Here is a 53,936-nt window from a genome sequence, read left to right on the forward strand (position 1 = left end):
ATCTACTCACAGGAAAAAACATCCCCACCCCATACGATACAATGAATAAAAGTGGAGGTGTTAAGACATTCATGCAACCAGCACGGTCTGAGCACAGGAAATCGCCTTCTGTTGTGACGTCATATCTGTATTCATTCGCCGGGCAAGTTCTCCAGCAAGATAAAAATGAGAATACCGAATTTAATTTCTCCTTTAGTGAAATCAGGGGCTTCTTCCCTTTTAATAGCAGGCCGGAAGATGTGCCGGAGTCGCCCCTTCATTCCGGTGATTCTTTTCAGGAGGGTTTTCCATTAATCAGGCGCGAGCATTATCAAAACCTCTTGAGGCATTCTGCTGCGTGGTTCTTTGACAGCGAAAAAGCTGAAAATGAAGTAAATAATTATTTTAGCGATGAAAACTCATTGTTTGAGTTGTTTTCCTCTTTCGAGCTGTCAGACAGTCATCTTCCGAAAGGTTGGCAACTTAATGATGAAGACCAGCAGACTATTAACACCATTCGCCATTTTTTCCCTGAGTTATCCTCGTTTGATGACGCTGTGCTATACGATAATTATCAAGACTTTATGACCGACGTTAGATACATGAGATCTTTTGATAGCAGCGACATCTACAGGGACGAAGAATTTCTGTTTTATATTCTTGGTGTACATAGCATGGCTGGAGTACCGGAAGAGCTACAGATTTCCGATAAGGTAAACATCGGTTTTATCGCTGCCTATTTTTACAGTATCGGACTGACAGTACGAGAGGCTATCGGAAAGGCTAAAAATTACGCACGTATCACCAGAAATATCCACAGGGTGATGTGGGACTGTAAAAAGGCATTTTCCTATATTTCTTTACACAATAATTCTGGCGGAAAAATTACAACCGGCGCTCGTCACTTTTCCATTGAGGATTCTTTCAAAGTGCTTCGAAAACATAACGTGGGAAGTATTACCGCTACTCAGTCACTTTCCAGCTTCGCATTAAGCAACGACAAGCTGAGCGAGACAAAGACAACAAAACATTAATTGCGTTAACCGGGGGGTATATGCGCAAAACCTATCAAGAGACGCCGTTTTCTCTTCGTCGATACATTGACGGCTATGAAGGTCATTTTGTCTGCAAAATGGCTTCACAGCCAGAATTTGCCGATCCATGCTCGTCAGATATGACCGAAGCAGAAATAGCAGCCTGCGTAGATTTGTGGCTAAAAACATATGGCTGGGAGACCTACCCGGAAGTTGCTCTTAAACATCGTTCAAAACGCCCTGATTTGATAGCAAATAAATCACATTGGGTGCATGTTATCGAGTGCAAAAAAGCCTTCGGCTTACCAGTGATGGAACAAGCTTTTGACTGGCTCAGCAGCAGACATAACCCAAAAGCCGGGTTGCCACACATGATCAGCATTGCGGTAAAGTGCAGTAATGGGGGGAGGCGTAGTGAGTTTGGCATGGAACTCATTAAAAAAGCAGGCATCGGTCTTATCGAAGTTGAAAAAAGAGCAGGATTTGTACTAGGCCCGCCTGATCAGCAGGAAATGCGCGAGCCATCCTATTCACTGCGAGTAATGTGCGAAGCCCGACTCATACCCGGCTCTCGTCGCCTTGGCCGCGTTCTGCGAGAACAACTGAACACTGACACCCGCATGGCCGTCGCTGGAACTCCGGGAGCCACAGGTCGGTATATGACCGACTGGAAGCGCACCATGTTGCGGGTCGAAGACTTCATGCGTAAAGGTGATTCACATACCACCAGCGAAGTCGTTTCTTATCTCAATGAAAATGGGGGGCATAACTGGTGCAATAAAAGCAGTGCCATGACTGGCATTAATATGAGTCTGCAACGTCTTCGATACGGTAAAGAGGAATACGCGCACGGGAACGCCCACCGATGGAAATGGGTTGAGGGCAAAACTAAATCCATTATTCAGGGGTTGTACGCCGGAACCGCCGAAATTTCCGTGCCCCAAGAATTTTGGAGTGCGGCGGTCCGTACGTAAGACCGTCGTCAACCGGATAGCAAAGAATTAGCCGTTTGGAGCGAAAAATCACTGTTCGCAACGTATCACATAGCTGGTACGGATAAGTTCTCACTCACGGCACCATAAACGTACACGTCAGCACATGCAAAACATGCTTCAAAAATCGACTAATTCGCTGCGCCGGAAATTTCGGCGGTTCCGGCACAGAACCCCATTCAGAACTAAAAGCCTTCGGCCCTCTGTATCAGTGTGAGATCATCCAGAAAGTTAAAAAGGTGATTTTCACAAGGGTACAGTGTCTTTTTCTCATACAGGTGGGGTGGGCGGTCGTGTTCTATCCATTTATAGGGGCTTTATGTTTCATTTTGACGTTTATCCTTCTGGGAATAAGCGGCATGATAGTTCTTATGCATAAAGCCGACAACGTGAAGTACACCATTCGACGTGGTGGGGTTCTTGCGGTAATAGTGACTCTAGGAGGAATTGCTCTCTTGGGGACTGTTTACTGCATTTACGGGTCATTAAATCATATTTAACAAAACAGGAGGTTTTATGGATGGAAATGTTGTTTGGTGGAGTTGGATCATCGTTGGTGCGGTGTTCCTGTTAATTGAGTTGTTCACTTCAACGTTTTTCGGCTTATGGATGGCTATTGCCGCAGTGTTCCCGGCAGTGGTCTCTTTTCTAATACCTGATATGCATCTCGGATGGCAAATCGGCATCTGGATCATATCCATGCTCGTCTGTGCTTACCTCTGGGTACATATCAGCAAACGCGATAATCCTAATAAGTCCATACAAGATACGATTATTGGGCAAATTGGCATCCTATCCCGAGGCTGCGACAGCGAAAAGCAAGGACTTTTGATCCTTCAAAAACCGGTTGAAGGTCGGACTGAGTGGAAATGCATCTCTGATGATGAGATCGCACCAGACAGCAGGGTTTCTGTAACAGAAAAAGTGAACCACGATGTTTTGCGAGTGGTTATCTCTAAATCGTCTCATTCCTGAAAGTAGGGTTATAAACTATGCCAATTGGATTAATTGCTATCGTTATCATTCTGGCCGTTGTGCTGTTAACGTTGTTTAAATGCGTGCGTATTGTACCGCAGGGACAGCAATGGTTGGTGGAACGCCTTGGGCGCTATCACAGCCAGCTTGATGCTGGCCTGAATATCGTTATCCCGTTCGTGGACAGCGTTGCATATCGTCTGTCCACGAAAGACCAAATCATGAAAATTCCGTCACAAGAAGTTATCTCCAAAGATAACGCGGTGCTATCGGTCAATGCTATCTGTTACGTGAAAGTTGTTGATGCACAAAAAGCGGCATACGGTGTAGAGAACTATCAGATAGCGACTGTAAATCTGGCTATGACCTCCCTTCGTGCAGCAATCGGTAAGCTTGATCTGGACGAGAGCCTGTCACAGCGTGACGAGATTAAAGCAACCCTGTTGAAATCTATGGCCGATCAAATGACAGACTGGGGTTTGACGCTGCGCTCTATTGAGATTCAGGATATCAATCCGTCTGATTCTATGCAGGCGTCGATGGAAGAACAGGCCGCAGCAGAACGTAAGCGTAAGGCTATTGAAACGTTGGCGACCGGTAATAAGCAGGCCGCTATCCTCGAAGCTCAGGGCGTGAAAGAATCTACTATCCTACGTGCTCAGGCTGATCAGGAAGCCGCTATTCTGCACGCCAAGGCTCGCGTATCCGAAGCTGAAGGCATCAAAGACGCAAACACGTTGCTTGCCGAGTCTATGGCTGGCGAAGGTGGGGAGAAGGCAATGCAGTTCCAGTTAACCACTCGCTACATTGAAGCTCTGAGCGCTCTGGGTGAAAGTGAAAACGCGAAAGTTATCGCTATGCCTGCTGATCTGACTAAAGCCATGAGTGGTCTAATCGGTTCCGGTGTTGCTCTGGGTGCCGGTAGCGAGCTTGCCAAATAAACATGTGAGGCGACTCTGGTGGGGGCAACCAGCCCCCATTCAGTGAGTAATGCTGAAAAACATTCATATACGTTTTTCATGATTACTTATTTTGAGTCGATTGCCTGTGTGATTTTTCTGGGGCGTATTGTGGAAATAAAGGATGAATAGGTGCTGGAAAGAAGTTGAACATATCGACATATGCTACGGTGAAAACGGGGGCAGAATCTGGATATTGAAGCTCTCCTGCGGCCATACTGTGTTTAGGCGAATCAGACCGATACGATTGCATAATCTGACAGCATTCCGGCAGCGTGAAGCGCCTGAGCGTTGCCACTGTCAGTTATGTGCAGACGCAGTAGACCGGGACTGAACGTAACATGTAATTTTCATGTCAATTTCCTCGTCATGAAAATGAACGAACCCATAAAGGAATGCGGATGAAGAAGATGATCGTCGTGCCAGCGTTCCTGCTGCTGGCGTCGTGCTCTCTTGGGCTGAGCCTTGATGAACGTTATCAGCAGGCATATGGCGACGTGGTGCGTGAACCGACAGCGGAGAACGTCGAGCGGTACATGAAGCTGAGTCAGGAAGTGTCTGACAGGGATATGCGTCGGGCAAACCAGGCGGCTGAGCAGGCCACGATTGAAAGTGATAAAGGTTTCACTGAGTATTTCAAAAAATATGGCAGTGATGAGTTTAAAAAGAGTCGCCAGTAGTGATCTGGCATAAGGATTGAAGATGGAATATACCGAAAAAGAGAGAGAGTTTTATATCGGAGCAATGTGGGCTACGTCTACAATGTGGCGTATGCATACTGACAGCGTTGCTGTTAAGGATATGCTCAACGAATTACCTGATGCTCATGATATTGCACGATATTGCGCAGAGTATGATATACAGCCGCTGAGGCTGAATGTTATGGACTCGTTACCGCTCGGTTGTGATGCTGCATATACCTCGATCAGCTATGGGCCGATAAACTCAAGGGGTGAGAGATTATCTGCGATCACAGCGAAATCCCAGAGGGCAAAGAAGACGAATACGATTCGTATTGCGTGTATGCGGTAGAACCTGATGGAACACGACTTGTGCTGGTAGTTGACAAGTACAGCGAAGAAGAAGCCAAAGGTCAGGCTGACCTTCTGACAGAGCAATTGCTTGCGATTCTGGCTGAAACAAATGAAAAAGAGTCAGCCGAATAAAATCTGGTCATGATAGATATTCTGAAAAGCCCGGTTAGCCGGGTTTTTCTTTGTTTGCTATTTGGCCTTCCGGTTCAAAATGATAAATTAAATAAAAACCAATACAGGGCGATCCCATGACAGTTGCAATCAAGAGCACATTTAGCGTTCCCGTTCAAAACGAAGAGTTCATCATCCTTGTTGACCATGATAAGGGCGCTTCCGTTACGAATGATGCTGAAAATGTTATCCGTTGGCTGGATGAAAACCTTGCAGGAGGACTTGGTCAGCGCAAAGTGTACTATCGGGATACAATGGGCGAATACGACGAACTGGAACATGAGAACGTTAATTTCAAGGGCTACATTGCCTGTCCTCGCCACATTAAGCAGGCGCTGGCTGAGATGGTACAAAAAGCCATGTCGGAGGGAAAATGAGCGCCCGCCAGAAATGTCCGGCGTCACTGCGCGTCGGGACTATCCTCTACAGTGCTTTGTTTGATACCAGTGAAGACACGGGGAAAGCAACAGGAACGATATATGAAGAGGTTGTTCGTTCTATTCAACGCCGCAGGAATTCATCCCCAGACTCACCAAAGTTCGTCAACGTCACCAAGAAGATTGTCGGTCTCACATGGGTGGATACAACAAAGCCACCAGCGACGCGCTATGGCAAAAAACCGCCTAAAAGAGAAGGATGGGCGTCATATGTTTCGCCCATGTGCCAAACTAATTTTGTTCTCGGTGCTGATTTGCCACACGGCATTTGCACCACCAAACTTCTTGCGATTAAATCTGCGATCAGTGATTTGCAGAATGACATCGAATGGTATGACAGAGAAATCGCGGAACATAAAAAAACACTTATCCCGGATGCGGAACATCTTGCTGAACTTGTTCGGGAGAAAAACGATGTTGAAAAATCTTTGCGTCTGGCAAAAAGTTATCTAACGAAAGAAAGAAACAAGAGGGTGACAGGAAGAAAATAATCTAACATCGGGCGTTCACGGCGGGTGGATGCCAGCATATATGCAAACAACGAGCGGGGGTAAGTATGTTGCATTCAATTCAATTGGCTGACCATGAGCTGGCAAAAAGAGAAATAACCAATATCCGAGCGAGACTCCGGGGCATTAAAAATAAAATCCGTTGCAAGTCTGATGGTGTGGATCATAAAACCTTATCCATAAAGTACAGAGAAATGCAAAAGCGATTAGAATGGATTGAGATGAATTATGTCGCCATAAAATGCAGCCAAATTGAATACCTGCCGCAGTACCTCCCAAAATCACTGCCATTCTGGTTAATTATTGATGGAGAAGATGAAGCAATTATGTTAGGGGCGTATCTTAACGCTAAAGAAGCAAGCGATCAGTGTTTATCCATAAATAAAACCCTAGCTGAAAAAAGCACCGTCATTTCAAATAAAGATAAAATACGTATGGAACTGGACGGTAAGTGTTTCATCTATTCGGAGTAACCTTAACGCTATGTAAAGCGAGGGATATATTACCCAAAAATCACTTCGGCTATAAGATTAAGATGTTAAAATTAATCCTACGAAGCAAGACAAACTTTCAAAAACCAAGAGGTACGTATCATGGCTTCAAGAGGCGTCAACAAAGTTATTTTGGTCGGTAATCTTGGGCAAGATCCCGAAGTTCGCTACATGCCTAACGGTGGAGCTGTGGCGAACCTCACACTGGCAACATCCGAAAGCTGGCGTGATAAAACAACCGGCGAAACGAAAGAGAAAACTGAATGGCACCGTGTTGTGCTATTTGGAAAGCTGGCCGAAGTCGCAGGTGAATATCTGCGTAAAGGCTCTCAGGTTTACATTGAAGGCGCTCTTCAAACCCGGAAATGGACTGATCAGGCCGGTGTCGAAAAATATACGACAGAAGTGATCGTAAACGTTGGTGGCACAATGCAAATGTTGGGTGGCCGTCAGGGCGGTGGTTCGCAGTCCAGTGCTGGCGCTGCAAATAACAATAACGGGTGGGGGCAACCCCAGCAGCCTCAAGGGGGCAATAACCAACCTCCGCAACGACCTCAAAATCAGGGCCAACCGGGCGCTGGAGATCCTATGGACTTTGATGACGACATCCCGTTCGTTGGGATCGGATATACTTATGCAAAACATATGGTTATGGCTATTTCCTGATGTCGATATCGTAAAAAAGCGGCCTTATCAGAGGCCGTTTTTGTTGCTTATGAGCGATTAATTCACCAGCTAAAAAGTCAGGTTTTCAGTCATGAATGAACTACAAACCGCATTAGATACTCTTGCCAATAACGGGAGCTGGAAGGATGCACTTCTGTATGGTGGCGTGGCCTTTATCGGTTTCACTATCGTGTCAGCGTTGTTCAGAAGCGCATTCTTTATTATTCTCGGAGCAGTTGCTGCCTTCTATATTTTCTCCCTACAAACGCCGGATTCAAACGTTGATCTTCATGCAATTGCGCCTGAGAAGATTGTGTCTATGATGGTTGAGAGGAGCACCTGCGCCGCTGATAGCGTAGGTGAAATTAATAACATTGGCAAGGTCATCAGAAATGGTGATGTGCTTGATATAGCTAAGAAATGTGGTTTAATGCCATAGTTTTGGGCCTTTGGGAAAGAATGTTATCCTGCTCATATTGGTAACGTACTGGGCGAGACGCAGGCTAAGCTCGCTGAATTTCAAACATAAAAAATGGATAAGAAAGATAATGTTAATGGGGTACTGCATGAGCAAAACAGTTATTCGCTTCTTCCGGGATTTAATTAGTATGAAAAAGGAAAAACAAATTGCGTTACGTCGGGAGCATAATGATACGCTCTACTTTCTTCGTCATGGCCGTGCGCCAGTTTTTACTCATCCAGACGATCTCGCGGAGTAAGGTAGATGGCGCAGCAAGATTTAGATTTACTGATTGAATCTGAACAAATGAGGACAATCCTCATGTCTTTGAAGCAACTTAGCACTCAGTCTGACGGTGTTGTGGTTAATGGAAAAATAGTACCTTGGGATGATGCTTTTCCTCTGCTAAATGCATTCCCTGATTTCCCGATAACTCGCCAGAAAAAAGATGAGTGGATGGGTATCGCCGCTACCACATGGGAAAGTGATTATCACTCCAGAGTTAAAAAAAATGTATCGCGTTCAATTGCAGAAGATAGCACGCTGGAAAATGACAATCTTTATCTCTGGAGTCTGCTCAACGCTACCAATCAGATCCTTCGCCGAGTCCTTGAATATGTGAATAAAAAAGAGCTGATGCAAGCGGAACCAAATATATTACGTGCCGCGAAAGATGTGCTTGTTGCTTTGGATTCGGTTATCAGTGGCGCTCAGTCTACAGCGCGTATCCGTAATGAACTGTTCATGAGCGGGATCGATACTGTTGCTATGGAATTCCAGATGCTTTATGCGAGAGCGAAGAAAGATAACCGTGATAAAGACTCCGCAATGTATGTAGATATGTTGACTCTTATCAGGAACCTGAAAGAGCAGACAATGAAAGATTTAAGAAGCTAAGGAGGGGTATGCCTACACCAATGATTTTCACACCGAATATGATGAAAGGCATCATATCGGGTGACAAGACGCAAACCTGCCGAAAATCCGGCCCGTTGATAAAAGGCATACAAAAGTATGGTGACACTATCTGGGTTCGGGAAAATTTCTATGAGAAGGGACGCTGGAGTCCGAACAGTGGCCCTGATGACGTTGATTGGAAAGACGCTAACTGGAGTAGTTTAAAAGAAGTGCTCTATGCGGTCGATTGCGACAAACCCACCAGCAAGCCTCCCGAATACTGGTGGCGCAGTCGTCCATCAATCCATATGCCACAGTGGGCCTCGCGCTATACGCTAAGCGTTCGCCAGCTTTGCCAGAAGCCGGTTCAGAGCCTGACGCTCGATGAAATCAACCGGGAGGGGATCGGTATATTCTCTACCTACGAACCGGCCTATAAGGCGTGGGAAAACCTCTGGGTGTCATTGTATGGGCGGGATAGCTGGCTGAGCAATCCTGAGCTGGTGGTCATCGGTTTTAAGGTGCTGGAATCGAAGAAAACCAGCAACATCATATCAACCCGCATGGTGGGCGCGTAATGGAAAAAATGTTTTGGGCTTATCTTGCTGTACTTGTTGTCCTTCTGTCCGGTTTCCTTTATTACCGACGTAAAAGCGCCAGCATGATACGTGAGTACCGAAGGATGAAAATTTCTCTCAACGATCACCAGACGGCTGTTGCGTTTATCTATCAGGATCTGATACCCGGCACCGTGCTGAATCAGGCTCGTCTAATTCAGGAGCAAAGACACCTTCTGAAATATATGCTGGATAATCTTACGTTTGCACTTCAAAACCCGGACGTTGTCGATTTAATCTCATCTTCATATGCCAATGCAAAACTGCTTTTGGCACATCATATCGAATGTTGCCATAAGCAAGGTGTGAATGAGGAGTATATGCAGCGTTTATATCATAAAGCCGGGGGGGACTATATTGATGATGATTCCGTTATTATAGACCTATACAAAAATTTGAATAGACCATTACCTGTAAATCTTTTCTTCTTCAACAGAATGACAATGAGAAAAGAGAAACGATAGACATAAGCCGGGGATACCCGGCTTTTTATATAATAATTCTTGAGGACATTGTACTCTTACTCAAGTTCTTTTAACAACTTAGTGTATTCCTTTTCACCTTCAACAACTCCTTTTTCTGTTAGTTTGTATGCAACGCAGAGTGTTACTTTATCCCTGAATTTGTGCAGAAATCCTCTCTGATTTAACACCTTGCATGAAACTGAGAAATTGCTCGCGTGTAACTCGGGCACGCCTCGCTCACATCTGTCTTTGTTTAAGATTCTGCGCAGATCCCTGACTTCTATAGGGCCTTCCAGTTTTCTCTCTAAAAGATACAGAGATATAAGAATGCTTCTCTGTATGGTTGACATACGGTGCTTAATTTCTTTATCAGTCATATCACCACCTTAATCATATTCTATATGAATAGAATACATTCAGCGGTATACTGTGTCACGCTTTAGTGACGGTGGGGTTCAGCAGGTTTCAGCTTAATAGTCAAACATTGTAGAATAGTGAATGCAGAAGCAGATGTATCAAAGTACATACACACGACATGAAAAGGTGGGTTCATGAATAAATCAAAGTTTCTCCGCTCCGGGGTGATTGCAGGCGGGTTATTCTCTCTGTGTGTCAGTTTCGGATCTTTTGCTACAGTTTTTAATCCGACAACCAAAACCGACAATTTATCCAAAGTACAATATCCGCGCATTGCGGGAGAAACGGCTGAGACGCTTCAAGCCTATAAGCAGGGTTGCCCTGACTGTGTAAAGGTAGCTCAGGATGTATCTAAGATGCGCCAGCAGTATTGTGCAGACCGTAACGCCAGCGTTGACACGGCGATAGCTGGTGATCCGGTTTACGCGTATCTGAACGGTGTACGGATGGTATTATCCACACGTGGGGGGTATAACAGCCCTCTCTATACATCAGCCCGTCAAATCGTTGAAGCAAATGTTGACTGCACTAACTCTCAGGACTGGGTTGATCGAAGCCAGCATGTTTTGACTCAGACATTCAATAACGGCCAGCCTTTAGGCTAACAATTATTGATATGATCGCCGCGCTATACGCGCGGTTTTTTTTCGAGAAATTTGCCTCATTCTATTCGGCTCCCCTAAAAGTATGAGAGTATTTTTATACAGTGTATAAAAAGGGGAAGAGGAAAAGATGATAGACATGCGCGAACTTTTTGAAAAGGATGCAATGGAACGTTACAAGGTTCCTCTCTGGGTAGTGCAGGAGCGCCGGGACGGTGAAAGCTATAACATCGACAGCAGCTCAATTCTTTCCCATCTGCATTGGGAATGGCAGGCTTGGAAAAGATGCCATGAAAATCTCGCTCGCGCATCACTTGCAATCAGTGCAGTTGATGACAATGACAAGGCCATAATCAATGAGATGCGTGATCTGGCAGATACTATTCGTGAAGTGAAAGGGGAAAACCCAGAACAACGCAGCGAAGAAATAATCCATTTGTATGACCGTGCGGATACCGTTTTTGGCGATGAGAACATTCATGCCCTGTTAGGAATTCTGGACAACCTTATCATTCTGCATGAAACCCCCGTAGAACTGCCCAATATTATTTTGACTGCAAAAGTTGCAGGCTCTATCTCCACTTACCGTACTAAGGTCATTGAGGCTCTTGAAAAGACCGGCAAAAAATGGATTCAGAAGTAAGTGAAAAGCCAGAAGGGTTTAGGGAAACCAGAATCCTCATTGCCAATGGTGCCATCGCTGCGAAACAAGCTGCTTTACAGCGTGTTCGCAGTGAACTGAGCATTTTGCATGAGAAAGAAGCACAGCTTGAAGATGCTATATACGAAATAAAAGAGAATCGCGACAAGTTGCTTCTTGAACGTTGGGGAACTGGCGAACCAGAATGGAGCTTCATACTGGAGCGGCCTGAAAAAAACAGCCAGATACTCGCTGAGCGTGGTGAAGAAGAGATTAAAAAACTTGGTTTGTTTACGGCAGGAGTCTTTGAAAAAAACCAGCAGAAAGCGCTGGGGGTTTCAATAAGAGGAGAAACCACAAACAAACAACTCAAGAAAATCTCACTATCTCTCGAAACCATCTTTCCTCATCTGTATGCTGTAACTGACGGAGAAAGGGCAGTAATAGTCTGCCACAGCGCACCGGAGAGTTTTGATTTACAGATAAGACAGTTGATATCAAATGGACTTATCAGCGTTACAATGTTCATGTATGGGAGGAAAGACCCGAAATACTTTAACAGTTTTATGGATGCAGTAACCTTCATCAGAAATAATATGATCGGGAACCGTTTCAGGTATAAAACTTTAGACGATTTGTTATGAGGCAAGAATGATTGATACAAATACTATTGAAGCGAAATTAAACCAACTTAACCAAATCAAACGTCTGTGTGACGCTAAACAAGCTGGCATCAGGTTCGACCAAGTTGACAGTAACAACATCTGTCTGATTTGTTTCCTTTTAGTTGGTAGCCTGATCGTTTGGGTTACACCATTTCCTTATAGTATAAGCGGAGTGGTCGTTGCTGCTTTTGTTTTTGGTTTTATTATTCGACCATTTTTAAGGAAGAAGCTAAGGACTACCGACGAAAGAATTTTTGCCAGTGTATATGCGTATGTATCTCCATTGCCGGATTGTCAAGCAAATAAACATAATACTTATCTCACAAGATCACTAAAAGAAAGAGATCACGAAGATTACATTTGCATAAAGAATTGGGTGAGAATGGAAAGTGAAGCAATCGAGCATATCATCTACACGCGTTCAAAAGAAGGTGAGATGCGTGAAATGATTATAGAAAAATACAAGGGCGATGCGTAGGCATACGATTCACTTTTGACGACAAGGTAAAAAAATGAACTTCAATATTTATAATGATTCAGTTTTTAGAAAAATCGTTAGTCGCTTTTCTTTAGTAACTGCATTCGCCTTTAAAACGTTTGTTTTGGCTCCGTGTGTAACATTCTTTTTCTTCTTTTTTCTCCTGGCCTATTCTGCTGGTGGAGCTGGGAACATCATCACTGAGTATATTAAATCAGTCGATTACAACGCGAATTCAAACTCATATCGTGTCTGTATGGATGAGCCTTTAGTACCCACCGCTACTAAAAACCCAGAAGAAATGTGGCCTGTTGCAGAGGACGCAATGGAACAGAAACAAGTCGAAGTCCTCTGTCATCAATACGGGGATGTCAGCGCAGACAAGAAGGCATCCATACTTACCAGAAACATAACTGGGTACTATCTCAGCACAGTTGTTTTTTATTTAGCGGTGCTATTATTTGTCCGTTTTTTCAGAAAACCTTTTTTTTCTTAACTAAGGAAACCGTGAATTATGAAAAACATCCTTGAAGAAATCAAAAAGTTAGCAGGCGAGTTAAATGGTACTTTTCCGATGAAAGATATTTTGTCTTCCCTAAGCTCCAACAAGTTGAGAAAAATCCGCCCTGACGCATTAGCCTTGCTGGTGGAGGCTGCTCATTTCCTCTCTGAGGACATTGAAACTGGTGAATCGTACAAACCTGCCGAAGACTACACGGGACTTCTTAAACAATTTAATGCAGTAACCAACCTCAACCGTTCACTACGCCAGCAGGTGTCATTTTATCGAAGAAACATTGGGAATGAAAAAGCCAATATCGAAGAGATCGCTCAGTTACATGAGCAAGTTAATTATGAACGTGCAGCAAACGAACGCCTGACCGAAGAGATAAGAGAACTGAGTAATAAGTTGCTGGCCCGAGACGAACACCTCGCGGCTCTGGAAGTGCATGAAATGGCTCACAACAGTGCAAAAAAATCATTCCCCTCACAGCATGACGAAGCTGTACGCCGTGCAGATGAAGCAGAAATTCAGTTAGAACAGGAACGTAAAAATAACTTGGCACTAAAAAAAGAAGTCGAACGGCTTGGGCTGGTGGAGCATCTAACAAAAAGCACCGCCCGTGTTCTTGGCATCCAGAATGTTGATGATCCCTTTCTGGCACAGGACGTGCTGAGTCATACCAGCAGTCTGATTTGGAATTTTGAACAACTTACTCAGGAACTGAAAGATGGTACACTCCTTCCTGACCCCCTATATTCCGCACGTATCTTACCATTGCCGAAAAGCAGGCTGTCTAAGGAAAGCATCGATCTGGTTGTCAATGTGGCCGGGAAAATGCTGATTCATTTGAGTCAGGCTGAAAGCCAGCGGGACGCTGGTCACGAGAATGACTGGATGGCTGACAACTGGCAAAAATCATGTATATCGGGGATGAACAGGCATATACGTAAAAATGCCCCCATAGATGCGATGAACTATATAGCCTTCGCGACCTACCACGGCTGGCCCATTAACCAATAATCATAATCCTGCCTGCTGGGCCGTCTTGTGTATAGGGGGACACATTATGCCACTGAATGAAACTCAATACTTGCTCGATGTTTTGAGTGAAGAATGTAACGAGATCGCAGTAAGAGCGAGTAAAGCTATACGTTTCGGTCTTGATGAGATTCAGCCCGGACAATCGTTAACTAATGCCCAGAGGCTTGCGCTGGAGCTGGACGACCTTTACGGTACAATAGAGTTACTTAACGAAAGGCATCCCGGTACATACATTCCCAATCGAGATAATATTAACGCAAAAAAGGCTAAGATTGCTAAATTCATGAGATATTCAGAACAGTGCGGTACGGTGGTGCTCGATACTGATGGAGATGAACAATGATCACTGGAATCCTGAAAGAAGACATTGCAACGACTGTTGCTGAAAAGGCCAAAAGTGAGGGAATACCAGAAACATCTTTGGTAGAACGCTGGGTTAAACTCGGTAAACTGGCGGAAGAGCACCCAGATATGCTGTCTGGTGATCTTATAGCATATCTTAACAACGGCGAATATCCTTCTACCAGTGCTGAGGACGCACCGCTGTCTCAAGGTAAAGATGCTGAATATGAAGCCGAGAATGTGCGCATGATGATGAAAATGCTGGTGTACGCACTGAACAGGCATTCCCCTAATCATTCTTGTGTAGGAAAAGCAATGAGTCTGATGAAGCGGCTGGGTATGTACAAACTCACAGACATTTTGCGGTAAAAGAAGGATAGCACTGATGGAAATTTTATCTGAAAAAAAGCATAGTCAAGTTGAAATGATTGAGTTTATCACTGACTGGCTAAGTGATATTGCAGGGAGGAATGTTGACGACACTTTAAGAGAGAAGATTCGTAGCCGAGTATCCTTGCTTTCAAACGACTCTGAGATACGACTGTATAATATCGTCAACGATTTCAAGCTGAGCAATGACAAAGAATTGCAAAAAATCGCTAAAAGCATCGCTCCATTTTTAAAAAAAGGTAACTACGAGCGGATTTTCATGACTCAAGACCGTGATCTTAAAACTCAGGGGGAAGATAACAGTTTTCAGCCATAAAGATTGAATCTCCTGTAACTTCTTGTTTTCGGTGCTTATTCAGGCAATCAACATACTTTGAATAGGCATCGCCCTTCTGGCGAACCGATGGTTCGGGCCTGTCTGACATAATATTTATGTACCCTTGAGCAAGAGATATCACAACCGCATAGCGAAATTCCTTATCGCCCAGACCGCTATCAGTAGACATTGACGCCTTAGCTCCAGAAATTAATAATAGAGCTACACCTGTAATAAAATATTTTATGTTCATGCAAAAATCCTCATGGGAACATCCCTGTTCACTTTTTATTTGATAATTTTCCAGATCGCTACAGCGCGACCCTGGCTGTCCTTTTTATTGCCGCACTGAATGGCTCGCGATTTATCAACCGAAAGAACCGCACCCTCGCTGAAACGAGAATTGTTATATAGACAAGTAGGAGACTCTGTCATATCAGGACGTGGAACTATCGGATAAGCAGGACGTGGTTGTACAGTTTCATTCAGATTTTTGCGGCTATTAGCAAATGCTGAGTCAATACTGCCACCTCCAACCATTTTATTAAGTTTATCAGTCGTGGTTTCCTCAGTAGAGTCAGAAACAGAAGAAACGATCTTGCTTACCCCTGTTTCTGAATCAGCAGAAACATTCCGTTCTGCTGAAATCACTAAAGATGGGAATGTACATGCCACCAGCAAAACTATTAATGTATTTTTCATTTAACACACTCCATTCTTTGTTCGTAAAGAGTAACTGCCATAGTTAATCATCTTTATAACGATTTCAGTATACCGCCTCAGACTTTGACCCGAAGCCATTCAATGCAGTAGTCCCACAAAGCTTGCCTGCGGCCAACCCCTCGGCAGGCAGAAACAAGTTTCTACCAACCTCACGGTTTTCTAAAACATACTGTCAGTTTTCTATTCGGCCCCCAGTATGCTGATGATACCATCATAGCGTGATTAATTTAATTACGTGAGGGCTACATGGCTACTGTTACCGACGAAAAAGAAACGGTTTCTCCAGCTAAAAAGAAGAGACTGAGTATTAAAGATATGCCGGGTTTCGATATCTCCAGTACCGATATGTCAGCAATCATCGACCCTGCTTGCATGATAGTTAAGAAAGGCGGGAACATCTTTCAGGCTCTTGAGATGATTACCCTTACATTAGTCGGTGATGAGTTGTCTGTGCTGGCCGTTGATATTGATACTGCTCAGGTTCTTTCTCGGGGTAAAGTGGCTCTCGCCTGCGGCGACATTAGTGTCTCCATACCTGCACTACAGCTATCGAACCTGATGCGTAGTATGAAGAGCGTGGATCATATCCGATTCCGATATGACAGCGAAGAAAACAAAATGATCGTCAAAGCATGTAAAAGCACCTACAAGCTGCCGGTCTTCGTCGGGGATATCCCTGTTATCGAGGAAGAGTTCCTAAAACCAGAATTCAGCATGTCATTCCCGCAGGAAATGCTTTATCAGAATGTGCAGCGTATTCTTCACTGCGCGGCACGTAACGATGTTCGATACTACATGAACGGGATTTACCTTAACATCCTTGATAACTCGCTCTTCATGGTTGCCACAGACGGTCATCGCATGGCAACCACAAAGAACGCTATTCTTGTAAAAGATAAGCCGGAAAATGGATTAAATGCACCAGTTTCGTCAGTGGATATGAAAGGGCAAGATGTTGGTGTTATTTTGCCTGTCGGGGTTTGCCCTATAATGCAGAAAATATTGAAAGGGCAAAAAGGTGATGTCAGGATGGAATTCTGTAGCCACAACGTAATTTTTCATTTCGACACAATCCGTCTGGTTTGCAATCTCGTTCAAGGTAGGTATCCGCGTTGGGCACAGATTACCAAAGGAGTGAGGCAAGCCAGTAAAACTTTTACCGCGAACTTGCTTGAGCTTCGCGAGTCAATGTCGCGCGCGGTACACCTTCTCTCATCCGGCTCTGTATCCAAAGAATCACCCGGAAAATGTAACTTATCATTTCGCGCAAGTGAAATTGTGATCTCATCCCCGGAAACAAATTCAGTCGATTGTGAGGAGATTGTTTCCGCCACTCAGGTAGATGGCGATCAGGACGAATGTTTAATTGGTATTAATGGACATTATTTACTCGATGCCATTAACGGAATGCTCGCGTCAAATGCAGAGAGCACCGAGGTGGAAATTAAAATTAAAGATTCGACTTCCGGCATTTTTTTCAAGCATGGAGATACCCTTGATGTGATTATGCCTCTACGATTGTAATTCAGTAACAGGCGTTGAATGAGGTATTCTCAGTTACGGTTCTAAACACATATTCTTTCTTGCCGGGGCCGTTACTTCGGCCCCAACACTAACAGTGATAAACTTAAAATATATCAATTCACTGAGCTATGAGAAATGAGCAAGACCAAGCCGACGACCAGCGACATCATCGCGCAAGCCTATCAATCTTTTCTCGATAAGAAAGGTGTAAGCGCTCGTGCAGGCCAGAAACGGATGATGAATCTCTGCTATGGCCTTGTTAATGGCATTGAAGTAGACAGCAACGGAGAGCGAACCGGCAATCCTGCTGTTTGCGTGATCGAGGCTGGCACAGGTACTGGTAAAACTCTGGGTTACTCAATTCCGCTCATCCCACTCGCTAAAGCTAAAGGCAAAACGCTTATTCTCTCAACCGCTACAGTCGCGCTACAGGAGCAGATTGTTTATAAAGACCTGCCTGATATTCGCGCCAGCGCAGGGTTAGACTTCACTTTCTCGATGGCAAAAGGTCGAGGGCGTTATTTCTGCAAGCTTCGAGCTAACCGTCAATCAGACAAAGAAATGAATTTGTTCGGCCAAGAAAACGAGAATATCAAAACTCTGCGTGACGAGTTTGATAATGATCTTTGGAACGGTGATCGTGACACATATCCGGTCGAAGTGCGCGATGACATTTGGCAAAAGGTTAACGCAGTAGGTGGACAGTGTGCATCTCATCATTGTCCTTATTATAAGTCTTGCCCATTTTTCGCTGCCCGCAAAGAGTTGGAAAAAGTAGATGTAATTATTGCGAATCACGATATCGTTTTATCTGATCTTTCTCTGGGGGGCGGCGTTGTCCTCCCGGAACCAAAGCAGAGTATTTATGTGTTTGATGAAGGCCATCACCTGACGAGTAAGGCTATCAGCCACTTTTCTTCATCCTGTTCAATCGACGCGACACAAAAGTGGATTGATGAAATTTTCGATATGGTGATCCCACTTGTGGACAATTATGATGAAGAAATGGAACGTCTTGTAACCAATCTTCATGCGCAGGTTAGCAAGCTGAAAAAAGAACTTTTAGAAACAAAAGACTTTTTGCTTCGAACGCTACCTTTCAAATCCGAATATGACAATCGCGAAACCTGCATCTTTCCGTCAGGTGAAACGCCAAAGGAAGTTATTAACTATGCGAAAAGCGTAGGCAAAATCCTCAACGATATGAAAAGCACCAACAGCAAGATGGCAAAAATCATTGATGATCAGTCTAAAAGTACGCCTGAGACTGGTGAGCATAAGATGATAGTGGGAGAGCTGGAGAATCGTCTGGATAGTCTTGTCACTGCATGGAGCAACTTCGTAAATGTTAAATACCGGGATAAAAACGGTATTCCATTTGCCCGTTGGGTTGAAGTCAATCGTGAGAAAAAAAACGAGATCATTATCAACAGTAGTCCTGTACATGCAGGCGATATGCTGATGAAAGATGTCTGGAAGGTTGTACATTCTGCGATAATTACTTCGGCAACTATTCGCACATTAGGAAAGTTTGATGCATATTTGGATCAAGCTGGCCTGCCTCCTGAAACGCCTACATTGCTGGCACAATCTCCATTCAACTATGAAGAAAATGGCGTGTTATTCATTCCGAAAATGCGGTTCTCGCCGAAGGATGTAGACGGCCACACACACGAGGTTGGTGCTGTGTTACCAAAGCTGGTGGGACGTCTGAAAGGTTGCCTTGTGTTGTTTGCCTCGAAACGGCAAATGACAGACGTGTTCGCTATGATGCCTGATACATTGAAAGACAGCATTCTGATGCAGACGACATTACCTAAAAGTGAAATTGTGGCCCGCCATAAACTACGCATTGACCGGGGAGAAGCAAGCGTCATCTTTGGAATGGCAAGTTTCTCCGAAGGGGTGGACTTGCCGGGGGACTACTGTAACAACGTGATTATTACGAAACTTCCGTTCATGGTTCCTACAGATCCAGTTAGTCTGACTCTTGCTGAGTGGATGGATTCTGTAGGGCGAAATACATTTGAGGAAATCTCCGTGCCGGATGCCTGCATTAAGCTGATTCAGTCTGTAGGAAGACTAATCCGTACCGAAAGCGATACCGGCGCAGTGACAATACTCGATAACCGACTTGTGACCAAAAAATACGGAAAAGGAATCCTTGATTCCTTACCGCCTTTCCGACGTGTAATTCGCTAATTGTTGTAGACAGGAGCTAAAGCATGGACAAAAACATATATTTTGAACGCCAGTGCAATCTGAGGAACAAATATATTTTAGCATTAATTGCTATCGGTATTTTATGTTTTGTTGTTTTTGTTTTTGGGTTTTACTGTTTGTCAGTGTTTTTTTCATCAAGTAAAAACGTGCCGGGCGCTGCTGTCATTTTGTGGACAATTCTAAGTTTAGGATGTGGTTTTGGGACTTGCTACTGGATGGCGGGATTGATTCCTGAAACACCAGAAAATATTCACACGGCTATTAAGCTCATCAAAAGAGCAGATGAAGATGAACAAATCAAACCACTGGAGTATTTATCCACTATAATTGAATCAGGCGTACTGTTCCGCAGAACCCATACATTACATGCTTATAACCTGTTATGCCAAGCTAAAGAGACAAAAGAACATGCTGAAAAAGTAGAGGAGCTTCGAACCTGTAGTAATGAAATCATGGAAATGATAAAAAAATGAATGTGCTCTCGAATAGTTTTTATTCCTGACTATTTTAAAACACAATACAAATAACAATTAACTTTCTGAGGTTGTATGATGGAGTTGAATGAGTATACAAAAGAAGCTCTACGCACAGAATCGATTATAGATTCTGTATCCAACATGAGTGCGCCATCGCTCTATTCAGCATTGCTTGCAACAGGCGCTATAGGTGACATTCTCGATCTGATTAAAAAACATATTTTTTATGGTAAAGATATTGATTACGACCGTATGAATGAATCTATAGAACGCGCGATAGACAGTTTGCGAGACCTTCGTCATGATGTCGATCATGACACAATAACTGACTGTCAGAAGCATGAGATGTTCGAAAACCAGTGTGGTTTTTATACTGATATCGGCCCGCAACAACTAGCACGTATCGACACACGCATTTTGCATGTTGTACTTGGCATTTCAACGGAAAGTGCAGAAATTGTCCAGGCCATGATCCGTAATATTGAGGGCGACCCTCTTGATATGATTAACCTTTCGGAAGAAATAGGTGATATTAACTGGTATGCAAATGGGATATTCCCCGACGCTGCTGGTATTCCATATCAAAAATACCTGAGTGCAAATATTGCTAAGTTAGCAGTCCGTTACCCTGACAAGTTTTCATCTTGGCTTGCGCACGAAGAAAATAGAAATCTGGTTGAAGAACGCAAAGTGTTGGAATCTGGCACCAAGTAAGCTATGGGCATTTTACACAAAGGGAGACACGACAGTGACTACCTAAGACTATCCGAGGGGGATAAATGAGCGCTGTCTTGAAATGGGTTGGTGGCAAGAGCACGCTGATGGCCGAAATAGGAAAAGTCATGCCACCGGGTAAGCGCCTAATTGAACCATTCGCAGGTTCATGTGCTGTGACATTGAACACTTCATATGAAAGATATGTGGTCGCTGATATTAATCAGGATTTGATAAACCTTTACAGAATGATTCGTGAGCAACCTGAGAGCATCATCTCACTGAGCCGCAATTTATTCTCTTGCTGCAATTCTCACGATGAATATTATCGCCTGCGAGATGTTTTTAATCAACGCACCAGCGACCTTCTAACTCAGGGAGCCTTGTTTCTCTTCCTTAATCGACACGGATACAGAGGGCTGTGTCGTTATAACAAACGGAAGGGAGAGTTCAACGTGCCGTATGGTCATTATAAAAAACCATATTTCCCTGAGAAAGAAATTCATCATTTGAGTGAGAAGCTGCAAAACGCAACTTTGCTTTGCGCCGGTTTCAAGGAAACACTGGCTCTGGCCGAACCGGGAGATGTGGTGTATTGCGATCCACCATACATTAAGAAAAGCCGGTTCACGCAATACCACAGCAGTGGCTTTAACATGGCGGATCAGCGTGAACTGGTAGCATGTCTTGAGGGTATGTATACGAAAGGGGTCAGCGTAGTCGCTTCGTCTCACGATGAACCTTATATGCGAGATATGTATTCCGCTTTTCAGCAAAAAAAGTTGATTGCTTTACGTAGTGTCGGTGTTGCAGCAGGTGATGAGAAGAAAGCAGACGAGTTACTTATCTATCGCCCTGCAAAAAGCACCTTGTTGCAGGTGGCCGTATAGTGAAATCGACAAGCGAGGACATTGCAATCATTATCTCTGCCATTAACTCTTTGATCGCGGACTCTGGCAATATCACGCTTGAACTCAATGGCAGAAAAGAATCACTAGAGAGAGATTTGCTCTCTTTAAATGAGCTGAGTTTATTTACACGCATTCGTTATCGTAAATATCTTTCACAACGCATAGCTGATATGAAAAATGAGATGGAAAGCATCAAAAATGACATCATCGAGAATGCGCACTCATTAAGAACCGAGTTGCTTGCCCTTGTTCGTAAACTGCTGTTGGTACATAGCAATGAGAAATATGCGGTCAGCAAAAAACAAAGAAATGAGGCATGGGACACTCTATCTGAGTGGTTAGCAATGGATCATGAATCTTTCATCAGATATACGAATCAATGCGGGTGTGTTGTGTAACTTCGGCCCTCTTGCCGATTAAGGTAGAATGACTCCACTTTATAAGATACGGTACAGAGACTGGAATAATGTTGATGATATTCGACAGTAACGATTTGACAACTGCGTCATTTGTCATGTGGCGTATTGATGCCCGGTACAGCGAGAATAGTCCCATTGTTATTTCTGAACTAGAAGTTTCTGCACCAGTAAAAAATGCAATGATAAGACGCCTGAAAGCAAGAGGTTATGAGATCACCGTTAAAGAAATCACCCGAGGGAATACTGTGAATGAAACACTTTTTGCTGTTCCTCCATTAAAAAATGATGAAACAGAAAGACTTTGTCAGCAAATTGCTGCTCAATATTTTGTTAGCAAGGATTCCGCATCGAAAATGTATACGGATTTCTGCAATGAAAAAAACTTACCTTACTGGGCTGCAATAGCGATAAAGGAGCGTATTTCTTTCCTCATTCGTGAGCAAAGCTTAGTCATTCAACCTTAAAAATAGGGGTCTCCATGCAAACACCTTTTTCCGTTAAAAATCTGATCGTCTTTCGTCTGTCTCGGGATGTTGATTTCTCTAAACTGGAGGAGCAAACTGCGCATTTCAAATTTTCGCCCTGTGGTTCACAGGATATGGCAAAAAGCGGATGGGTTTCTCCTATGGGTGATGAGTATGATAATCTTACTCATCAAACGTCAGGAATTATTCTGCTTTGCGTTAAAACCGAAAAGAAAAATATCCCGTCATCTGTCATCAAAGAAAAACTTGATGAGAAAGTAACCAAGCTGGAAACAGAACAAAAACGTAAACTCAAGCGCACCGAAGTAGCGTCGCTGAAAGATGAGATCCTTCAAAGCCTTCTACCAGTTACCCTGCCTAAAACTACGCGAACCTTTATCTGGGCCGATACGCAAGCCGGTCTGATTATCGTGGATGCGGCCAGCGCTCGTCGCGCCGAAGATGTTACGGCGCTCCTGCGTAAAACCATTGGCTCTCTGCCTGTGGTGCCACTGACTATGGAAAAGCCCATTGAGCTGACGGTAACAGAGTGGGTGCGTTCAGGGAACCTTCCTGCCGGGTTGGCGTTAGGTACTGACGCCACTTTGAAAGCAGTTCTCGAAGAAGGTGGTACGGTAACTGCCCGTAATCAGGATCTGATTTGTGATGAGATCGCAAACCATATCGATGCCGGTAAAGTTGTTGTAAAGGTTGCTTTGGACTGGCAGGAACGTATCAGCTTTGTCCTCAAAGATGACTTCTCGATTGGTCGGGTGCGTTTCTCTGAAACACTTAAAGAGCAAAATGATGACATTGATCGCGAAGACTTTGCTCAACGTTTTGATGCTGATTTTGTGCTTTACACCGGCGAATTGATGTCTGTAATCAATACCTTGATCACTGGCCTAGGCGGTGAAGCCGAACGGAAAGCCGATGACGCAGAAAGCAATCATAATCATGGTGAAGGTGAGTAAAACACCATTAAATGAATTTTATGAAAAAACAGGTGGCACATGCTTGATGCTGTAATTAACTCTTTTTTTCTTAAATGGTTTAACTCAAAAGAAAAGGAAAGGGCGGGTAACGCTGACTGGATTCCCCCAGTAGAAGGGGAATTGGGCTATGAAGCTTATGAGCTGAGAAAACAAAGTGCATGGGATGGGTGGGTAGCGCGGAGCGATTATCCGCTTATGACTAAAAAGGCAGTTTCATTACCGGAAGAAATGTATATTTTTCTGACAAAGGTTCGTGAGGCACGTCAAAGCGAATTAGATAACGCTAGGCCACCAGCAATTCAACGAGATCTTACTGTCAATGCAATGCGTTGTCTGGGTGACTACCTGATACGACACGATATCGCCGGGCAGCAATGATGGAGCTACATTAGGAGCTGTGTCTTGCAGCACAGCTTAGTTGTATCATAAAGACAGGTTGTACTTCGTACTCCTGTCTTTATGGCGTAATAAGCAACATGAACGCTTTCACAGCAATACTAATGGGGTAATCATGTCATTAAAACTCATAGCATTATGCATATTAGTTATCGGGATAGTTCTTCTGGTGTCTTTTTTTGTGTATGAGGGAAAAAAACGAGAAAAGGAGAAAACTATCGGTACAGCAGGCGGAGCGCCAGCCAGTCCGGGTAAAATGAACAAGCTGCCAGCCATTACAGCGAAAACTGGTTCTGTCCATGATCTTTTCAGCGAAGATGAAGAGGAGAGTGGAGACACACAAAGCTCAGAAGCGATATCAAATCCTTATGAAGGGTATGTGGCTGACAAATTCCTGCTTAACCATAAGCAGAGCGTGATTTACGAACGCCTTGAAGACCTTCTGTCTGGTGACTTTCGTATCTCACCAAAAATCCGCATTACAGACATTATCCGGCCAGAAAAAAGTGTTATCGAAACAAACCCTGAGCGGGCAAAGGCTCTGAATGGTAATTTTAAAAATGCACGTTTTGATTTCGTGGTTACGGATATTGATACCGGTGAAATTCGCGGTGTTGTCATGGCTGAAAACACGTTAAATGCGCTCTCTTCCGGGCCATTTATCGCAGAGCTGATGAATAGAATGCACATCCCATTGTTCCGATACGATGATACCAGCGACATCAGTGATGATGTTCTATCAAACCTTCTGTATGAAAAATTTGAAGAGGTCGTAAATGACTGAGAAAACTATTGCCGTGATCCGACCATCGCAGGTTCTCAACTTACCTCATTACTTTATCTGGATGGTCATTGGTCTTCTTCTTTTCGTCACAAATGACAGCATGTATGGGATTCCCTTTTACCTAGGCCCGGTTGTTATTATTATCTGGCGTTATCTGGTTGTTCACTGCATTCGTTATGAAATCACTACTGAGCGCGTTCGATTTTACCGGGGGGTACTCAACCGGAAAATGGATGAGACAGAGCTTTACCGCGTTCGAGACTACAGCATCCGTCGCCCGCTGTATCTGCTGATCTTCCGACTGGCAATCCTTCACGTTGACACTCAGGATGTCCGTCAGCGCACGATTAACATGGTTGGCATCCGTAATGCAGAAAATGTTCTCTCTGTGCTACGAGAGCAGGTAGAGGCCAGTCGTACCCGCAAAGGTGTGCGCGACATTGATATTGGCTCTTTACAGTGAGGTCGATTTCAGTTATTGACGACTTACCTCAGAATTTTTTGGTTGCGTAAAACTGGTGGTAAAGTGAACAGTACAAGTAGCTAACTTTTTCCGGGGGGAAAATGTCAGAGCTTAAATACTGGACAGGAAATTTATCAACTGGAGACGATGTTTTCTATGTTCGCGATGGTGGGGTACTTTCCCGAGCCATCGTGACTGCTGTAACTGATACGACTTTTTTTATTTCAGGCACTGATACTCCGTTTGATAAATTAACGGCCCGTGACCCGGAAGGGGTAAGGGCGTTACCATATGACGCGGAACATCTCGAAAACTACTTTTGCCAGCAGCAGAGAATGAGGTTGGCCGCATTGAATATGGATGAACTGTCTGAGGAGCAGGTAGCCCACATGCTCGGAGGGCTAAATCTGGCTGGTGGTACTCATGCTCAGCTTGCGTTGAAACATAAGCGCCGGGAGAGGCTAAAAGCGATTGATATTCAGGCGCTTTCAGACACCGAAGTTGCTTATATGCTTGCCGGTTTAAAACTGGCCGAAAAAATCAGAGCGAGTAAATCGAAATGAAAATAACCACACGATATGTCACCCCAAATAAGCCGACTCAGGCAGGCGCAGGGAAACATAAAAAAAAGGCGTTTTCACCACGGAAGCCGCTTAAATATTTCCGCTCAATAGACTATTTTTATGCTTTCCTTTTCTTCGGATTCATTTTGCTTTCGACACTGCGATTCGAGAGCAAACAGAAAGAAGTAGAAATCAGTCAGTCTCTGGGGGTTGTCAAGTCAGTGACCGAGTATGATCGCGCTTTCGGAACTGTGTTTATAACAACGAACAAAATGCATTTTATCACCAGTATGCAAAGCGGCTTGGTGAAGGGGGATGATGTAACCTTACAAAAACTCATTTCCGGTAAATACCAGCTTTGTGTAACCGGGAAAGGAAAATGCGTTGGAATTGATAAAAATTTGGCCTTAGCTATTCGGCCCTCTGCCTGACCAGTTTAAGATCATCTTTCAAATTAAATCGACTTCATTCCTGAGAGGGGGAGACCCCTCTTTTACTGGGTTGGATGATACACTCTGTATATTTGAAGGATGTTACAATGACCGTATCAATAGCTTCGGTTTTAACCGTTCAAAAGAAAGAACTCGACGAACGTGCCATCATTCAAAAGATTGAAGATGAATGTCTATCGTCCGGCTTCGATATCACAACTGTTCGTATTATGGTTAACTTCATTGACCATATGCTGGAACAATATTCAGAGAAACTGGCTCTACCTCAGAGTGAAATCATTCAAGCTCTGGAGTCTATCAGATCCTATAGCGCACCAAATTTCTATCAGGAAGCGAACCTGCCAGATTTAGATGGTGTAATCATATATGAAACACTTGTGGACTTTCGTAATGCCATCCCATCCAAAAAATTTCGATGTCCTTCATGTGGAGGGGTCAGTAGCTCACCTTATGACTGTGATTCGATAAAAGTTTGCAAAGAACATCCAGATGGAGTTATCTGCGGCTGGAAATCATACGGTTTATTCAGAACTATTAACAAAGGTGCTCGTATTCTTATCCTTTCTGAATTCCTCTCTAAACCTATCGTGCATGAAATATTCATGCCGCTTGATATAGAAGAAGAGAATGACGAGAGTGAATGTCTATAACAATCCAGCCTGTTAATTATTCTGAGGTAGGGTAAATAATGTCCGAGTTAATGCTGATTGACGATTACAAAACCGATTGCACAACATATGAAGGATTTGGCTGTATTAATGATGTAAAGAAACTCGTTGAAGAACGCACCTTATTAAAAAAACAAATCGTCGAACTCCATAGCAAAGTCATGGGAAATCGATACGGGGATGCTTTCTCTTACTTCGTTACTGCTGCCGGACAAAATAGCCTGCATGAGACGCTACGCATTGAACGTTTCTTTGAGTTAGACCGTGCAATATGTGCTCTCGATCAGGACTTTTGGAATCGCCTCATAGACGTTATCAATGTCAAAAACTTTATGCCTGCCGAAAAACGTGACCAATGGTTTGATGACCTCGACAGATGGAGAAAAGCTGACCGATTCTCGTTACAAAATGTCAGGCCGCTCCCCTTTGAATTGGAAACAGTGTTGACAACAGCTAAAACTCTATCAGATGAAAGAAAAGATTTTTTCAGTGAAATGGTTGATGGTGTTTTTAAAAAACTGTCTCCTACGCATTTTACGAATAAATCCGAAGGTTTTTCAATGCGTATGATCGTAGCTAACGCAATGCCTTCAATTGACCGTCACTATGACAATCAGGAGTATATTAACGATCTGCGTAAAATTGTCGGTCTGATGTTTAAACGTGAAGGTGCTGAATCCGTTTCAAGCTATAATCTTTTTGACGACTTAAAGAAATATTACGGCGAATGGGTTCCAATAGACGGTGACACCATTTTTCTCAAGCCTCACAAGAACGGCACTGTCCATGTTAAGATCAGTCAGGATATCGCGGACGCACTTAATGTCGTTCTGGCATATAGATACCCAAATATTATTCCACTCAAAAAGAAACGGGGTGAAAAGCTACGGGTGAGTAAATTGATTACTGATAAACAATACTTGCTCTATTCTGAAATCCTGCCATTTTCTGTATGTAACTATTTTGGCGAACTGGCACGGTCTGAATCCGTTAGGTCGGTTGCGGAAATCAATGTTCAGGAAAACCATGAATATTTTTTACCCGGTAACTATCTGCATTCACCCACAACAAACATCACCGTAAAAAGAATTTTTCTGATGCTGGGTGGCCGCAGTAATGAAGAAAAAAAGAACTGTTATCGCTTTGATTTTGATCCTGCGCCAGTTTTTGAATCCATCTTTATCAATGGCACTTTGCCCGATCAGGACTCTCACCAGTTTTACCCAACAAAAGGTGATCTACGCCAGAGTGCGGTAGACCTTGCTGAGTTAAATGATAGCCATTCTGTGCTTGATCCAAGCGCCGGGTTTGGTGATTTTCTGGCGCTATTGCCCAGAAAAGTTGAAATTACAGCTATAGAAATACACCCTGTGGCCGTAGCTACACTCCGAGCTAAAGGCTACAACACCATTCAGGGCGATTTTCTTAAACTTAAACCAACAGATACAGGTTTATTTGACCGCGTTCTGATGAATCCACCTTATTCCGAGGGGCGCTGGTCACGGCACCTGTTTCATGCTTTGAGTTTCATTAAACCGGGTGGAAAGCTGGTGGCCGTACTGCCATCTTCTGCGTCCTCCAGTCAGAAATTTGATGCTATAGGCGAAGGTTATGAAGTTTCTTTCTCTGATGAGTATACGCGAGCATTTGAGGGGACAACGGTGAGCGTAGTAATCATCACGATTGATCGTCATGAGAAGTAACGTGGTGAACGTGATTTACCGAGCACCTTTTTAAAACAATACGAGTATTGTCCGGGGGGATGATGAATATTGAAATTTTTGCACGAAATCAGAATGGTCAGCAGCCATACGTTTTAATAAATGAAAAGCGATACCTTTTCCTAAAGGCACGCGATGATGAAATGGTTGCAGGATACGATGGCTGTGTTTTCCCGTACTCGTGTACCTATATCTTTGCTGACAGTAATCGACGGTCGATAGCAATAATCATGCTCCATTCCCGTGAAGAGCCTGATCTGATGGATGTTGACTGGAACGGGAAGAACAAGATACCCATCATATATCCTGAATTTACTCGTGAATGGAGTCTCGGTGTTCCATCTGGAATTCACTCGCAGGACTTAGCTCTTACCATGCTCAGGTCATGCAGAAAAGCCCACCAGCTTTGGTCTTCGCAGTATGTTGGTAAACAGCTTTTTTTTGACAGCATTCGCCGATCTGTAACACTTTTCAATAAAACATATTTTGTATCTAAGGATCGTAAAATTCCTAAAGGGATGGATGGGGCGGTTTATTATGACCCGATTGAAGGTTTTATATTCATCAACGCCAGCCGAGAACCAATGTTTGCGCTCACTGAATGCGCTAATGAACGTTATTTTTGTTCTGCTGCCGACATTGATGGGCGGGTAGTGTCAATGTTTGCCCTTGAGGACGCAGACTTAGTAAAACTTGGTGGCGAGTTCCTCTTTGACATTCATCGTTCTCAGATGGCCCGTCACCTGTTCTCTATACTTGCAGGGGAATTTGGTGTAATGGCATGACGATGAAGAAGATCAGATTAGGTAACAAAAAACTGTTCTTTACTACAGCAAACAACTCAACAGTTCCTGATAATTCATCTGGTTTGATATATCCTACTCCGCAGGGCTTCGCTATCACTGATAAACGAGGCGAGACCAGGCTCCTCATCCTTGCCGATAAGGGAGGGGAGCTTTGCTGGTTCGTCTCTGGGCGTAAACACTCTGGAAAGTTCAGGATGTCGCATACCAGTCGTGAAGATGAGATAGAGTTTGGCCTCGATAGAATGAAATATGATGAGGTTATTGCTTTGGCCACGAGCATCTACCGAAAATGCCAGCAATATCTCTCTGAGATAAAATAGCTTTTTATGGGTTGTTGCAATGGGTGATGAAGATAAAAGTGGTTATGAAAAAAAACCATTCTTGTTCCAGATTAAAAGTGATATTCAGGGTAAGGAAATCACCTCCCTCTTTATGATCCATGCCCGCAGGCCAGAGCTAAAGGCTTTGCTAGGTGAGTATGTGAAAACCCTTTATGGAAAAAAAACGGGATGGGATAGTGTGCTGGGCTGCCATGTTTTTGACGGTGGCCTCGTCCGATGCCGCATAGGCAGAGTAAGTATATTATCTGAAACCGTAGCCACGGCTTTGGCAAGCAGCGGGTTGGTTATTGATGTCTCTGACTTCAACCGGCCTGTGACCTATGATCAGAAAAAAATGATTGAACTTGAAACTAAATCACAACCAACAAAGCGGGGTCACAAAATGTCAGGACGTTTATTTATTAAAAACTTTGCCACTTGCATTCGTTGTAGTTCTTCCGTGGTCACGGGGAAACCTAGCTCTGTTGATCCTGCATGGAATTCCGCTCATCTATATGATGCTATGAAATCAGAGGAGCGCAGTTTCCGTAACATGCATAGCGTGTCTATGGATGAGAAACTCAATATTTCATGGGCCGTTCCGGTTACTGATGAGATTGTCCACGGGGAAGGGCGCTGCGAGTTTTGTCATTCATATTGCGAGAAAACACGGACTATCGTTTCTATGGTCGTTGTCATCTGACTTCGGCTCTTAATTTTACATGAGATAATGAGCGAAACAGCATTCACGGAGTTGCCTTTATGGGAAAGTTTCGTTCATGGTTCAAACTGCTGGTTTATCGCTTAACGGTGAGCAGTGAAGAATTGAGTATGGCCCGCAGTGACAGAAAAGCAATGAACAATATTCGGCGTATCTTCAATGAAGTTGAAGGCCGTATGCGCATCTACGAAAAGAGTGGAGGGAGTTGTTCAGAAGTTGGCGGTAGTGGTGTATCGCTAAATTTTATGGGCTTTAAAGTTTACGCTTTTCGTCCTGTGGGTGGAAAGGATATAAAGCCAGCGGATCACTCTGGGGAGAGTACCGTTGTCTCGTTTGAAAAATATCGCACGAAATAGTAGTTACCTGTAGGGGGGGATATGAGAAACGACAGCCCGGAGCGCGGGAGAACGTATGTCATGGTTGACTATGAGAATGTCCAGCCATCCGTAAACCGGTTCGCAAGGCGACCTGAAACTCATTTTGTCATCTTTGTCGGGCACCAGCAGGATCGGGTTAACTTTGACCTCGCAGCCATCCTGCAACCTCTGGGGGAGCGGGCTGAATACGTGAAAATTCACGGCACCGGTTCCAACGCGTTAGATTTTCATATCGCGTTATTTGTCGGGAAAATCACTCAACGTGATCCCAGCGCAGCCTTTATCATAATGTCTAACGATAAAGGGTATGATCCCGTTATCAGCTATCTCAACGCTAATGGAACCCAGATAGAGCGCCAGAGCGTCTCTGGCGCGTCCGAAACCAAAAAGGTAAAGGTTTCACACCTTCCGTACCGAAAACATACCAGCAAGCGTGAAAGCCACATTAAACGCATCATTCGTGCGCTTAATGCGATGTCTGACCACGCCCCCAAGGATCGTAAGGCGCTTGAAGGTTTAATTAAATCGACAAGTGAATGTGAAGGCGGCATTAGCAATAAAGAGCTTAAGCGAGTGATTTACTTACTGACCAGCAGGGGCTTGGTTAACACTCACGGTAAGCGTTTTACTTACCATACCGGAAACAAACTTAAGAAGACGGCATAAGAGGGTACTATGCATAACTATCCACGCAAACTGGCATTATCTGACTGGAATACCATGCTTTTTCATTCTCTTAAACTGATGTTCTCCGTCTCAGGTCTGATAATGATAGCTGTCATTATTGGCTTTGGTGGTGGCTCCATCAGTCTACTTATGGGGCAGGTGACTATGCAGGGGTTAGGGTACTTCATTATCCAGCCCGCAATATTTACCATCTACTTTGTATGCTTAATCACTCGCTACCGTTCAGGTAATGACTTTCTTCCAGTAAGTAAAGAACTCCGCAACGTCATCTTCAATGTTTTGATGGGGATTGTGGTGACAATTCTGTTACTCCTTATACTTTGGTTAATCCGCATCTATATCCCGTCTGCAAACGCGGCTGATGTTCCGCCATCTATAACAAACGCACCTGCCGGACTATCGCCGCAGACATTTCAACCTATGCCAGTCAGCTTCGGCTCTGTGTTCCCGGTGATGTTTAATATCTTTAGCATCGCAACATTTTCCGTGCTCGTATGCATCCCTTTTGTCGCAGTCCTTATTGGAGTGATGGTAAACTGTAATGCGCCCATGCATCGTAACCTTGGGTTACTCTTCCGTGGTCTGTTTCGCAATATTGGTACGATGCTGCTGTTCTCATTCTTCGCCGTCTGTCTCATGGCTCTCTGGTCGTATATGGCCGTTAGAAATGAATATCTCATCTTTCTGTCTGCTCTCCCGCTGGCTTTCCTGTCGGTGTTTTCCTATGTGATCGCTGAGCAGATTTACATGCCTGAAAAGTGCTTGTTTAAGCGCGGTGGTGTTAAAGGCTCAAATCCACAATCCAGATTTTGAGAACGAATTTATGAGAATGAAAAATAATGTATTTGCTGGTGCCTTGATGCTGTTATGCGCCTGCGCTACCGCAGCCGATGATCCCTTGGCTAACGACCGGGCGCACAACGTCATCAAGGCTTACACAGCCGCCATAGTAGCGACGTATGCGTGCCGGACAACGTTGGATGGTGGTAACGGTCAGTATCATCAAGCGCTCAACGCAGCGGAGGAGGCGTTTACCCGCGCTACAAATGATCGGGATAAGGCCAAAAGGATGATCGCGGTATTGGTAAAACGCATTGAAAATGAAGACCCCGGCGCTCAACTTACCCGCCAGTTCGACGAAGTGAACGCAGGCCCGGAGCTACGCCACAGATCTTGTGAACAATTGGTGAGCGGCAGCTCACAGCGAGCCAGCGAGGCTGGCGAACAATTTAAGCTCAACGCGCGAGCGCAATAAAACTCTTCGTCCCTGATTAGCCACTCTACCAGTAGTGGCTTTTTTGTTTCAGTAGCTAAACTTGGGTTATCCTGTTCATGATGTAAAATTGGTCTTCCTTCTGTAAAACTAGAAGCCTGCGCCAACAACCGGGAGTTCAGATAAATTGAACATCAATAAATTATTCGCGATGAAAGCCCCATGTAAGAATTGTCCGTTTTTGAAAGAGCACGGTATCTCTCTGGCTGAGGGGCGGTTGTCTGGTATTAAGAAAGACCTTATGGCCGATGATAATGTTCCCTTCTTTTGCCATAAAACTACGTATGCGAGTGGTGGGGTTACGATGAAGATACAGGTCGGTATCAGCACTCAGGTAAGGAGTCGTACTGCATGGGGGCAATGGCATACCTTTATGCCAAAAGACGCCTAAACGTCCCGACAAGATTAGGCATAATGATGGGGCTGTGTGATTTGAAAGACATCGAAGACTCCATACCACTTATAGAGGTAGACTGAGAATCAATGAATATTATCGATGGAATGCTTAACAGTGTCGATTTTTCCCGGTTTACACCTGCGCTCTACTTGGTCATTGGCTTGATCATTATCTTACTGTTAAAGTCTTTATCAGGTGGCCTTACAGGCCGACGCAAGGGCAGTTACGAACTTCGAAATTACATGCTTGCGCCAACGATTATGACGAAGGCTGAAATGGCTTTCTACAATGCATTAGTGTGCGCTATAGCGGATGAATACCGAATCATGGTAAAAGTCAGGCTGGCTGACATCATTCTTGTTAAGAAAAATGGTAGCCATTACATGGCCCATTTTGGAAAAATAAAGGCTAAACATGTTGATTATCTACTGTGCGATCCGGTGAATCTAAAGCCGATTCTTGTGATAGAACTGGATGACAAGAGCCACCAGCGATCAGATCGCATTACTCGTGATAATTTCGTGGATAGCGTGTTCAAATCTGTTGGTTTGCCGATACTTCGCCATCCAGTGAAACGTGCGTACAATCACAACGAACTACTTATCAGCATTTCAAATACAATTTGTAAACAAGATTAACTTTCAATAATATCTGAAAGTTAACTTGCCGGATGCCCGGCATTTAAACTAATGTGGTTAAGTACCATCGTTAACGAACCTAACGAACATAACGCGCATAACTAACTTTAAATTATGAGGTATAAATGAGCGATTCATTAAAGACTTTAAATAATATCCGTACCCTTCGCGCTCAGGCGCGAGAGCTATCACCTGAATTTATTGAAGAGATTGTCGAAAAATTAATCGTCATTGCAGGCGAACGCAGGGAAGAAGAAAAAGCAGTAGAAGAGGCCAATCGCGAGCATAAGGAGAAAGTGCAAAAACTTCGTGCGCTCCTTGCAGAACAAGGAGTTGACCCGTATGAATTGCTCGAAGAAGGCGGTTCTACTAAGCCCCGTAAGCAAAAGGCAGTGCGTCAAACTCGTCCACCAAAATACAAATACACCGATGAATCAGGTGTGGAAAAAACGTGGTCAGGGCAGGGAAGAACGCCAGTAGGGATTAAGGCAGGATTAGATGCTGGTAAAACTCTGGAAGATTTCCTCATCGAACCTCCAAAAGAATAATCAATGAGCCGCCTAGCAAAAGGCGGCTTTTTTTTCAGTATTACATTGTAATTAATTTAACCACACGCATCACAAACACTGCCTCTGAGATCATAAAATCCTGCTACCCGGCTTTGATCCATCAAAGTATTTTTATCCTCGTTTTTGTCGCTTAAAAAACTATCAATCGGTTTTCCTATCCATTAACTTTATAGGATGTGTTCAACGGGGAGAATGGTATGACTGGCTTGGGTAGTGCTGACGAGATTGGTATTGGAATCATCGTTGATACGGCCATAGACATGCTAATGACAGGCTGCGATCTGTTTGTAAATAAAAATGACTTTACACCGGAAAAGGTTAACGCCAAAGAAAGCAGTAACTTTGTCAGAAACGATACCCTGATGAATCAACGAGTAGATTTGAGCTGGACGTCGAAGAGGGGGTTTAGGTTAGGTGTCATTTTTTTTGGTGCAGGAAGGGCTGTACAATTATCTGAAATGTCTCGATCACATACGAACACTTACATTGCTCAATTTGATCTTACAGGAATTTATTCAACTATCGCTAACCGTCAGAAACAAATTGAACCAGACACGATCCAAGCAGTTTTAAGCACCAAAAATGACTTCTCCACTTGGCTTTTCTGGCCTCAGTACCCTTTAAAAGTACGTCAACAAAACCCACCGGCAATGGACGCTAACGAGATGGCCGCAGCTTATGAGCAATGGTATCAATATAGTGAACCTGCATGGTATGAGTCGCTGGTGGAGCAATCACCCCTTAACGGTATACGAGCAGTGTACAAAGGCTCCAAACGAAACAAGAGCGGCGATGAGTTGTTCTACAGATTCATCGTTACCCATGAGGGGAAAGAAGAAGCGTATCACTTGATTCACTATGATAACCGTTTTTACTTACTGGACTATACATATGATTCAGTACCTCTAAACCATCCTTTGCACAAGCCGATTCTGGATGCGTGCAAGCTTAGAATGCCGAGATCTTAACTAGAGATCTGGAGTATGTTACAATTCAAGAAAATGCGAGGAATTACAATGTTAGACGATCAAATTGTGTCTGTTTTTGACTTGTTAAACGGGTACAAGTATTTCATCATTTCTGGTGTTGTTCTTTTTTATCTGCTTTTGATATGGCAGTCAGTCAGACATTATGCGACCTATGTGGTAACAAAAAAAATACAGGAAGCGCATTACGCTGGCAAGTATGAAGATGAGTCCCCCGAAATTACCAAACTTATCATAAACAAGAGCATTGTTTCTTTATGGCTAAACGTTTTCACGTTAGTTGGGATGACTGTGTGCATTATAATGATGTTTCTCTGGGGTTAAACGTTTAGGTATTTCTTTTTATCCATAATAATTACACCCGCATACCAACAACTCATTAGGGTTTTCCATGAATATAAAAGAGAAAAAGATAATAGATCTCCATGTTTCGATACCGGAATCTGCCGGTAAAGACACGAAATTTAATTTTCTTTGTTCTGCATTATACGAGTCGGCGTTGGGAACCAAACATTTCTACGCTGCGCTGAGTTTGCTGGCCGATTGCAACGAAGAATACCGGGAAGAGTTTGCGTTGCTGCAAACCAAATCCTCGACTAACTGATAAACATGAATACGCTGGCCGGGCTTGGACATTTCTATATAGCCAGACAGCAGCAAAAAAACACGCACCAGAACAACCTTAAAAATCAACGACTTAGTGCGTATAATCATTGTTATGTTAAATTCAATATGTTCATACATACAGTGTTTTAGACGGACTCCACCCTCTCGCTTTGTGAGTCTTGCTAACTCTGGTTTCTTTCATATTTCGTATCGCAACAGCAGTTATGTTTCGCAGAAATGAAATAACAATCGTATCTTCCGGCAACGCCGGGACACCATCAAAAATGGATTAACATATGTCTATCATCCATCTTGTAACTACATGCTCAAAAAGTAAAAATGGCTCGATTGGCGATACGATATTCCCTTACGACCATCAGGACATAAACATAGCTTTCCAGCAGTGGAAACGTTGTTTGCTCAAACGTTACATTCAGGGAAATGATACGAAGGAAACCCTACATCTTTATCGTGGGCAACATTGGGATACGGCCAAAAGAATCGCTGAAACGCATGATAACATCTGCTTGTGGATTGTCTCTGCTGGGCTGGGGCTACGCCACAGCTCCGATCCATCTATACCTTATGAGGCCAGTTTTACTCAGGTTCGAAAAAAAAGCGCTGACCTCTGGAACCTGCTGACGACTAACCCTATACTTCCGGGCCGGATATCTTCACTTGAAGAACTGATGCGCTTACATACGCATGATGCGTTTGTGGTTGCCGCATCCCCGATCTACCTGAACGCTATTGAGAATGATCTCGCGAGAGGTTTATGCCACCTTTCAGACCCAGAGAAGAAGGTTACTATCACTACCACGTCATCATACGACGGCCAGTTAAAACCATTTGTGACATATGGAAATAGTGGAATGATGAAGAAGTTAAAATCCAATATGACGACTCTGAACATAAAACATGCAGAGTCGCTGATTTTTGGGAGAATACATAACTAAGATGAGTTATCTTATTTCTTTGTCGAAAAGTAATAACCAGTTACAGTCCCGATAACTGAACATGTTAATGTTGATAAGGTCGAAAATAGCTGTTCATTAAAGAAAAGGTGAATAGATGACAGGCATGTAGAAATTAACAAAGCTATTGGTAACACTACTGCCAACGTAGTGGATATTCTGTTGTTCATTCTTGCTGTCATCACGTCTGTTCTACCAACACCGTTACAACAACAACAAACCAACCCAGTAAATGACTCAAAATGTTTTTTTCTTTTAATGCCATAGTATCTTGGAATGTCTTTATTATATGCAGCCCTTTTTGCGCAAATAACGCACGACTTCCCATTACTCCCATTTTTACACGTCCCTTCCCCGGCGCAATGCTGGCAGGGATAAAGCACAACCTCTACAGTCATGATGTTATTCCCCCAAAATATTCATTATTTAAACCACTCTGGATGAGTTTTTTTATCTGTGTTATAAACTCGTGAAGTGCAATCCAGAAATTCCATAGCAGTCAGCATGACGGCATCAGGCATGACTATGAATGGACGCAGGCGAACTGCGTTCGCATTTGTCGTTCCATCGTGATAAATGTTCATTACCATATGCAGACGAGTGTCAGGTGATGCCTGTGAACGCCACTGAGCGAATACACGAGTGCTTTTTATGTAGTGAACCATAATGGGGACAATGGCCTGTCTTTCAACCTCGTTTAGTTTCTTCTTCTTCGCTAGCTTTTTAATGATCTGCGCAATAAAGTTCACACATTCGTCTTTTGGCAAATCATCCTTTAGCTTTAACTCATAAAAGTCTTTTTGAGCCACAGTGAATAATTGCTGGTGCTTAGAGCGAAAATCCCGCAGATAGATGACATGTGAATTAAATGGTGTTGAGTGGTTAAATTCCCCAAGCTGCCATCCAAAAGCAGAAAGATTGTATTTGCTGATTTCTTTGTCAATTTGATTTGTCATTTTCAGTCTCGTTATTTTTCCATTGGGAAGCCAACGACTCCCATATTGCAGAACCATTTTCGATACGTTCATGCACATCAACTTCGGGCTGATAATCCATTTTCAAAACAGCAATGCAATCATCAAAAAGGCCAAAGTCAAGGCTTCGTAGTTCAACCAGATTAAATCTGAAACGATAGCTGTTGTACAAAGACAACAAGAATGATGCAATTACCCGAGATTGGCCGCTGTCACCCTGCGCAGCCTCCACCAGCCTTTTCAGTGCCGTTGTGCCTTCACTGACTATCTGAGGGCGTTGTTCTCTGCGCTCTTCGAGCGCCAGCATTGCTTCTCTAAAAGATTCTGAACTCATCACAACCACCTTTCAAAAGTGTATTTATCCCATTATACATGCCGAACTGGCAGGCCGAAGCGTTAAGCCACAACTCTTCATGATATGATCTCCTTTGAATGTATTTTATTTTTCATCCATAAAACAAGGAGTCGATATGGTCAGAACGCCCCCCTCCCCGCCGACTATGAGACCAGAGCCGTTTAACCCGGACGCTGAATACCCTCCGTTCGACAAGAATGCCACAGAGGATATCGACGGGAAAAAAATCAAGCTACTCGCATCTCCGCTGGACACGGCATACCTGTATGACGTCCCGGATAAAATGATAAACCTTTCTACCCTGTCACCAGACGATCACCGCATCCGGGACGCTATTACTCATAACATCGCTTTAAAGTTAGTTGAAACACTCAGGCCGGGGTGGCCGCATCGGGTTATAGAGTGGCTTGTTATCCCTGATCTTATTCGCCGGACGCGCAAGGAACTACTGATTACTGAAACATATCTTGCTGAGTCACTATGCGCGTCACCTGAAAGAAAAGCTGCATTGTTCCGGGTTGTCCGCGCCCTTTCACCTCAACGGATCTCCCACATGAGTCAGGACGCACAAAATACGGTTTACAACGTCTTGCAGCAGATGGCTTCGGCCCCCCACTCAGATGAGCGATAATGGCTTTAGTCAAAATTATGGTGCATGAGGATAAGTGATGAATGACATCGTTCGTAACGAAGATAGCGTGGAACGTATCGCTCGCTTTCAGTCCCTCCAGTCCGGGGAGTTCTGGAAGTCAAAGCAAAATATTGACGAAGAGGCCATACGTGCCGGTGACGTGCTTCTGTTGATGTCTATTCGTTGGGTAGAGAACTACCCGCACACGGTAATCCTTCGCTCTCACCCTCGGCATTACGGCGAGTATGTAAACATCGAATATATCGATCAGAACGGTAAGAAGCAGCGTACACATAAAAAAATGGAAGAGCATCGCTTTCTGGTTAATGATTTTTTGGATCGGTTCGAATTCGAGCCTGACCACCAGCAGATACGCGAGCGTGAAGTTGCTGCTGTACACGCAGAAGTCGCCCAGATACAGCAGGAAATGAACGATGGCATGACTAATCCTGCGCTGATGAGATCCATCGTTGAAGAACAGCTTAAGCTGGATGAAGAGCGGGAGCGTAAGAATAGCGGGAGTGAAGCCGCGGAGGCGCTACCTCCTGCCCTGTATGATGAAACGGTGCCAATGGTTACGGGTACTGTGCAGAACGCGCTGGCTAAGGGGATGACTCCGCAAACTGTCAATGCGATGAAACTGGCCGCAAAACGTGAGCATCGCATTGCCGAAATTCAGTCAAAATGGCTGGAGTCGAAAAGAAACCAGATTGGTAGCACTCTCAAGAAATTAATGCCCTACTTCAACGAAATGCCCGCTGCTGCGCTGGCAAAGACGGAGGATGTCCGTGAGTACGTTGATAAACTTCAATCAGGCATCCAATCGATTTTTCTGTATACGGGTGAAGGCGTAGAGATAGTACCAGTAAAAAAAGGTGAGTCGGCAGCACGCGACATACCTCTTACATTCGTTCAACGAAAACTCATTGTTGAAGAAGAACTTGCCGTCTGGGCAGATCTCGATGAATGGTTTGATTTCCGTTCCACTGAAATGTTTTTTAAAGCGCTGAACGAGCATCCCGAGCTGGTGGAACAGATATTCCCTTCGCAACGCTGCGTGCTGGTCATGGCAATGACTAACCACGATCTCAACTACGCAGATCCGTGGGCTAATGAACACATGAACCGTCAAAACCGCAAAGTCTTCCTCATGGTTCGTGATGGTGAAAATATTTATCAGGTATTTTCCTCAGTCGAAAGTCACCTTGGATCTGCCCGTTTGTTCCCGTCTCAGGATGAAACCGAGTCTCACTTCCGTGGATTGGATGGCTCTCAGATTAAGTTCGATGACATTGCCTATACCGACCGCCTCAAAGGGTTCGAGCTTCGCGCACTTCATTACAAGCGTTTTCTGCTGCTAATTTGTGGCCTTGACCATCGCGAAAAACTGTTTGGCGATTTCTATGACGAACCAGCGTCAATGAATTTCGTTTCAATGCAGTTTCAGGAGGACTATTGCCGTTTCCTACACGATGATGATGGTTCGGGCCTGTTAGCGGCGAATGATGAACGTCCGAGCCTGAGCCAGTACATTCGGGAAGCGAACGCGTATATGCGCTCTGGGTCACGTATGCTTTGCAACTGGTATTCGCTGATGACCCCTTTAACTGCGCCGGGGGCATGTAAAGAAGAATATCAGAGGAGTTATCGTTCGTTCTACTATACTGCGCGTCCCGCAGAGGATATCAGCCTCTCGATTGCCTATCGTAAAGCCCAGTCGATTTGTGTTGATGTCCCGGTTAAACGTGAATATTCCGATTCTTGGTTCAACTGCAAAGTCGATTTAACCGCGAGCCGTGGCAGCTATGACGACTCTGATAAGCAGCTTCCATATCTTTGTCTTGATGCTATTGAGCCAGACGATCTCGAATGGTATGTGTTCAACAGGAAATATCGGGGCGACCATCTTTTCTATATCCGTTTTTTCAAAATGGCAATCAAGTTCATTCGCGCCGAACGTGAAGAAGAACAAGAAATTCGTGAACGTATGGCCGACGCACTGGATAAAGGCAATATTGGTATGCCTGACGAGCGCCCTTCTCTGGTTAAGCAAGCTGTTATCGCATGGCGTGCGGCACAGCGCGGCGCTCCACTTCGAGATGCTCTGCTTAATAAAAAATCATGGCAGTCTCTGCTGAACCAGATGTACATGCTCGCAGGCAACGCCGATAACGAGATTGACGATGTGGCTAAATTCGTTACTGATCTGGGATATAAGCCGCTCAGAATCGTTGTTAATGCTTCGGGTAAATTAGCCGTATATGCGGAATCACTGGAACATGAACGCGATATGCGTGTAGAAAAGCATGTCTGGGTTCATCGTATCAATTTAGTCCGTGGTAAGCGTAAAGTCCGTGAAACAAGTCGAACGTGGGCCATTCTTCCCGAGTCACTGGCTGCTGAAACCACGATCCATCAGTGGGATGAGGCCCAAGCATGGACAGGTAAAAAGTCCGTCTTTTCTTCTTTCAATGCGAAACAACGAATTTTCGAACGAATTGAAAAGTGCAGCGACATTCTGAAAATGTTCTCCGGGACAATGAGCAGAGAAGTCTTTGCGCCGATTTTTAGAGAATGGTGCGATGCCTATGATGCTCTGACGATGAAGAGTTCTACGGTGGTAACCCCCCATCTACTGATACCATTTGGATACCGCGTGAGGGACGACGAGCAGGATTTTCTGTGTGTGTGTGTGACCAACCCTGAACAGCTCCTGTATAAACTGGCACCCGATGAGCAATCTCGCGAGGCAGTAAGGAAGGCTTACATCCGTTGGTATAGCGAAAGCTACAAAGAAGACTATTCACGAAAACTCGTAGATGGCGCAACAAAACCGACAACCTTTTCCCTCTATGTAGCTGGTGATGCCAATATCAGCAATGGCCGCTTATTCAATGTCGCCAGGTATCCTCATCGCGTTCTGGGGTCTGACGCTTCACCAGATCGTTTCGCTGATGCCATGACGTTCTATAAGAGCGAGCTGGGCCAAAACAGCTCACAGAACGGGAAAAAAGTATCTCTTTACGTTTCACCTCAGCTTGTCAATGAGGCCGGGGAAGTATGCATTGACGAACTGCTGAATAACCCGATGCCGGAAACCTATCGTCCGGTGGATCTCGTGAAGGTCTATCTGAACGATTATCGTAGTTACCGCTCAATCAGTGATGAAAAACAACTTGAGTGCCACTATGTGCAAACAGGCGACAAGGTTAAGTTCCACGATTGGTATGATATATGTGAACGCGATGTAACGACTGATATGCTTTTGTCTGGTGTAGTCAGTGGAGACATTCTCGTCAAGCGCCTCCCTTTCAACAACCGAGCGGCTGCGCAGGCTTACATAAAGCGTAATCATTTCCACGACACCTACAAACCAATTGATGAGCTTGAAGATGTGCCGGAAGCAGCAATGCCACCAGCGAGGGTGGTCAGACTGGTCAGAGCATAGTCAGGTTTAGAGAAACATCTTTTCGTTGAGGAGATGGGAAATAAAATGGCAGATGCAAAGTATCAACTGACAAGCCGGATCACCCGGCTTTCTCAAGCCGATGAGTGGGAGTCTGCACGCAAAGAATGGCAACTTGATCGCATTTATAAAACAGAAAAACCAATGAGCTGTCTTTGCGGCCACTCCCCCATAAGTAACGTATGCGTGCTCAAAAATTCTGTTAATCGAAGAACAGCCTCAGTGGGAAACTGTTGTGTGAAAAGATTCATGGGGTTGCCTTCTGACACGATATTCAACGCTGTAGACCGCGTGTCCAAAGATAACAGTAAGTCAGCCAATATTCAGACTCTAAAACTTGCTCTGGAAAAGAGACTAATCACTCAGTGGGAATATCACTTTTACGTGGACACCATAAACAAAAGGAAATTGACTGTGAAACAGGCCGCCACGAGAGAGCGTATCAACAGGAAGCTGACACTCCTTATCAAAAACACGGATGAAAAATAATGAGTGAGTTAACTATACCCGCACACCTTGCCTGCCTGCATGATGTGTTGATAAGTGTTGATGCTGCACCCGTTGAATGTGATGGTCACACCCTGATGGTGAGTAATGCCTTGTGTAAGGCGGGCATACCTCACGAACGAGTCATAGGTAGCGTTTCTGCACAGGCCGGGCATTTCACCTTGGTGCCTCACCTTTGGATCAATATCGACGGGTTCATTTTGGATTATCGGCTAAGAATGTGGGTTTGTATTCTCTCCGGGCCAGATCTGGCTGCTGATGCACCGCACGGCATATTCCCAGTAAGCGCCGGTGATTGTGGTTATCAATATATCGAGACAGGAAAAAGTCCCGTCTCTAACATTGATATGCGAATACTCAACCTGATGACGAATGGCTTCGCAGGTAAATTGCAGATACCAGAAAAAATATCGAAATATTATATGGAGAAATAATTATGCGATTTATTAAGTTAATTATAGCTGCTATCAAAGGACAGAATAGTAAATCCGTGTTTTGTGATGTTGTTAATAGCTCACCTGAGTTACTAACTCGAATTAACGAACATCGCGAACTAATGTTAGCGGTGGAAAAACATACTGACTTACTGGTACGCAAACCGTGGATCAAAAGCTCGCTGCTGGATATGGATAATTATCTTATCAAGCTTTTCAGTACAGTCTACGGACGCACCCCCAAAGAAAATGATCATATTCGCCCTCGCCCCTTTGATGCTGATAGTGTTCTGCGTGGTTCTTTCATCCATCCTGAGTGGATACGGATTGAAGGAGTCTCTGATGGTAGTCACGAACTGTCTGGGGCTGAATGGCAAAACGTTGATTTCGCAGTTCAACCCAATACAGCTTCTTGTGTTGTTGACTTCATCGTGTCTCAGCTTCGTCCACTCGATGGTATGCATGTTAGTGAGTACGACCCGCTTACCGGAAAAGGCAGATTCGTTAACATGGGATTTGATTTTACCCCCGGTATTTATACCTTGCGTCTGAGGTGTGATGACCAATAAAACAGGGAAAGCGCATTTTGCGTTGCACTATGACTCCAGTGCCCTTATTGTTAAACATCCCTCGGCTCTGGCTTATCCTTAACAGCAAGGCATCGGAAATGCGGCATGATCTGGCTCAGATGCATGACTTCTCTGAGGGGGTTTTCAGGGCGATACATTCTAAATGAAAATGACAGGTCAAAAAATAACCAACAATAAAACCCAGCATATTCATAGCCTTGAAATTCTTAATCACAGCTTACCCCCAGAATCTGTGGATAAAATACACTACTCTTAGAATATGTGCATACGCGAAGTGGTTGAGATTCTGAGGGGCACCCCGAACTACCGTGGGCGGGCAGTAATGCCATTCTGTCGGTCACTTGCCCGCCGAAATGCTTAAGATATTTCGTGGTGTTCAATCAGCAGAACATCCCCGACGACACAATCATTACTGGCAATACGCGAACCGGAGAGGAATTCGGTGGCAAGATGATTTATAGGATACCGTTTCCTTTTGCCATCTTCATCACACAGAAGGTAAACATACTCTTTACCATGAAGTAGGAGTGATGGAGAGAGAGGGATAAGTTGCATATATCCACCGATAAAGTGATGAATGTCCTCCAATGATAACTCGCCGCTGTTGCCTTTACTGGCTTCTAAATCGTCAGCATGAATCACCTTCATGGTTCTGTCTGTTTTTATAAGTAAAGCCATACCCCCTCCCAAACACATTTGTTATGAATCATTTTACCACTGATTTACTAGCTACGAAGCAGCTAAAAAACAGTTTTGACAGCGTGCTGATCATGAATCCCCTCACTTGAATGTGACACTGTCACATATGATAGCCATTCACAACCCCCTGTTCATATGCTACAACTACCGATAACTTTCACTTTTAAGCGGCTCAGGCACTGGAGATAACATTGTTTCGCAAGATAACTACCGGGCTGATCACCTTCTTTTATAAACATCCCTTACTCAGTAAACTTATTACTATTTTTTCCACTGTTTTGTTTTTCATTGAAAGTGTGTGTTATGCAAAATCAGACTTCAAAGATTTGGCTTCTGGTTTGTCAGCGATTTTATACTTCACAATAATGACAATAAACTTGTATGTCATTATAAATAAAGAATCAATAATCGCATTCAATCTAATGGAATATTTTGTAGAGCACCAAGATGAAGTCGCCGCAGATGAAGAAATTGAATTCTTTTTGAGGGAGGCAGAAAGTAGCGGGTTTAAACCTAAGTTTGAAAGCTACTTAAAGAGCTTAAACAGAAGACCCTTAATAAAAGAATGTATGATGAAATGTATGGAGCTAAGCAAACAGAGCATGGGGATGGATGCGTGATTATGTATAAATATCTAATAGCATTAACTGGAGGAATCTCTGGCGCTTCGGCATATGGCATCTATCATTTTGGGCGACTTTACTTCCTTCCGGTCTGGAGAGGGGGGGTTGAAGATAAAACATTCATATCATTAGCCTTACTTACCTTTCTGGTGCTGTTCCTGGTGACGCTTGAACACTTCCTGACTATGATGATTTACAGTGCATTGCGTTTATTCCGTTCATCTGCCTTTATAAATTTCTCCTCGCTAACTGCCATTGTCAAAGCAGTTCTTTTCCCATTTAAATTCATTGCGTATTTCTCTTCAATGCTCATAACGACTGGTGTTTTTAGTGTTGGGGCTGATTTTATATCCATGCTTATAGTTGGCTACATTTACTTCTTCAAAATGCCGGATATTAACAAAGAGATTAACAAGAAAATTGCTGGTGGGATTGCTGATGAATCAAAAAATAACTGAGTTTCTTTTTAAGAAAAGCCTTGGCAATGCTATTGAAAAAGTGTTTTTATTTTCATTTATTCTTTTCGTGTTTTTGTTTCTGCATTGGATTGCTTCCACTTTTGGTCATTTACCTATATCGATGGTTATTTTTTTCTCATTTATAGTTTTTATTGGTGGTGCAAAACCAATAAAAATAAATCTTTTAGGTGAGCGATTGAATCTTATGACCCGTCGCTATCTCAATATAATTTTTCCATGATCATCACTGCATAGAGGTTTTGTATGTTCAGAAAATCAGCCAAGCAGAAAAGGCTTGAGTACCTCAGCAAGTTCATGACAAACGGCTATGTGTATGCTTTGATCGACAGTGATGGGGAGATTAAAGCAACTTATCGATATAAGTACGAAACGAACAAAGCTCGCAAGCTTAAAGGTCAAGCGATAGTTATGCTCAAGGAACTGTTTTACAAAGCTCTTGAAAACGACTCTTGATATTTTTACCCCCAAATATGTCCTGTTTTATGTTTTATCCAGATTCAGGTTATCGTATATACTCGGCCTTACGAGTCCTTACCGCTGATTTGAACCTCGTAAACATCAGCCCCGGACAGTAACCTCCATAGCCGTTTAGGTGGACATATGCACCAGCTTGATACTACTGACTTTATATTAATTGGCCTCGCAATTGCTGCGTTTGGAGCGCATTTTCTTTACTCACGTTACAAGCGAGTGAGAGAGGAAGATGAGCGCCGTCGTCTCGAACGTGAACAGCCGCAGGTCTGGTCGGATACTAAGCAGGAATCTGACAAGCAGTAACCTCAGTATCACCTACAAAAAAGCCCCGGTTTTCGGGGCTTTTCTTCTCTACCTGACGTTACGTAACTTTTCCTCTTCAATAAACACTTTTTCTGCCCTGTGAACGTTCCTGAATGAAACTCCCCACAACCAGAGGAATACAAAGCCTAAAGCTAACAATATCGCCGAGGTGTTAATCAGGAAATTGCGAACCTTAGCCTGCGACGTAACCTTAGCTGTGACCACATTCGAATACAGATTGGACATATGGAATCCTTCCCGTTCTTTCGCTGCTTCGAAGATAGCAAAGCCGGTTCTGCTATCAATTACAGATTTACTATCATCTTGACCTACTGACGAAAGAACGTAGGCGGACAAGGCCGAAACATTCTGTGTACTGTTGTGCAAAGTAGTGTCACCATTTGATATTGCATTAGCCACTGTTTCTGCAAAACCAACGCTTACTTTCTGTGCATCATCCGTTGAGAATATATCTAAAAGGTTTAATGCATCATCCTGATTAGCATTACTACTCTTTATAGTTTCATTGAGTATGAACCCGCCCCGCTCTGAATATTTTTCAACTCCTTCAAGAAAACCTCTCACATCTCCTGATTTGATAAAGCCGCTAAGCTCAATTTTCTCAGCTACAGGCGATGAAGCAGATGAGCCATTTTCCTCGCTATCAGTTCCAAGCAATACTGGTGCTAAATTTAGCACTCCAGCCAGTGACATCGACATAACTAATAACATGACATTCCTGTTGAATATAAAGGCGGCGAAACCAATTATCAACATAACGACAGACATGAGTTTCATCATTGGGGATAAAAAACTATCAATCCCAGAAAAAAGCGAAGAAGTTACCGTGTCGAATGCCCCGTCGATTGAAGAGGATGGTGTTTTCACAGTAAGCTCTAGTGATATAGGTGATGATTGTGCGATTGAAGATAATGTGGGTAAATCAACAACAGTAAATAATGATGCCCAGTACATCAGTCCCGAAACAACGAAAAGAAACACCCAAAAACACAGGTGTAGACGTGCTTTACCCTTTATCTTTTTAACGGTCACTGATGGTTCAACTATTTCATCTTTAAACCGGTTCTTTAGCATATAAGCTACTCACAATTTTCACAGCAATAATGGAATACCGGGAAGACCGGTACAGTAGCGATTACTTTTCCATACCTTCAATCAGTCGTTGACGGCGTTCTTCCTGCCACTTGGCCGCTCGACGCTCCAGCATGAGGTGATTGTCTGCACTGCTTTTATGTATTGCTTTCACTTCTGTTATGGTTTCGTTCATCAGTTTAGATACTCGATCCAGCGTCTCTACGTCATAGACAGCACGATGTGATTGCTTGGCAATACGAATTGAGTTTTCTTTCACCAGCTCAGCCTGACGTACTGCCAGTGCGTTAGTCGTATCATCAATCGCTTCTGTCAGTTTCACGCCACTGTTTTGTTTCTCAAGTGCGTCAACTATCAGATGCCCCCGCTTGGCCGCTGGCAACGTCATTTCTTCAATGGAACGGAATTTATCGACCATCGTCAGATTGTTCTGCTGGATCATCCGCAGCATAGTAAGATCATCGTAAGATTTTTGCTGACTGGTGATCATGTCAGAACGGCGTTTTTTCAGTGCCGTAAGCTGATATTCAATACCGTTGATTTCCACGGCCAGCAGCGTATTTGATTTGTCCTTTTTAAACTCTTCCTGCCGCTTTTTAAGCTCAGCCTCAATCGTTTTGATAGCCAGTTCCGACGCAACTATATTGATCCCCTGCTGCCGCACATCAACGATAACGTCATTGTACATTGCCTCAAGCTTCACGTTTTCAGTGAGATACCCTGTAGAAATTGATTCGATACCGTTCGTGAGAATATCGATCTGGCCTTTCACTGAGTCAAAACGGCTCAATGCACGTCGCTGCATAATAGTGAGGCGAGAAATAATGGGGCCAACTACAGGAACTTTACTTACAGCTAACTGGAATGGCGAAGGTTGTACGGATTCGCTAATCTGGCGGGTCAGTTCTACTACTTCGTTAAGTTTCTTTCCACTCTGGCCCTGATCGATAATTTTCACATCTTCAAGCAGCGTATCCAGATAATTAGTATCGCCCGCTTTAGGACGCCCGAAATTATGAACTGACATGGCATCACCGAGACGAATAGTTGAAGCAGCTTGGAGAATTTCATCGCGGTTTGCTTCGGTAATACCGAAAGCCTTCTGTTGGTCAAATTGGATCGTGCTGATATCAAGAGACAGATCAGTAGAAGTTGTCATTAGTGTTTTCCTTTACCCGTGTTCGCGTTGATTTTATTGACTAATGCACGAAACTTCTCATCAGTTTTTGCATCAGTATTGATGTCGTATGCGCCAGACCTGAACATCCGAACCTGTTGTTGCCACATAGGTATCAGGCCATTAACGCAGTCTTTCATTCTTTCGAGTTTATCCAATGAGGCGTGAAGAGACATTTCCACCGAAGCGGTATGCATTTCCAGCGTGCTTTTAGTTACTTTAAGGTTAACCAGTTTACGCTTGAGCCGGTTCATGCCATATTCAAGAGAACTCGTAGGTGTTATATCGCTATTTCTATACTCATTTAAGTAAGCAGTGCCGGCCTCTATGTACTGGTCAAGCAGATCCACATCTTTTTGATATAGTTCCCTAAGCCCACTGATCAACTGAATGGATTCCTTAACCTGCTCAAGAAGTTCTGGCGCATGTTTAGCAAGTTTCTCTACTCTGCGACAGTAAAGATTGAATTCGATGACCTTTGAATCTATCCCTCCCGTCAAGCTATTCCATAACCGTCCGAAAAACCCGGCATTTTTGTACCGATAGAGGTTTCGTGGGCTGGCTTTGCTGATAGCATCCACCAGCTCAGCAATCAGTAATTTGACCTCGACATCATCAGAGCATCGCTTCATTAGATCATCAATGCGGATGGCAACGCTCCCCACCATAACAACATCATCACTTTGTGTTTTTAACGATGGGCCGAAATTCACGTTACCGAGAGTGTCATTGACATACTCCGGCAATTGCTTCTTTAACAAGCTCGCGTTCAGAACTTCATTCATTTTCGTCTCTGCCTGTTGCATTTTTTACGATCTTAACATGGTGCTTTGGAGGGTCGAATAGATAACCTAAAAAAACTCGAAGAAAAAATCTAATTTTTGACCGCAAAATGAGGTGAAAAAAAATGAGGTTTTTTGTTCCTTCTATGTATGCTGTAAAACATCAATTTTGTGGGGATGGTTTTATGCTTCGTTTTTTTCCTATAATGTTTGCCTCTGGCCGGGTCGCTCACAATCGAATGATGGTTACGATCATGGACTTTTTGGCATTATACACATTGTATCTGTCGTATGTCGGCATCATGCGTTGGTATGTGGGTGTGTCCTTTTCAATACTGTTGACCGCCTATTACATTCGCAGTAGTTACACCCTCTATTTTCGCCTAGTCGAAATAAACAGCCTTATCAAAACGAACATCACCTTCGATGCAGGGTTTACTTCCGTATTTTTACTCGTCAAACCTAAAGCGATTGACAGTGAGCCTATGGAAATCCCTGTTCCGGTTAAAATGCCAGTCGGAGAGTTCTACCAGCGTTATGTGCTTTACGTATACATGAGCCTTTGTAGCGCACTAACCCACTATGCCAGAAAACTAAAAGAACAGGAAAATGCTAAATGATCAGTATTGCAGTTACATTGGTTCTCCTTGTCTTGTTGATGACTAAAAATGTTTTGCAGAAGAAGACCCCCTCTCGATGGGTACTCGTTGCTATTGTCGTCTGTGTCGTCTATCTGTTTTGTCTTCGGTTTGTCGGCGGGATCTACACTGTCCCATCCGCATCAATGGAACCAAATCTTGACATCGGTGATTACATCGTTGGCGTTCGTGTAGGCGGCCTGTTAGACACTGGTGATATTAAACGGGGTGATATAGCTGTTTTTAAAGCCCCATCAGTTCCTCGGACTTTGTATATCAAGCGGGTCATGGGTGTGCCGGGAGATGTGGTCGAATATCATCGGAACAAAGAATTCACTGTGAATGACGTGCCGGTTGGTCAGGTTATTTCTGAAACGGAGAAGTTGCTGGTGTTTCGAGATCAACGTGAAAGAACAGGTGAAGATTATGAGTTTGTTGTGGATAAAAGCACTCCTTACCTCAAATCGAAAGATAAATGGATTATCCCCGATGGTTATTACTTTATGGTCGGTGATAACCGTGATCACTCGTGGGATGGCCGTTACTGGGAAAACCCGCAAGGTACACCAAAACATTTGCGCGGTCTAATAAGTAAAGACCAGATTGAGTCACGTTATGTTGCAAAGCTATTCAACTTAAAGCTCTTTGACATGTATGACCCTCTTGAAGCTGAATTGAGGATTATTCGAAACAATGGTAATTGATGTATTCTTTACTACACGAGACAAAGTAGCTCTGCATACCTTTTCGTTGGTTATAAAAGCTCATCAGGAATGGCGAAAAAGTCTACTCAACATCTGCGCCCAACATGGGTTTGAGTCTTTCTGTGGCCCTGACTTTTGTACTCCCGATTATTTCCTGCAAGAGCGATTTAGTCAGAAATTAAGAGGCCGGGGGTTTAACGCGGTATATGACAAGTCAATATACGTTAAGTCCGATTATGAAGTGTTCACTCTCCGACGCGATTATCCTGCTGGTGCAGAGATATATCGTCAGATTGATGATCTTTCGCGAGCAGCATTGGAGTCTGTAAATCTGAGGCAGGAGGTCTATGGCCGTCCAAGGCATGTAGGGTATCAACACGCTGCCTGCATCCTTCTGGGTATTGACCATACCTTTAATAAGAGTGACATAACAGCGTTCTCACAGGTGTGGCGCGTTATAGACTCAGATGGCACAGAGATGCTTGTTTCAGCGATCCCCGCAACACTAAACGAAGAAGACAAAATGTATTCCGTTCCTGCTGTTCCTGATGTCTGGGAAAAAATATCTTCTCACGAAGTGATTTCATTATTCAATACGCACAATGCTCAGTTGAAAGGAGAAGACGTCAAATGGCTTTGAAGCGTACCTTACTGCTCATCTTTGTACTAATCAGTGGTTGCTCTTCACCAGCAGTCATTCAGAAGCCCTCTGTAGCGGTGCCTCATCCTGATGGTCATGGGGGGAGGACAGAGCGCCCTTCTGCATTACAGGTATTGAAAGACGCAGGATTAATGGTTCACGACGACTACAGTTCAGCCGACTACATACCTAACAGCAATCACACAATGATCTATGCAGATGTTCGAAATGCTCCCTGCAAAATGATTTTTCGATACATTACGACCAGTAATGGCAACTACTGGATGCCAAATCAGATTGGATGTTCACCATAATGTTTTTTTGACGACATTTTGGGGTCAAAAAACTTGGCTTTTTCGGCACAAAAAAGGTCATGATATAATCAAACCTCGGGAATGATTCGGTTGAACACACAATTTCTTGGGGGATGTATGCTTTTTTATTACTTGGGCTACTTGGCCTGCATGGTTTTGATTTACGCAATGGTTCCCGTTCTGGGAGGCGATATCCCTCTCCATGCGGGGATCATGAAAATCTACGCAGTGCTGAATATAGTTTTCCTGTTCACAGTCATCTGGTGGAATGCGCGAAAACACTTCTACTACGTATGGGGGGTATACCTCATAGTAATGGCTGGCTACTTCGGATTCATCTATCCAGATGCTCCTGATGTACCTCTGGTGGTGGTGTTTGGGGTGGCTGGGTTGAATGTCTTGATCACATTCTATGATGTAGTGATCTGCCGCTGCAAAGGGATTTATCAGAGAACAGGGGAACGGTACGCAGTACCGTTTAAAAAATAATGAAGGGTGAATATGGGAAGGAAAAATCAGAAGTTTGTCGCAAAGCCAGTATCAGGAGAGAAGGTAATGCGACAACGTTTCTTCGGAATGTCGGGTTTGGTTATCGTTTTGAATATTGTTTTCTCAGACAATGTTCGCGTTCAGTTACTGACACTCTGCTTGATGCTGATAACCACCCTACTCTTCACTCCTGCTGGCCGCGTACTTGTCGGTACGTGGGCCAATAAGGAAAAGTGGCGGACTCTCAACGTCCCTCAAAAAACTGTTTTTTTTAAGTTCTATATAGCTATTCCAGTGATCGCCATAGCACTCATCATTCACACAGCCGCCTACTCTCGTGTCGTAACTGATGGCGTCATGAGCTATGTATTCCCTGCCAGCGAAGACATTTCCAATAGTGCCATGTTGACTAAATTACGTGGAATTATGGATTCCAAACTGCCAAACATTTTTTCCTCTCTAGCTTTATATTTTGCTTACCTATTCGGCATTGGGTCAATTGTCAAAAACATGCAAATCGGCATCTCAGGAAAGATGATAAAACGCATACGAAATAGTACAGATGCAAAACGTGTTTTGGAGCAGATGACTTGGGATCAATTTGAAAAAATACTCAGGAAATTTTTCGAGTCAAAAGGATATAAAGCAACACTAACCAATACAGGCGCTGATGGTGGGGTTGACGTTGCTCTTGAGAAAAACGGGCGAAAAGAAATGGTGCAGGCCAAGCACTGGAAAGTGAACCGGGTTGGTGTATCAGTAGTTCGTGAGATTTATGGTGTTGTCCAAGCAGAGCGAATGCACCGTGGATTCATTGTTACATCTGGTTTTTTTACCGAAGAGGCTCGTGAATTTGCTGATAAGGTGTCTGGCAAGGTTGTATTGATTGACGGAAATCTTCTCATCGAAATCATTAAAGGTGATTCTGACTTTGAAAAACAAACTGATGCGACAATAAATAGTGCAGTATCAATTGAAGAAAATTCCTGCTCAGTATGCGGCGGGAAAATGGTACTGAGAACTTCTAATAAAAAAACATTTTGGGGGTGTTCTAATTACCCCGAGTGCCGAAACACTCATGAAATCTAAACCATCAGACATTTAGTTTCATGTACTGCGCTCCTTCGGGGCGTTTTACTCTGTGAACATACATCAGATGAAGGTCAGCGCTCATGATTGAATATGATTTCCATGATACCGCTAATGCGTTCCCTTTTATTAGCGGAGATGCATATGATACGTTGAAAGAGGATATCCGTATAAATGGTATTCTTGAACCTATCTATCTTTTCGAAGGTAAGATCATTGATGGCCGTAACCGGTATCGAATTGCTAAAGAACTTGGCCTTGATATCCCGACTCAGGAATATGAAGGTGATAACCCTGTAGGGTTTGTGCAAAGCATGAACCTACATCGACGGCAGTTAACACCCAGCCAAAAGGCTGCTGCTGCGGCTTTTCTTGCTGAGTTCAAACAAGGACAACATACTGACGAGGAAGAGTATGAGACACAGGAAGCGATTGCAAAAAAACTCGGCATATCTCGCAGGATGGTCGTTGAGGCCACCAGCCTTAAAAAAAATGCTGATGTCGAATTAATAGAACGAGTCAAA

76 protein-coding genes (2 of these 76 running past the window's edge) are annotated in these 53,936 nt (G+C 43.8%); 66 read left to right on the forward strand and 10 right to left on the reverse strand.

The genetic code is table 11. The features are described from left to right. The 14 genes from AC3RPL_RS04180 to AC3RPL_RS04245 all read left to right on the forward strand — a co-directional run. Positions 1-1,013 carry the 3' portion of a hypothetical protein gene (locus tag AC3RPL_RS04180; protein WP_490739070.1) on the forward strand. Its footprint begins 394 nt before the window's first position, so 1,013 of the gene's 1,407 nt are visible here — the last part of the coding sequence; its start codon lies beyond the left edge, outside the window; its stop codon occupies positions 1,011-1,013. 20 nt (positions 1,014-1,033) lie between these two features. Continuing rightward, positions 1,034-1,987, forward strand: coding sequence for a hypothetical protein (locus tag AC3RPL_RS04185; protein ID WP_490739071.1), 954 nt, complete (start codon positions 1,034-1,036; stop codon positions 1,985-1,987). Between the two features lie 534 nt (positions 1,988-2,521). Beyond that, positions 2,522-2,980: an NfeD family protein gene (locus tag AC3RPL_RS04190; RefSeq protein WP_098992457.1), complete on the forward strand. Its 459-nt coding sequence runs from the start codon at positions 2,522-2,524 to the stop codon at positions 2,978-2,980. A gap of 17 nt (positions 2,981-2,997) precedes the next feature. Continuing rightward, entirely contained in the window at positions 2,998-3,921 is a 924-nt protein-coding gene (locus tag AC3RPL_RS04195; protein WP_098992456.1) for an SPFH domain-containing protein, read from the forward strand. A gap of 419 nt (positions 3,922-4,340) precedes the next feature. Continuing rightward, positions 4,341-4,619, forward strand: a complete 279-nt coding sequence (locus AC3RPL_RS04200; protein WP_098992455.1) for a hypothetical protein — start codon at positions 4,341-4,343, stop codon at positions 4,617-4,619. A gap of 602 nt (positions 4,620-5,221) precedes the next feature. After that, positions 5,222-5,521: a hypothetical protein gene (locus AC3RPL_RS04205; protein WP_187795424.1), complete on the forward strand. Its 300-nt coding sequence runs from the start codon at positions 5,222-5,224 to the stop codon at positions 5,519-5,521. Continuing rightward, positions 5,518-6,072: a hypothetical protein gene (locus AC3RPL_RS04210; protein WP_490739072.1), complete on the forward strand. Its 555-nt coding sequence runs from the start codon at positions 5,518-5,520 to the stop codon at positions 6,070-6,072. Before AC3RPL_RS04205 ends, AC3RPL_RS04210 begins: the two co-directional genes overlap by 4 nt. Before the next feature lie 65 nt (positions 6,073-6,137). Further along, complete coding sequence (locus AC3RPL_RS04215; RefSeq protein WP_490739073.1) at positions 6,138-6,563, forward strand: hypothetical protein; 426 nt, start codon at positions 6,138-6,140, stop codon at positions 6,561-6,563. A 120-nt stretch (positions 6,564-6,683) separates the two neighbouring features. Further along, a complete protein-coding gene (locus tag AC3RPL_RS04220; protein ID WP_490739074.1) occupies positions 6,684-7,247 on the forward strand; it encodes a single-stranded DNA-binding protein in 564 nt (187 codons plus the stop codon). A 91-nt stretch (positions 7,248-7,338) separates the two neighbouring features. Continuing rightward, complete coding sequence (locus AC3RPL_RS04225; protein WP_045269771.1) at positions 7,339-7,686, forward strand: hypothetical protein; 348 nt, start codon at positions 7,339-7,341, stop codon at positions 7,684-7,686. Positions 7,687-7,813: 127 nt separating this feature from the next. Further along, a complete protein-coding gene (locus AC3RPL_RS04230; protein WP_162757076.1) occupies positions 7,814-7,966 on the forward strand; it encodes a hypothetical protein in 153 nt (50 codons plus the stop codon). 5 nt (positions 7,967-7,971) lie between these two features. Beyond that, positions 7,972-8,604, forward strand: coding sequence for a hypothetical protein (locus AC3RPL_RS04235; protein ID WP_490739075.1), 633 nt, complete (start codon positions 7,972-7,974; stop codon positions 8,602-8,604). 8 nt (positions 8,605-8,612) lie between these two features. Continuing rightward, positions 8,613-9,182, forward strand: coding sequence for a hypothetical protein (locus tag AC3RPL_RS04240; RefSeq protein WP_490739076.1), 570 nt, complete (start codon positions 8,613-8,615; stop codon positions 9,180-9,182). After that, entirely contained in the window at positions 9,182-9,685 is a 504-nt protein-coding gene (locus AC3RPL_RS04245) for a hypothetical protein (RefSeq protein ID WP_490739077.1), read from the forward strand. Before AC3RPL_RS04240 ends, AC3RPL_RS04245 begins: the two co-directional genes overlap by 1 nt. A 56-nt stretch (positions 9,686-9,741) precedes the next feature. On the opposite strand, the gene AC3RPL_RS04250 is transcribed toward AC3RPL_RS04245, so the two are convergent. Next, complete coding sequence (locus AC3RPL_RS04250) at positions 9,742-10,062, reverse strand: hypothetical protein (RefSeq protein ID WP_107321213.1); 321 nt, start codon at positions 10,060-10,062, stop codon at positions 9,742-9,744. A 174-nt stretch (positions 10,063-10,236) separates the two neighbouring features. Here AC3RPL_RS04250 and AC3RPL_RS04255 point away from each other — a divergent pair, with 174 nt between their 5' ends. The 9 genes from AC3RPL_RS04255 to AC3RPL_RS04295 all read left to right on the forward strand — a co-directional run bounded on the left by AC3RPL_RS04255 (position 10,237) and on the right by AC3RPL_RS04295 (position 15,081). Beyond that, a complete protein-coding gene (locus tag AC3RPL_RS04255) occupies positions 10,237-10,707 on the forward strand; it encodes a hypothetical protein (protein ID WP_115455036.1) in 471 nt (156 codons plus the stop codon). Positions 10,708-10,843: 136 nt separating this feature from the next. Continuing rightward, positions 10,844-11,347: a hypothetical protein gene (locus AC3RPL_RS04260; protein WP_490739078.1), complete on the forward strand. Its 504-nt coding sequence runs from the start codon at positions 10,844-10,846 to the stop codon at positions 11,345-11,347. Further along, positions 11,332-11,988, forward strand: coding sequence for a hypothetical protein (locus AC3RPL_RS04265; protein ID WP_113456003.1), 657 nt, complete (start codon positions 11,332-11,334; stop codon positions 11,986-11,988). The genes AC3RPL_RS04260 and AC3RPL_RS04265 overlap by 16 nt, the downstream gene beginning before the upstream one ends. Positions 11,989-11,995: 7 nt before the next feature. Then, entirely contained in the window at positions 11,996-12,487 is a 492-nt protein-coding gene (locus tag AC3RPL_RS04270; protein WP_490739079.1) for a hypothetical protein, read from the forward strand. A gap of 34 nt (positions 12,488-12,521) precedes the next feature. Then, complete coding sequence (locus AC3RPL_RS04275; RefSeq protein ID WP_490739080.1) at positions 12,522-12,983, forward strand: hypothetical protein; 462 nt, start codon at positions 12,522-12,524, stop codon at positions 12,981-12,983. A gap of 18 nt (positions 12,984-13,001) precedes the next feature. Further along, entirely contained in the window at positions 13,002-14,012 is a 1,011-nt protein-coding gene (locus AC3RPL_RS04280; RefSeq protein ID WP_490739081.1) for a hypothetical protein, read from the forward strand. 46 nt (positions 14,013-14,058) lie between these two features. After that, entirely contained in the window at positions 14,059-14,376 is a 318-nt protein-coding gene (locus AC3RPL_RS04285) for a hypothetical protein (protein ID WP_490739082.1), read from the forward strand. Then, positions 14,373-14,744 (forward strand): hypothetical protein, encoded by a 372-nt coding sequence (locus AC3RPL_RS04290; RefSeq protein WP_098992610.1) that lies wholly within the window; start codon positions 14,373-14,375, stop codon positions 14,742-14,744. The genes AC3RPL_RS04285 and AC3RPL_RS04290 overlap by 4 nt, the downstream gene beginning before the upstream one ends. A gap of 16 nt (positions 14,745-14,760) precedes the next feature. After that, entirely contained in the window at positions 14,761-15,081 is a 321-nt protein-coding gene (locus tag AC3RPL_RS04295) for a hypothetical protein (RefSeq protein ID WP_490739083.1), read from the forward strand. On the opposite strand, the gene AC3RPL_RS04300 is transcribed toward AC3RPL_RS04295, so the two are convergent. Both AC3RPL_RS04300 and AC3RPL_RS04305 read right to left on the reverse strand, forming a co-directional pair. Beyond that, the gene (locus AC3RPL_RS04300; protein ID WP_490739084.1) at positions 15,044-15,334 is read right to left on the reverse strand and encodes a hypothetical protein; all 291 of its coding nucleotides are present in this window, start codon (positions 15,332-15,334) and stop codon (positions 15,044-15,046) included. The genes AC3RPL_RS04295 and AC3RPL_RS04300 overlap by 38 nt on opposite strands. A 35-nt stretch (positions 15,335-15,369) precedes the next feature. Beyond that, on the reverse strand, positions 15,370-15,783 hold the full coding sequence (locus tag AC3RPL_RS04305) for a DUF1496 domain-containing protein (protein WP_490739085.1): 414 nt from the start codon (positions 15,781-15,783) through the stop codon (positions 15,370-15,372). A gap of 267 nt (positions 15,784-16,050) precedes the next feature. On the opposite strand from AC3RPL_RS04305, the gene AC3RPL_RS04310 reads away from it, so the two are divergent. The 27 genes from AC3RPL_RS04310 (at position 16,051) to AC3RPL_RS04440 (ending at position 36,913) form a co-directional block, all read left to right on the forward strand. Continuing rightward, on the forward strand, positions 16,051-17,328 hold the full coding sequence (locus AC3RPL_RS04310) for a DNA polymerase III subunit beta (protein ID WP_117067821.1): 1,278 nt from the start codon (positions 16,051-16,053) through the stop codon (positions 17,326-17,328). A gap of 135 nt (positions 17,329-17,463) precedes the next feature. Continuing rightward, positions 17,464-19,530, forward strand: a complete 2,067-nt coding sequence (gene dinG / locus AC3RPL_RS04315; protein ID WP_490739086.1) for an ATP-dependent DNA helicase DinG — start codon at positions 17,464-17,466, stop codon at positions 19,528-19,530. A gap of 23 nt (positions 19,531-19,553) precedes the next feature. Further along, entirely contained in the window at positions 19,554-20,024 is a 471-nt protein-coding gene (locus AC3RPL_RS04320) for a hypothetical protein (protein ID WP_490739087.1), read from the forward strand. Positions 20,025-20,099: 75 nt separating this feature from the next. After that, positions 20,100-20,741, forward strand: a complete 642-nt coding sequence (locus tag AC3RPL_RS04325; protein ID WP_490739088.1) for a nucleoside triphosphate pyrophosphohydrolase family protein — start codon at positions 20,100-20,102, stop codon at positions 20,739-20,741. A gap of 65 nt (positions 20,742-20,806) precedes the next feature. Continuing rightward, positions 20,807-21,631, forward strand: a complete 825-nt coding sequence (locus AC3RPL_RS04330) for a Dam family site-specific DNA-(adenine-N6)-methyltransferase (protein ID WP_490739089.1) — start codon at positions 20,807-20,809, stop codon at positions 21,629-21,631. After that, a complete protein-coding gene (locus AC3RPL_RS04335) occupies positions 21,631-22,050 on the forward strand; it encodes a hypothetical protein (RefSeq protein WP_107321199.1) in 420 nt (139 codons plus the stop codon). Before AC3RPL_RS04330 ends, AC3RPL_RS04335 begins: the two co-directional genes overlap by 1 nt. Positions 22,051-22,124: 74 nt before the next feature. After that, positions 22,125-22,535, forward strand: coding sequence for a hypothetical protein (locus AC3RPL_RS04340; protein WP_490739090.1), 411 nt, complete (start codon positions 22,125-22,127; stop codon positions 22,533-22,535). Positions 22,536-22,549: 14 nt separating this feature from the next. Beyond that, positions 22,550-23,509, forward strand: a complete 960-nt coding sequence (gene rdgC / locus AC3RPL_RS04345) for a recombination-associated protein RdgC (RefSeq protein WP_490739091.1) — start codon at positions 22,550-22,552, stop codon at positions 23,507-23,509. Positions 23,510-23,548: 39 nt separating this feature from the next. Beyond that, positions 23,549-23,908 (forward strand): hypothetical protein, encoded by a 360-nt coding sequence (locus AC3RPL_RS04350; protein WP_201435249.1) that lies wholly within the window; start codon positions 23,549-23,551, stop codon positions 23,906-23,908. A 133-nt stretch (positions 23,909-24,041) separates the two neighbouring features. After that, complete coding sequence (locus AC3RPL_RS04355; RefSeq protein ID WP_490739092.1) at positions 24,042-24,710, forward strand: DUF2726 domain-containing protein; 669 nt, start codon at positions 24,042-24,044, stop codon at positions 24,708-24,710. Then, positions 24,703-25,173, forward strand: coding sequence for a PH domain-containing protein (locus AC3RPL_RS04360; RefSeq protein ID WP_490739093.1), 471 nt, complete (start codon positions 24,703-24,705; stop codon positions 25,171-25,173). Before AC3RPL_RS04355 ends, AC3RPL_RS04360 begins: the two co-directional genes overlap by 8 nt. A gap of 101 nt (positions 25,174-25,274) precedes the next feature. Next, positions 25,275-25,736 (forward strand): hypothetical protein, encoded by a 462-nt coding sequence (locus tag AC3RPL_RS04365; RefSeq protein ID WP_490739094.1) that lies wholly within the window; start codon positions 25,275-25,277, stop codon positions 25,734-25,736. After that, positions 25,733-26,167 carry a hypothetical protein gene (locus AC3RPL_RS04370; protein WP_098992595.1) on the forward strand — a complete coding sequence of 145 codons (435 nt, stop codon included), beginning with the start codon at positions 25,733-25,735 and terminating at the stop codon, positions 26,165-26,167. The genes AC3RPL_RS04365 and AC3RPL_RS04370 overlap by 4 nt, the downstream gene beginning before the upstream one ends. A gap of 107 nt (positions 26,168-26,274) precedes the next feature. Further along, positions 26,275-26,838 carry a hypothetical protein gene (locus AC3RPL_RS04375; RefSeq protein ID WP_117067829.1) on the forward strand — a complete coding sequence of 188 codons (564 nt, stop codon included), beginning with the start codon at positions 26,275-26,277 and terminating at the stop codon, positions 26,836-26,838. Positions 26,839-26,876: 38 nt separating this feature from the next. Next, positions 26,877-28,559, forward strand: a complete 1,683-nt coding sequence (locus AC3RPL_RS04380; protein ID WP_490739095.1) for a DUF4942 domain-containing protein — start codon at positions 26,877-26,879, stop codon at positions 28,557-28,559. Between the two features lie 62 nt (positions 28,560-28,621). Beyond that, positions 28,622-29,362, forward strand: a complete 741-nt coding sequence (locus AC3RPL_RS04385; RefSeq protein WP_490739096.1) for a hypothetical protein — start codon at positions 28,622-28,624, stop codon at positions 29,360-29,362. 2 nt (positions 29,363-29,364) lie between these two features. Then, complete coding sequence (locus AC3RPL_RS04390) at positions 29,365-29,703, forward strand: hypothetical protein (protein ID WP_490739097.1); 339 nt, start codon at positions 29,365-29,367, stop codon at positions 29,701-29,703. 19 nt (positions 29,704-29,722) lie between these two features. Next, positions 29,723-30,406, forward strand: coding sequence for a hypothetical protein (locus AC3RPL_RS04395; RefSeq protein WP_490739098.1), 684 nt, complete (start codon positions 29,723-29,725; stop codon positions 30,404-30,406). Between the two features lie 59 nt (positions 30,407-30,465). After that, complete coding sequence (locus AC3RPL_RS04400) at positions 30,466-30,780, forward strand: hypothetical protein (RefSeq protein ID WP_490739099.1); 315 nt, start codon at positions 30,466-30,468, stop codon at positions 30,778-30,780. A gap of 60 nt (positions 30,781-30,840) precedes the next feature. Then, positions 30,841-31,467, forward strand: coding sequence for a PIN domain-containing protein (locus AC3RPL_RS04405; protein WP_186979174.1), 627 nt, complete (start codon positions 30,841-30,843; stop codon positions 31,465-31,467). A 9-nt stretch (positions 31,468-31,476) separates the two neighbouring features. Next, the gene (locus AC3RPL_RS04410) at positions 31,477-32,301 is read left to right on the forward strand and encodes a hypothetical protein (protein ID WP_490739100.1); all 825 of its coding nucleotides are present in this window, start codon (positions 31,477-31,479) and stop codon (positions 32,299-32,301) included. 16 nt (positions 32,302-32,317) lie between these two features. Beyond that, positions 32,318-32,743, forward strand: coding sequence for a hypothetical protein (locus AC3RPL_RS04415; RefSeq protein ID WP_490739101.1), 426 nt, complete (start codon positions 32,318-32,320; stop codon positions 32,741-32,743). Between the two features lie 501 nt (positions 32,744-33,244). After that, the gene (locus AC3RPL_RS04420) at positions 33,245-33,796 is read left to right on the forward strand and encodes a DUF2726 domain-containing protein (RefSeq protein WP_490739102.1); all 552 of its coding nucleotides are present in this window, start codon (positions 33,245-33,247) and stop codon (positions 33,794-33,796) included. Between the two features lie 125 nt (positions 33,797-33,921). Further along, positions 33,922-34,344, forward strand: coding sequence for an H-NS family histone-like protein (locus tag AC3RPL_RS04425; protein WP_490739103.1), 423 nt, complete (start codon positions 33,922-33,924; stop codon positions 34,342-34,344). Between the two features lie 218 nt (positions 34,345-34,562). Then, the gene (locus tag AC3RPL_RS04430) at positions 34,563-35,333 is read left to right on the forward strand and encodes a hypothetical protein (RefSeq protein WP_490739104.1); all 771 of its coding nucleotides are present in this window, start codon (positions 34,563-34,565) and stop codon (positions 35,331-35,333) included. A gap of 409 nt (positions 35,334-35,742) precedes the next feature. Further along, a complete protein-coding gene (locus tag AC3RPL_RS04435) occupies positions 35,743-35,955 on the forward strand; it encodes a hypothetical protein (protein ID WP_107321184.1) in 213 nt (70 codons plus the stop codon). A gap of 298 nt (positions 35,956-36,253) precedes the next feature. Further along, on the forward strand, positions 36,254-36,913 hold the full coding sequence (locus AC3RPL_RS04440) for a hypothetical protein (RefSeq protein ID WP_490739105.1): 660 nt from the start codon (positions 36,254-36,256) through the stop codon (positions 36,911-36,913). 199 nt (positions 36,914-37,112) lie between these two features. Here AC3RPL_RS04440 and AC3RPL_RS04445 read toward each other — a convergent pair whose 3' ends face one another. The 3 genes from AC3RPL_RS04445 to AC3RPL_RS04455 all read right to left on the reverse strand — a co-directional run bounded on the left by AC3RPL_RS04445 (position 37,113) and on the right by AC3RPL_RS04455 (position 38,239). Further along, a complete protein-coding gene (locus AC3RPL_RS04445) occupies positions 37,113-37,268 on the reverse strand; it encodes a hypothetical protein (protein WP_490739106.1) in 156 nt (51 codons plus the stop codon). An 85-nt stretch (positions 37,269-37,353) separates the two neighbouring features. Further along, positions 37,354-37,887, reverse strand: a complete 534-nt coding sequence (locus AC3RPL_RS04450) for a hypothetical protein (protein ID WP_490739107.1) — start codon at positions 37,885-37,887, stop codon at positions 37,354-37,356. Beyond that, positions 37,871-38,239, reverse strand: coding sequence for a DUF7673 family protein (locus tag AC3RPL_RS04455; RefSeq protein WP_045268369.1), 369 nt, complete (start codon positions 38,237-38,239; stop codon positions 37,871-37,873). Before AC3RPL_RS04455 ends, AC3RPL_RS04450 begins: the two co-directional genes overlap by 17 nt. Before the next feature lie 136 nt (positions 38,240-38,375). On the opposite strand from AC3RPL_RS04455, the gene AC3RPL_RS04460 reads away from it, so the two are divergent. The 5 genes from AC3RPL_RS04460 to AC3RPL_RS04480 are packed head-to-tail and all read left to right on the forward strand — an operon-like array spanning position 38,376 to position 43,867. Beyond that, on the forward strand, positions 38,376-38,891 hold the full coding sequence (locus AC3RPL_RS04460; protein WP_490739108.1) for a hypothetical protein: 516 nt from the start codon (positions 38,376-38,378) through the stop codon (positions 38,889-38,891). Positions 38,892-38,928: 37 nt separating this feature from the next. Next, the gene (locus tag AC3RPL_RS04465) at positions 38,929-42,339 is read left to right on the forward strand and encodes a hypothetical protein (protein WP_490739109.1); all 3,411 of its coding nucleotides are present in this window, start codon (positions 38,929-38,931) and stop codon (positions 42,337-42,339) included. Between the two features lie 45 nt (positions 42,340-42,384). Continuing rightward, positions 42,385-42,846 carry a hypothetical protein gene (locus AC3RPL_RS04470; RefSeq protein WP_490739110.1) on the forward strand — a complete coding sequence of 154 codons (462 nt, stop codon included), beginning with the start codon at positions 42,385-42,387 and terminating at the stop codon, positions 42,844-42,846. Beyond that, entirely contained in the window at positions 42,846-43,298 is a 453-nt protein-coding gene (locus AC3RPL_RS04475) for a hypothetical protein (RefSeq protein WP_490739111.1), read from the forward strand. Before AC3RPL_RS04470 ends, AC3RPL_RS04475 begins: the two co-directional genes overlap by 1 nt. 2 nt (positions 43,299-43,300) lie before the next feature. Next, positions 43,301-43,867 carry a hypothetical protein gene (locus AC3RPL_RS04480; protein WP_490739112.1) on the forward strand — a complete coding sequence of 189 codons (567 nt, stop codon included), beginning with the start codon at positions 43,301-43,303 and terminating at the stop codon, positions 43,865-43,867. A gap of 378 nt (positions 43,868-44,245) precedes the next feature. Here the strand turns inward: AC3RPL_RS04480 and AC3RPL_RS04485 are convergent, their stop codons facing one another. Further along, complete coding sequence (locus AC3RPL_RS04485) at positions 44,246-44,566, reverse strand: hypothetical protein (protein ID WP_490739113.1); 321 nt, start codon at positions 44,564-44,566, stop codon at positions 44,246-44,248. A 212-nt stretch (positions 44,567-44,778) separates the two neighbouring features. On the opposite strand from AC3RPL_RS04485, the gene AC3RPL_RS04490 reads away from it, so the two are divergent. From AC3RPL_RS04490 to AC3RPL_RS04510, 5 genes are all read left to right on the forward strand, one after another. Beyond that, a complete protein-coding gene (locus tag AC3RPL_RS04490) occupies positions 44,779-45,207 on the forward strand; it encodes a hypothetical protein (RefSeq protein ID WP_107321175.1) in 429 nt (142 codons plus the stop codon). A gap of 2 nt (positions 45,208-45,209) precedes the next feature. Continuing rightward, on the forward strand, positions 45,210-45,668 hold the full coding sequence (locus tag AC3RPL_RS04495; protein ID WP_490739114.1) for a hypothetical protein: 459 nt from the start codon (positions 45,210-45,212) through the stop codon (positions 45,666-45,668). Continuing rightward, a complete protein-coding gene (locus AC3RPL_RS04500) occupies positions 45,649-45,909 on the forward strand; it encodes a hypothetical protein (RefSeq protein WP_490739115.1) in 261 nt (86 codons plus the stop codon). The genes AC3RPL_RS04495 and AC3RPL_RS04500 overlap by 20 nt, the downstream gene beginning before the upstream one ends. Positions 45,910-45,932: 23 nt before the next feature. Further along, positions 45,933-46,142, forward strand: a complete 210-nt coding sequence (locus AC3RPL_RS04505) for a hypothetical protein (protein ID WP_045268378.1) — start codon at positions 45,933-45,935, stop codon at positions 46,140-46,142. A gap of 147 nt (positions 46,143-46,289) precedes the next feature. Then, a complete protein-coding gene (locus AC3RPL_RS04510; RefSeq protein WP_157843854.1) occupies positions 46,290-46,466 on the forward strand; it encodes a hypothetical protein in 177 nt (58 codons plus the stop codon). A gap of 48 nt (positions 46,467-46,514) precedes the next feature. On the opposite strand, the gene AC3RPL_RS04515 is transcribed toward AC3RPL_RS04510, so the two are convergent. From AC3RPL_RS04515 to AC3RPL_RS04525, 3 genes are all read right to left on the reverse strand, one after another. Next, on the reverse strand, positions 46,515-47,561 hold the full coding sequence (locus AC3RPL_RS04515; protein ID WP_490739116.1) for a hypothetical protein: 1,047 nt from the start codon (positions 47,559-47,561) through the stop codon (positions 46,515-46,517). Between the two features lie 61 nt (positions 47,562-47,622). After that, positions 47,623-48,738, reverse strand: coding sequence for a toxic anion resistance protein (locus AC3RPL_RS04520; RefSeq protein ID WP_045268381.1), 1,116 nt, complete (start codon positions 48,736-48,738; stop codon positions 47,623-47,625). Next, positions 48,738-49,541: a hypothetical protein gene (locus AC3RPL_RS04525; protein WP_490739117.1), complete on the reverse strand. Its 804-nt coding sequence runs from the start codon at positions 49,539-49,541 to the stop codon at positions 48,738-48,740. The genes AC3RPL_RS04520 and AC3RPL_RS04525 overlap by 1 nt, the downstream gene beginning before the upstream one ends. Positions 49,542-49,663: 122 nt before the next feature. Here AC3RPL_RS04525 and AC3RPL_RS04530 point away from each other — a divergent pair, with 122 nt between their 5' ends. The 6 genes from AC3RPL_RS04530 to AC3RPL_RS04555 all read left to right on the forward strand — a co-directional run. Further along, positions 49,664-50,158 carry a hypothetical protein gene (locus tag AC3RPL_RS04530; RefSeq protein WP_490739118.1) on the forward strand — a complete coding sequence of 165 codons (495 nt, stop codon included), beginning with the start codon at positions 49,664-49,666 and terminating at the stop codon, positions 50,156-50,158. Continuing rightward, positions 50,155-50,880: a signal peptidase I gene (gene lepB, locus AC3RPL_RS04535; protein ID WP_490739119.1), complete on the forward strand. Its 726-nt coding sequence runs from the start codon at positions 50,155-50,157 to the stop codon at positions 50,878-50,880. The genes AC3RPL_RS04530 and lepB overlap by 4 nt, the downstream gene beginning before the upstream one ends. Continuing rightward, the gene (locus tag AC3RPL_RS04540) at positions 50,870-51,520 is read left to right on the forward strand and encodes a hypothetical protein (protein ID WP_490739120.1); all 651 of its coding nucleotides are present in this window, start codon (positions 50,870-50,872) and stop codon (positions 51,518-51,520) included. The genes lepB and AC3RPL_RS04540 overlap by 11 nt, the downstream gene beginning before the upstream one ends. Before the next feature lie 404 nt (positions 51,521-51,924). Further along, on the forward strand, positions 51,925-52,323 hold the full coding sequence (locus AC3RPL_RS04545) for a hypothetical protein (RefSeq protein WP_171879734.1): 399 nt from the start codon (positions 51,925-51,927) through the stop codon (positions 52,321-52,323). Positions 52,324-52,389: 66 nt separating this feature from the next. Beyond that, on the forward strand, positions 52,390-53,412 hold the full coding sequence (locus tag AC3RPL_RS04550) for a restriction endonuclease (RefSeq protein ID WP_490739121.1): 1,023 nt from the start codon (positions 52,390-52,392) through the stop codon (positions 53,410-53,412). An 83-nt stretch (positions 53,413-53,495) separates the two neighbouring features. Continuing rightward, positions 53,496-53,936, forward strand: the 5' portion of a protein-coding gene (locus AC3RPL_RS04555; RefSeq protein WP_490739122.1) for a ParB/RepB/Spo0J family partition protein. Its footprint extends 165 nt past the window's final position; 441 of the gene's 606 nt are visible here — the first part of the coding sequence; its start codon is at positions 53,496-53,498; its stop codon lies beyond the right edge, outside the window.

Source organism: Erwinia papayae, from assembly GCF_058241465.1.

Coding starts and splice junctions, on each gene's coding strand:
- AC3RPL_RS04185 (WP_490739071.1), top strand. CDS start 1,034: ATGCGCAAAACCTATCAAGAGACGCCGTTTTCTCTTCGTCGATACATT.
- AC3RPL_RS04190 (WP_098992457.1), top strand. CDS start 2,522: ATGGATGGAAATGTTGTTTGGTGGAGTTGGATCATCGTTGGTGCGGTG.
- AC3RPL_RS04195 (WP_098992456.1), top strand. CDS start 2,998: ATGCCAATTGGATTAATTGCTATCGTTATCATTCTGGCCGTTGTGCTG.
- AC3RPL_RS04200 (WP_098992455.1), top strand. CDS start 4,341: ATGAAGAAGATGATCGTCGTGCCAGCGTTCCTGCTGCTGGCGTCGTGC.
- AC3RPL_RS04205 (WP_187795424.1), top strand. CDS start 5,222: ATGACAGTTGCAATCAAGAGCACATTTAGCGTTCCCGTTCAAAACGAA.
- AC3RPL_RS04210 (WP_490739072.1), top strand. CDS start 5,518: ATGAGCGCCCGCCAGAAATGTCCGGCGTCACTGCGCGTCGGGACTATC.
- AC3RPL_RS04215 (WP_490739073.1), top strand. CDS start 6,138: ATGTTGCATTCAATTCAATTGGCTGACCATGAGCTGGCAAAAAGAGAA.
- AC3RPL_RS04220 (WP_490739074.1), top strand. CDS start 6,684: ATGGCTTCAAGAGGCGTCAACAAAGTTATTTTGGTCGGTAATCTTGGG.
- AC3RPL_RS04225 (WP_045269771.1), top strand. CDS start 7,339: ATGAATGAACTACAAACCGCATTAGATACTCTTGCCAATAACGGGAGC.
- AC3RPL_RS04230 (WP_162757076.1), top strand. CDS start 7,814: ATGAGCAAAACAGTTATTCGCTTCTTCCGGGATTTAATTAGTATGAAA.
- AC3RPL_RS04235 (WP_490739075.1), top strand. CDS start 7,972: ATGGCGCAGCAAGATTTAGATTTACTGATTGAATCTGAACAAATGAGG.
- AC3RPL_RS04240 (WP_490739076.1), top strand. CDS start 8,613: ATGCCTACACCAATGATTTTCACACCGAATATGATGAAAGGCATCATA.
- AC3RPL_RS04245 (WP_490739077.1), top strand. CDS start 9,182: ATGGAAAAAATGTTTTGGGCTTATCTTGCTGTACTTGTTGTCCTTCTG.
- AC3RPL_RS04250 (WP_107321213.1), bottom strand. CDS start 10,062: ATGACTGATAAAGAAATTAAGCACCGTATGTCAACCATACAGAGAAGC.
- AC3RPL_RS04255 (WP_115455036.1), top strand. CDS start 10,237: ATGAATAAATCAAAGTTTCTCCGCTCCGGGGTGATTGCAGGCGGGTTA.
- AC3RPL_RS04260 (WP_490739078.1), top strand. CDS start 10,844: ATGCGCGAACTTTTTGAAAAGGATGCAATGGAACGTTACAAGGTTCCT.
- AC3RPL_RS04265 (WP_113456003.1), top strand. CDS start 11,332: ATGGATTCAGAAGTAAGTGAAAAGCCAGAAGGGTTTAGGGAAACCAGA.
- AC3RPL_RS04270 (WP_490739079.1), top strand. CDS start 11,996: ATGATTGATACAAATACTATTGAAGCGAAATTAAACCAACTTAACCAA.
- AC3RPL_RS04275 (WP_490739080.1), top strand. CDS start 12,522: ATGAACTTCAATATTTATAATGATTCAGTTTTTAGAAAAATCGTTAGT.
- AC3RPL_RS04280 (WP_490739081.1), top strand. CDS start 13,002: ATGAAAAACATCCTTGAAGAAATCAAAAAGTTAGCAGGCGAGTTAAAT.
- AC3RPL_RS04285 (WP_490739082.1), top strand. CDS start 14,059: ATGCCACTGAATGAAACTCAATACTTGCTCGATGTTTTGAGTGAAGAA.
- AC3RPL_RS04290 (WP_098992610.1), top strand. CDS start 14,373: ATGATCACTGGAATCCTGAAAGAAGACATTGCAACGACTGTTGCTGAA.
- AC3RPL_RS04295 (WP_490739083.1), top strand. CDS start 14,761: ATGGAAATTTTATCTGAAAAAAAGCATAGTCAAGTTGAAATGATTGAG.
- AC3RPL_RS04300 (WP_490739084.1), bottom strand. CDS start 15,334: ATGAACATAAAATATTTTATTACAGGTGTAGCTCTATTATTAATTTCT.
- AC3RPL_RS04305 (WP_490739085.1), bottom strand. CDS start 15,783: ATGAAAAATACATTAATAGTTTTGCTGGTGGCATGTACATTCCCATCT.
- AC3RPL_RS04310 (WP_117067821.1), top strand. CDS start 16,051: ATGGCTACTGTTACCGACGAAAAAGAAACGGTTTCTCCAGCTAAAAAG.
- dinG (WP_490739086.1), top strand. CDS start 17,464: ATGAGCAAGACCAAGCCGACGACCAGCGACATCATCGCGCAAGCCTAT.
- AC3RPL_RS04320 (WP_490739087.1), top strand. CDS start 19,554: ATGGACAAAAACATATATTTTGAACGCCAGTGCAATCTGAGGAACAAA.
- AC3RPL_RS04325 (WP_490739088.1), top strand. CDS start 20,100: ATGATGGAGTTGAATGAGTATACAAAAGAAGCTCTACGCACAGAATCG.
- AC3RPL_RS04330 (WP_490739089.1), top strand. CDS start 20,807: ATGAGCGCTGTCTTGAAATGGGTTGGTGGCAAGAGCACGCTGATGGCC.
- AC3RPL_RS04340 (WP_490739090.1), top strand. CDS start 22,125: ATGATATTCGACAGTAACGATTTGACAACTGCGTCATTTGTCATGTGG.
- rdgC (WP_490739091.1), top strand. CDS start 22,550: ATGCAAACACCTTTTTCCGTTAAAAATCTGATCGTCTTTCGTCTGTCT.
- AC3RPL_RS04350 (WP_201435249.1), top strand. CDS start 23,549: ATGCTTGATGCTGTAATTAACTCTTTTTTTCTTAAATGGTTTAACTCA.
- AC3RPL_RS04355 (WP_490739092.1), top strand. CDS start 24,042: ATGTCATTAAAACTCATAGCATTATGCATATTAGTTATCGGGATAGTT.
- AC3RPL_RS04360 (WP_490739093.1), top strand. CDS start 24,703: ATGACTGAGAAAACTATTGCCGTGATCCGACCATCGCAGGTTCTCAAC.
- AC3RPL_RS04365 (WP_490739094.1), top strand. CDS start 25,275: ATGTCAGAGCTTAAATACTGGACAGGAAATTTATCAACTGGAGACGAT.
- AC3RPL_RS04370 (WP_098992595.1), top strand. CDS start 25,733: ATGAAAATAACCACACGATATGTCACCCCAAATAAGCCGACTCAGGCA.
- AC3RPL_RS04375 (WP_117067829.1), top strand. CDS start 26,275: ATGACCGTATCAATAGCTTCGGTTTTAACCGTTCAAAAGAAAGAACTC.
- AC3RPL_RS04380 (WP_490739095.1), top strand. CDS start 26,877: ATGTCCGAGTTAATGCTGATTGACGATTACAAAACCGATTGCACAACA.
- AC3RPL_RS04385 (WP_490739096.1), top strand. CDS start 28,622: ATGAATATTGAAATTTTTGCACGAAATCAGAATGGTCAGCAGCCATAC.
- AC3RPL_RS04390 (WP_490739097.1), top strand. CDS start 29,365: ATGAAGAAGATCAGATTAGGTAACAAAAAACTGTTCTTTACTACAGCA.
- AC3RPL_RS04395 (WP_490739098.1), top strand. CDS start 29,723: ATGGGTGATGAAGATAAAAGTGGTTATGAAAAAAAACCATTCTTGTTC.
- AC3RPL_RS04400 (WP_490739099.1), top strand. CDS start 30,466: ATGGGAAAGTTTCGTTCATGGTTCAAACTGCTGGTTTATCGCTTAACG.
- AC3RPL_RS04405 (WP_186979174.1), top strand. CDS start 30,841: ATGGTTGACTATGAGAATGTCCAGCCATCCGTAAACCGGTTCGCAAGG.
- AC3RPL_RS04410 (WP_490739100.1), top strand. CDS start 31,477: ATGCATAACTATCCACGCAAACTGGCATTATCTGACTGGAATACCATG.
- AC3RPL_RS04415 (WP_490739101.1), top strand. CDS start 32,318: ATGAAAAATAATGTATTTGCTGGTGCCTTGATGCTGTTATGCGCCTGC.
- AC3RPL_RS04420 (WP_490739102.1), top strand. CDS start 33,245: ATGAATATTATCGATGGAATGCTTAACAGTGTCGATTTTTCCCGGTTT.
- AC3RPL_RS04425 (WP_490739103.1), top strand. CDS start 33,922: ATGAGCGATTCATTAAAGACTTTAAATAATATCCGTACCCTTCGCGCT.
- AC3RPL_RS04430 (WP_490739104.1), top strand. CDS start 34,563: ATGACTGGCTTGGGTAGTGCTGACGAGATTGGTATTGGAATCATCGTT.
- AC3RPL_RS04435 (WP_107321184.1), top strand. CDS start 35,743: ATGAATATAAAAGAGAAAAAGATAATAGATCTCCATGTTTCGATACCG.
- AC3RPL_RS04440 (WP_490739105.1), top strand. CDS start 36,254: ATGTCTATCATCCATCTTGTAACTACATGCTCAAAAAGTAAAAATGGC.
- AC3RPL_RS04445 (WP_490739106.1), bottom strand. CDS start 37,268: ATGGGAGTAATGGGAAGTCGTGCGTTATTTGCGCAAAAAGGGCTGCAT.
- AC3RPL_RS04450 (WP_490739107.1), bottom strand. CDS start 37,887: ATGACAAATCAAATTGACAAAGAAATCAGCAAATACAATCTTTCTGCT.
- AC3RPL_RS04455 (WP_045268369.1), bottom strand. CDS start 38,239: ATGAGTTCAGAATCTTTTAGAGAAGCAATGCTGGCGCTCGAAGAGCGC.
- AC3RPL_RS04460 (WP_490739108.1), top strand. CDS start 38,376: ATGGTCAGAACGCCCCCCTCCCCGCCGACTATGAGACCAGAGCCGTTT.
- AC3RPL_RS04465 (WP_490739109.1), top strand. CDS start 38,929: ATGAATGACATCGTTCGTAACGAAGATAGCGTGGAACGTATCGCTCGC.
- AC3RPL_RS04470 (WP_490739110.1), top strand. CDS start 42,385: ATGGCAGATGCAAAGTATCAACTGACAAGCCGGATCACCCGGCTTTCT.
- AC3RPL_RS04475 (WP_490739111.1), top strand. CDS start 42,846: ATGAGTGAGTTAACTATACCCGCACACCTTGCCTGCCTGCATGATGTG.
- AC3RPL_RS04480 (WP_490739112.1), top strand. CDS start 43,301: ATGCGATTTATTAAGTTAATTATAGCTGCTATCAAAGGACAGAATAGT.
- AC3RPL_RS04485 (WP_490739113.1), bottom strand. CDS start 44,566: ATGGCTTTACTTATAAAAACAGACAGAACCATGAAGGTGATTCATGCT.
- AC3RPL_RS04495 (WP_490739114.1), top strand. CDS start 45,210: ATGTATAAATATCTAATAGCATTAACTGGAGGAATCTCTGGCGCTTCG.
- AC3RPL_RS04500 (WP_490739115.1), top strand. CDS start 45,649: ATGAATCAAAAAATAACTGAGTTTCTTTTTAAGAAAAGCCTTGGCAAT.
- AC3RPL_RS04505 (WP_045268378.1), top strand. CDS start 45,933: ATGTTCAGAAAATCAGCCAAGCAGAAAAGGCTTGAGTACCTCAGCAAG.
- AC3RPL_RS04510 (WP_157843854.1), top strand. CDS start 46,290: ATGCACCAGCTTGATACTACTGACTTTATATTAATTGGCCTCGCAATT.
- AC3RPL_RS04515 (WP_490739116.1), bottom strand. CDS start 47,561: ATGCTAAAGAACCGGTTTAAAGATGAAATAGTTGAACCATCAGTGACC.
- AC3RPL_RS04520 (WP_045268381.1), bottom strand. CDS start 48,738: ATGACAACTTCTACTGATCTGTCTCTTGATATCAGCACGATCCAATTT.
- AC3RPL_RS04525 (WP_490739117.1), bottom strand. CDS start 49,541: ATGAATGAAGTTCTGAACGCGAGCTTGTTAAAGAAGCAATTGCCGGAG.
- AC3RPL_RS04530 (WP_490739118.1), top strand. CDS start 49,664: ATGAGGTTTTTTGTTCCTTCTATGTATGCTGTAAAACATCAATTTTGT.
- lepB (WP_490739119.1), top strand. CDS start 50,155: ATGATCAGTATTGCAGTTACATTGGTTCTCCTTGTCTTGTTGATGACT.
- AC3RPL_RS04540 (WP_490739120.1), top strand. CDS start 50,870: ATGGTAATTGATGTATTCTTTACTACACGAGACAAAGTAGCTCTGCAT.
- AC3RPL_RS04550 (WP_490739121.1), top strand. CDS start 52,390: ATGCGACAACGTTTCTTCGGAATGTCGGGTTTGGTTATCGTTTTGAAT.